General features: G+C 61.3%; 49 protein-coding genes and 1 tRNA gene (1 of these 50 running past the window's edge). 11 read left to right on the top strand and 39 right to left on the bottom strand.

Going from position 1 to position 57,671, the window contains the following annotated elements:
- Positions 1–327, top strand: the 3' portion of a protein-coding gene (locus tag AC0Z4S_RS03985; protein WP_485622138.1) for an ABC transporter ATP-binding protein. Its footprint begins 489 nt before the window's first position; 327 of the gene's 816 nt are visible here — the last part of the coding sequence; the start codon falls outside the window, past its left edge; the stop codon is at positions 325–327.
- Between the two features lie 14 nt (positions 328–341).
- The gene (locus AC0Z4S_RS03980) at positions 342–1,952 is read left to right on the top strand and encodes an arylsulfatase (RefSeq protein WP_485622137.1); all 1,611 of its coding nucleotides are present in this window, start codon (positions 342–344) and stop codon (positions 1,950–1,952) included.
- Positions 1,953–2,057: 105 nt separating this feature from the next.
- Here the strand turns inward: AC0Z4S_RS03980 and AC0Z4S_RS03975 are convergent, their stop codons facing one another.
- Positions 2,058–3,131 carry a fatty acid desaturase gene (locus AC0Z4S_RS03975; protein WP_485622136.1) on the bottom strand — a complete coding sequence of 358 codons (1,074 nt, stop codon included), beginning with the start codon at positions 3,129–3,131 and terminating at the stop codon, positions 2,058–2,060.
- A 100-nt stretch (positions 3,132–3,231) separates the two neighbouring features.
- Between AC0Z4S_RS03975 and AC0Z4S_RS03970 the strand changes: the two genes are divergently transcribed.
- Positions 3,232–4,236 carry an AraC family transcriptional regulator gene (locus AC0Z4S_RS03970; protein ID WP_485622134.1) on the top strand — a complete coding sequence of 335 codons (1,005 nt, stop codon included), beginning with the start codon at positions 3,232–3,234 and terminating at the stop codon, positions 4,234–4,236.
- Positions 4,237–4,338: 102 nt separating this feature from the next.
- Here the strand turns inward: AC0Z4S_RS03970 and AC0Z4S_RS03965 are convergent, their stop codons facing one another.
- Both AC0Z4S_RS03965 and AC0Z4S_RS03960 read right to left on the bottom strand, forming a co-directional pair.
- The gene (locus AC0Z4S_RS03965; protein ID WP_485622133.1) at positions 4,339–5,724 is read right to left on the bottom strand and encodes a heavy metal sensor histidine kinase; all 1,386 of its coding nucleotides are present in this window, start codon (positions 5,722–5,724) and stop codon (positions 4,339–4,341) included.
- Positions 5,714–6,394, bottom strand: a complete 681-nt coding sequence (locus AC0Z4S_RS03960) for a heavy metal response regulator transcription factor (protein ID WP_253497821.1) — start codon at positions 6,392–6,394, stop codon at positions 5,714–5,716. Before AC0Z4S_RS03960 ends, AC0Z4S_RS03965 begins: the two co-directional genes overlap by 11 nt.
- A gap of 136 nt (positions 6,395–6,530) precedes the next feature.
- On the opposite strand from AC0Z4S_RS03960, the gene AC0Z4S_RS03955 reads away from it, so the two are divergent.
- Together AC0Z4S_RS03955 and uraH are read left to right on the top strand one after the other, a co-directional pair.
- Positions 6,531–7,016 (top strand): GlcG/HbpS family heme-binding protein, encoded by a 486-nt coding sequence (locus AC0Z4S_RS03955; RefSeq protein WP_485622132.1) that lies wholly within the window; start codon positions 6,531–6,533, stop codon positions 7,014–7,016.
- 11 nt (positions 7,017–7,027) lie between these two features.
- On the top strand, positions 7,028–7,438 hold the full coding sequence (gene uraH / locus AC0Z4S_RS03950) for a hydroxyisourate hydrolase (RefSeq protein ID WP_485622131.1): 411 nt from the start codon (positions 7,028–7,030) through the stop codon (positions 7,436–7,438).
- A 126-nt stretch (positions 7,439–7,564) separates the two neighbouring features.
- Here the strand turns inward: uraH and AC0Z4S_RS03945 are convergent, their stop codons facing one another.
- Entirely contained in the window at positions 7,565–8,242 is a 678-nt protein-coding gene (locus AC0Z4S_RS03945; protein ID WP_485622130.1) for a Crp/Fnr family transcriptional regulator, read from the bottom strand.
- A gap of 84 nt (positions 8,243–8,326) precedes the next feature.
- Between AC0Z4S_RS03945 and AC0Z4S_RS03940 the strand changes: the two genes are divergently transcribed.
- Positions 8,327–8,854, top strand: coding sequence for an Mpo1 family 2-hydroxy fatty acid dioxygenase (locus AC0Z4S_RS03940; protein WP_485622129.1), 528 nt, complete (start codon positions 8,327–8,329; stop codon positions 8,852–8,854).
- 88 nt (positions 8,855–8,942) lie between these two features.
- Here the strand turns inward: AC0Z4S_RS03940 and AC0Z4S_RS03935 are convergent, their stop codons facing one another.
- The 6 genes from AC0Z4S_RS03935 to dibA form a co-directional block, all read right to left on the bottom strand.
- Complete coding sequence (locus AC0Z4S_RS03935) at positions 8,943–9,932, bottom strand: sulfate/molybdate ABC transporter ATP-binding protein (protein ID WP_041071059.1); 990 nt, start codon at positions 9,930–9,932, stop codon at positions 8,943–8,945.
- Between the two features lie 3 nt (positions 9,933–9,935).
- On the bottom strand, positions 9,936–10,808 hold the full coding sequence (cysW, locus tag AC0Z4S_RS03930) for a sulfate ABC transporter permease subunit CysW (RefSeq protein WP_064361637.1): 873 nt from the start codon (positions 10,806–10,808) through the stop codon (positions 9,936–9,938).
- A 12-nt stretch (positions 10,809–10,820) separates the two neighbouring features.
- A complete protein-coding gene (gene cysT, locus AC0Z4S_RS03925; RefSeq protein ID WP_007952818.1) occupies positions 10,821–11,639 on the bottom strand; it encodes a sulfate ABC transporter permease subunit CysT in 819 nt (272 codons plus the stop codon).
- A 172-nt stretch (positions 11,640–11,811) separates the two neighbouring features.
- Positions 11,812–12,825, bottom strand: a complete 1,014-nt coding sequence (locus tag AC0Z4S_RS03920) for a sulfate ABC transporter substrate-binding protein (RefSeq protein ID WP_064361638.1) — start codon at positions 12,823–12,825, stop codon at positions 11,812–11,814.
- 147 nt (positions 12,826–12,972) lie between these two features.
- Positions 12,973–13,155, bottom strand: a complete 183-nt coding sequence (oscA, locus tag AC0Z4S_RS03915; protein ID WP_007917682.1) for a sulfur starvation response protein OscA — start codon at positions 13,153–13,155, stop codon at positions 12,973–12,975.
- 238 nt (positions 13,156–13,393) lie between these two features.
- Positions 13,394–15,313 carry a phosphodiesterase DibA gene (gene dibA / locus AC0Z4S_RS03910; protein WP_485622128.1) on the bottom strand — a complete coding sequence of 640 codons (1,920 nt, stop codon included), beginning with the start codon at positions 15,311–15,313 and terminating at the stop codon, positions 13,394–13,396.
- Between the two features lie 147 nt (positions 15,314–15,460).
- On the opposite strand from dibA, the gene desA reads away from it, so the two are divergent.
- Together desA and AC0Z4S_RS03900 are read left to right on the top strand one after the other, a co-directional pair.
- Positions 15,461–16,645 (top strand): delta-9 fatty acid desaturase DesA, encoded by a 1,185-nt coding sequence (gene desA, locus AC0Z4S_RS03905; protein WP_485622127.1) that lies wholly within the window; start codon positions 15,461–15,463, stop codon positions 16,643–16,645.
- A gap of 212 nt (positions 16,646–16,857) precedes the next feature.
- Positions 16,858–17,847 carry a GGDEF domain-containing protein gene (locus AC0Z4S_RS03900; RefSeq protein WP_071174022.1) on the top strand — a complete coding sequence of 330 codons (990 nt, stop codon included), beginning with the start codon at positions 16,858–16,860 and terminating at the stop codon, positions 17,845–17,847.
- 134 nt (positions 17,848–17,981) lie between these two features.
- Here AC0Z4S_RS03900 and AC0Z4S_RS03895 read toward each other — a convergent pair whose 3' ends face one another.
- The 3 genes from AC0Z4S_RS03895 to gabD all read right to left on the bottom strand — a co-directional run bounded on the left by AC0Z4S_RS03895 (position 17,982) and on the right by gabD (position 22,234).
- A complete protein-coding gene (locus AC0Z4S_RS03895) occupies positions 17,982–19,193 on the bottom strand; it encodes an HDOD domain-containing protein (protein ID WP_485622126.1) in 1,212 nt (403 codons plus the stop codon).
- A gap of 135 nt (positions 19,194–19,328) precedes the next feature.
- Positions 19,329–20,606, bottom strand: coding sequence for a 4-aminobutyrate--2-oxoglutarate transaminase (gene gabT, locus AC0Z4S_RS03890; protein WP_003220503.1), 1,278 nt, complete (start codon positions 20,604–20,606; stop codon positions 19,329–19,331).
- Positions 20,607–20,791: 185 nt separating this feature from the next.
- Positions 20,792–22,234: an NADP-dependent succinate-semialdehyde dehydrogenase gene (gene gabD / locus AC0Z4S_RS03885; RefSeq protein ID WP_024011131.1), complete on the bottom strand. Its 1,443-nt coding sequence runs from the start codon at positions 22,232–22,234 to the stop codon at positions 20,792–20,794.
- A gap of 433 nt (positions 22,235–22,667) precedes the next feature.
- Here gabD and AC0Z4S_RS03880 point away from each other — a divergent pair.
- Positions 22,668–22,744: transfer RNA gene (locus AC0Z4S_RS03880), tRNA-Arg, on the top strand.
- A gap of 77 nt (positions 22,745–22,821) precedes the next feature.
- Here the strand turns inward: AC0Z4S_RS03880 and AC0Z4S_RS03875 are convergent.
- Both AC0Z4S_RS03875 and AC0Z4S_RS03870 read right to left on the bottom strand, forming a co-directional pair.
- Positions 22,822–23,091 (bottom strand): hypothetical protein, encoded by a 270-nt coding sequence (locus AC0Z4S_RS03875; RefSeq protein WP_263471648.1) that lies wholly within the window; start codon positions 23,089–23,091, stop codon positions 22,822–22,824.
- Between the two features lie 46 nt (positions 23,092–23,137).
- The gene (locus AC0Z4S_RS03870; RefSeq protein WP_485622124.1) at positions 23,138–23,698 is read right to left on the bottom strand and encodes a YbhB/YbcL family Raf kinase inhibitor-like protein; all 561 of its coding nucleotides are present in this window, start codon (positions 23,696–23,698) and stop codon (positions 23,138–23,140) included.
- Positions 23,699–23,837: 139 nt separating this feature from the next.
- Between AC0Z4S_RS03870 and AC0Z4S_RS03865 the strand changes: the two genes are divergently transcribed.
- Complete coding sequence (locus AC0Z4S_RS03865; RefSeq protein WP_485622123.1) at positions 23,838–25,361, top strand: FAD-dependent oxidoreductase; 1,524 nt, start codon at positions 23,838–23,840, stop codon at positions 25,359–25,361.
- A 109-nt stretch (positions 25,362–25,470) separates the two neighbouring features.
- Here AC0Z4S_RS03865 and pgaD read toward each other — a convergent pair whose 3' ends face one another.
- From pgaD to AC0Z4S_RS03745, 24 genes are all read right to left on the bottom strand, one after another.
- A complete protein-coding gene (gene pgaD, locus AC0Z4S_RS03860) occupies positions 25,471–25,992 on the bottom strand; it encodes a poly-beta-1,6-N-acetyl-D-glucosamine biosynthesis protein PgaD (RefSeq protein ID WP_485622122.1) in 522 nt (173 codons plus the stop codon).
- Positions 25,989–27,344, bottom strand: a complete 1,356-nt coding sequence (gene pgaC, locus AC0Z4S_RS03855) for a poly-beta-1,6-N-acetyl-D-glucosamine synthase (protein ID WP_253497789.1) — start codon at positions 27,342–27,344, stop codon at positions 25,989–25,991. The genes pgaD and pgaC overlap by 4 nt, the downstream gene beginning before the upstream one ends.
- A gap of 1 nt (position 27,345) precedes the next feature.
- Positions 27,346–29,343, bottom strand: a complete 1,998-nt coding sequence (gene pgaB / locus AC0Z4S_RS03850; protein WP_485622121.1) for a poly-beta-1,6-N-acetyl-D-glucosamine N-deacetylase PgaB — start codon at positions 29,341–29,343, stop codon at positions 27,346–27,348.
- A gap of 12 nt (positions 29,344–29,355) precedes the next feature.
- On the bottom strand, positions 29,356–31,836 hold the full coding sequence (gene pgaA / locus AC0Z4S_RS03845) for a poly-beta-1,6 N-acetyl-D-glucosamine export porin PgaA (protein ID WP_485622120.1): 2,481 nt from the start codon (positions 31,834–31,836) through the stop codon (positions 29,356–29,358).
- 236 nt (positions 31,837–32,072) lie between these two features.
- A complete protein-coding gene (locus AC0Z4S_RS03840) occupies positions 32,073–33,578 on the bottom strand; it encodes a YdgA family protein (RefSeq protein WP_471878386.1) in 1,506 nt (501 codons plus the stop codon).
- A gap of 247 nt (positions 33,579–33,825) precedes the next feature.
- Positions 33,826–34,461, bottom strand: coding sequence for a hypothetical protein (locus tag AC0Z4S_RS03835; protein WP_039756312.1), 636 nt, complete (start codon positions 34,459–34,461; stop codon positions 33,826–33,828).
- Positions 34,462–34,554: 93 nt separating this feature from the next.
- Positions 34,555–35,997: an efflux transporter outer membrane subunit gene (locus AC0Z4S_RS03830; RefSeq protein ID WP_485622119.1), complete on the bottom strand. Its 1,443-nt coding sequence runs from the start codon at positions 35,995–35,997 to the stop codon at positions 34,555–34,557.
- Positions 35,994–36,881, bottom strand: coding sequence for an efflux RND transporter periplasmic adaptor subunit (locus tag AC0Z4S_RS03825; RefSeq protein ID WP_485622118.1), 888 nt, complete (start codon positions 36,879–36,881; stop codon positions 35,994–35,996). Before AC0Z4S_RS03825 ends, AC0Z4S_RS03830 begins: the two co-directional genes overlap by 4 nt.
- Positions 36,878–37,087, bottom strand: coding sequence for a DUF1656 domain-containing protein (locus tag AC0Z4S_RS03820; RefSeq protein ID WP_016772264.1), 210 nt, complete (start codon positions 37,085–37,087; stop codon positions 36,878–36,880). The genes AC0Z4S_RS03825 and AC0Z4S_RS03820 overlap by 4 nt, the downstream gene beginning before the upstream one ends.
- Positions 37,084–39,147 carry an FUSC family protein gene (locus AC0Z4S_RS03815; protein ID WP_485622117.1) on the bottom strand — a complete coding sequence of 688 codons (2,064 nt, stop codon included), beginning with the start codon at positions 39,145–39,147 and terminating at the stop codon, positions 37,084–37,086. Before AC0Z4S_RS03815 ends, AC0Z4S_RS03820 begins: the two co-directional genes overlap by 4 nt.
- A complete protein-coding gene (locus AC0Z4S_RS03810) occupies positions 39,144–39,572 on the bottom strand; it encodes a MarR family winged helix-turn-helix transcriptional regulator (RefSeq protein ID WP_485622433.1) in 429 nt (142 codons plus the stop codon). Before AC0Z4S_RS03810 ends, AC0Z4S_RS03815 begins: the two co-directional genes overlap by 4 nt.
- Positions 39,573–39,760: 188 nt before the next feature.
- Positions 39,761–41,230, bottom strand: a complete 1,470-nt coding sequence (locus AC0Z4S_RS03805) for a Fic family protein (protein ID WP_485622116.1) — start codon at positions 41,228–41,230, stop codon at positions 39,761–39,763.
- 178 nt (positions 41,231–41,408) lie between these two features.
- Complete coding sequence (locus AC0Z4S_RS03800; RefSeq protein ID WP_253497765.1) at positions 41,409–41,654, bottom strand: type II toxin-antitoxin system prevent-host-death family antitoxin; 246 nt, start codon at positions 41,652–41,654, stop codon at positions 41,409–41,411.
- An 88-nt stretch (positions 41,655–41,742) separates the two neighbouring features.
- A complete protein-coding gene (locus AC0Z4S_RS03795) occupies positions 41,743–41,988 on the bottom strand; it encodes a DUF2789 domain-containing protein (RefSeq protein WP_485622115.1) in 246 nt (81 codons plus the stop codon).
- 78 nt (positions 41,989–42,066) lie between these two features.
- A complete protein-coding gene (locus AC0Z4S_RS03790) occupies positions 42,067–43,635 on the bottom strand; it encodes an efflux transporter outer membrane subunit (RefSeq protein WP_485622114.1) in 1,569 nt (522 codons plus the stop codon).
- Entirely contained in the window at positions 43,632–44,699 is a 1,068-nt protein-coding gene (locus AC0Z4S_RS03785; RefSeq protein ID WP_485622113.1) for an HlyD family secretion protein, read from the bottom strand. The genes AC0Z4S_RS03790 and AC0Z4S_RS03785 overlap by 4 nt, the downstream gene beginning before the upstream one ends.
- Positions 44,700–44,727: 28 nt before the next feature.
- A complete protein-coding gene (locus tag AC0Z4S_RS03780) occupies positions 44,728–46,266 on the bottom strand; it encodes an MFS transporter (protein WP_485622111.1) in 1,539 nt (512 codons plus the stop codon).
- Positions 46,267–46,491: 225 nt separating this feature from the next.
- On the bottom strand, positions 46,492–47,409 hold the full coding sequence (locus AC0Z4S_RS03775) for a LysR family transcriptional regulator (protein ID WP_016772273.1): 918 nt from the start codon (positions 47,407–47,409) through the stop codon (positions 46,492–46,494).
- Between the two features lie 132 nt (positions 47,410–47,541).
- On the bottom strand, positions 47,542–48,408 hold the full coding sequence (locus tag AC0Z4S_RS03770) for an ABC transporter permease (RefSeq protein WP_485622110.1): 867 nt from the start codon (positions 48,406–48,408) through the stop codon (positions 47,542–47,544).
- A 20-nt stretch (positions 48,409–48,428) separates the two neighbouring features.
- Positions 48,429–49,289, bottom strand: coding sequence for an ABC transporter ATP-binding protein (locus tag AC0Z4S_RS03765; protein WP_485622109.1), 861 nt, complete (start codon positions 49,287–49,289; stop codon positions 48,429–48,431).
- Between the two features lie 17 nt (positions 49,290–49,306).
- Positions 49,307–50,203, bottom strand: a complete 897-nt coding sequence (locus tag AC0Z4S_RS03760; RefSeq protein WP_485622108.1) for a TauD/TfdA dioxygenase family protein — start codon at positions 50,201–50,203, stop codon at positions 49,307–49,309.
- A gap of 334 nt (positions 50,204–50,537) precedes the next feature.
- Positions 50,538–51,905: an HlyD family type I secretion periplasmic adaptor subunit gene (locus AC0Z4S_RS03755; RefSeq protein WP_471878398.1), complete on the bottom strand. Its 1,368-nt coding sequence runs from the start codon at positions 51,903–51,905 to the stop codon at positions 50,538–50,540.
- The gene (locus AC0Z4S_RS03750; RefSeq protein WP_042610144.1) at positions 51,895–54,051 is read right to left on the bottom strand and encodes a type I secretion system permease/ATPase; all 2,157 of its coding nucleotides are present in this window, start codon (positions 54,049–54,051) and stop codon (positions 51,895–51,897) included. The genes AC0Z4S_RS03755 and AC0Z4S_RS03750 overlap by 11 nt, the downstream gene beginning before the upstream one ends.
- A gap of 33 nt (positions 54,052–54,084) precedes the next feature.
- Positions 54,085–55,437, bottom strand: a complete 1,353-nt coding sequence (locus AC0Z4S_RS03745) for a TolC family outer membrane protein (protein WP_485622107.1) — start codon at positions 55,435–55,437, stop codon at positions 54,085–54,087.
- A gap of 360 nt (positions 55,438–55,797) precedes the next feature.
- Here AC0Z4S_RS03745 and AC0Z4S_RS03740 point away from each other — a divergent pair.
- Positions 55,798–57,671: retention module-containing protein (locus AC0Z4S_RS03740; RefSeq protein WP_485622105.1), on the top strand; the 1,874-nt coding region annotated here is incomplete at its 3' end.

Genomic DNA, 57,671 nt, shown 5'->3' with positions numbered 1-57,671 from the left:
TTCGGTGCCCTCGATGCGCTGACCCGTCAGCAAATGCAGGACGAGCTGCTGGCGATCCGCGAACGGGCAAAGATCACCACGATTCTGGTGACCCACGATGTCGAGGAAGCGATTTTTCTCGCCGACCGCGTGGTGGTGATGGAGCCGCGTCCGGGGCGGATCAAGCAAGTGGTCGACATTGCCTTGCCGCACCCGCGCCAGCGCAGCGGTTACGACTTCCATCAGTTGCGCGAAGAACTGCTGCACGAATTGACCAGTGATGACCACTACCAACCGAGCGCACCGGTGCAGATCCGCGATCTGCCGCTGACGTTCATTGCCTGCTGAACAGGAGTTCCGCGATGCCGCAACGTCCCAACTTTCTGCTGATCCTCGCCGACGATCTAGGCTTTTCCGATATCGGTGCGTTCGGCGGTGAAATCGCTACGCCGAACCTCGATGCACTGGCCGCCAACGGCCTGCGCCTGACCGATTTTCACACCGCACCGACCTGCTCGCCGACGCGTTCGATGCTGCTGACCGGCACCGATCACCACATCGCCGGCATCGGCACCATGGCCGAAGCGTTGACTCCGGAACTGATCGGCAAACCCGGCTATGAGGGCTACCTCAATGACCGCGTCGTCGCCTTGCCCGAGCTGCTGCGCGAGGCCGGTTATCAGACCTTGATGAGCGGCAAATGGCACCTCGGCCTGAAGGCCGAACTGGCGCCCCATGCGCGCGGTTTCGAGCGCTCGTTTTCGCTGTTGCCGGGCGCCGCCAACCATTACGGTTTCGAGCCGACCTACGATGAGCAGACGCCAGGCCTGCTGAAATCCACCCCGGCGCTGTACATCGAAGACGATCAGTTTGTCGACGAGTTGCCGAAAGACTTCTATTCCTCCGATGCCTTCGGCGACAAGTTGCTGCAGTACCTCAAGGAACGCGATCAGACCCGGCCGTTCTTCGCCTATCTGCCCTTCTCCGCGCCCCACTGGCCGTTGCAGGCACCGGCCGAGATCGTCGCGAAATACCGTGGCCGCTATGATGCCGGCCCGGAAGTGCTGCGCCTCGAACGCCTGGAAAAACTCAAGGCGCTGGGCCTGATCGAAGCGGATGTCGAGCCGCATCCGCTGATTCAGCTCAGCGCCCAGTGGGACGCCTTGAGCGACGAGCAAAAGCAGATATCCGCACGAGCCATGGAGGTCTACGCGGCGATGGTCGAGCGCATGGACTGGAACATCGGCCGGGTCGTCGATTACCTGCGCCAGCAAGGCCAGCTCGACAATACCTTCATCCTTTTCATGTCCGACAACGGTGCCGAAGGCGCGCTGCTGGAAGCGTTTCCCAAGTTCGGCCCGGAGCTGATGACCTACCTGAACCAGCATTACGACAACAGCCTCGACAACATCGGCCGGGCCAATTCCTACGTCTGGTACGGGCCGAACTGGGCGCAGGTGGCGACCGCGCCGTCGCGCTTGTTCAAGGCCTTCACCACCGAGGGCGGGATCCGCGTGCCGGCGCTGCTGCATTATCCGCAGCTGCCGCTCAAAGGGCAGATCAGCCATGGTTTCGGCACGGTAATGGACATCACCCCGACCATCCTCGATCTGGCTGGCGTGCGTCATCCGGGCAAACAGTGGAAAGGCAAAGCGGTCGCGCCACTGCGGGGTAAATCATGGCTGGGCTTTTTGTCCGGCGAGACGGCGCAGGTGCATGACGAGAACACGGTGACGGGGTGGGAATTGTTCGGACGCCGGGCGATTCGCCAGGGCTCGTGGAAAGCGGTGTTCATTCCAGGGCCGGTCGGGCCGGCGACCTGGCAGCTCTATGATCTGGCGAGCGATCCGGGGGAGATTCATGACCTGGCGTTGAGTCAGCCGCAGAAACTCACTGACCTGATCGGGCATTGGCAACGGTATGTCGAGGAGACCGGGGTGATCCTCAGTGCTTCGCCGTTTCAGCCGGATTGATATCGTCTGAGGGATCGTATTCGCGAGCAGGCTCGCTCCCACAGTGGATCGCATTCCAACTGTGGGAGCGAGCCTGCTCGCGAAGGAACCCTCAAGAACAACCGATTAAGCCCGGGCTGTACTCACCGCTTCGTTCACCACTTCAGCCGGACGCACAAACCGGTTCGCCCGGCCAAACGTGCCGAAATCATTGAAGCGCACGCCCATCTCGCGCATGACCTTATGCGCCACCGGCACGGTCATCTGGCGAATGTAAAACGGCTCCTTCACCACGAAATGATGAATCCCGTGACTGCTGCCGAAGTTGAAGCAGAACGCCTGCAACGGCCACAGCCACCACGGGTTCAGCACCTGACATTGCTGCAGCACATTGCCCGGTTCGACGTCACCGTAGTAATGCATGTTCGAGCTGATGAAATGCAGGCAAAAAGTGCGCAGCACGTTCGGGCCGATGATCACCACGGCGGCGATATCGATCACCTGCATTACCGAAAGCGTGGTGGCCGACCACTCGATGGGTGAGCCGAGCAAATGCGCGATGCCATTGGCCGCATGAAAGCCGAGAAACACATACCACGCGCCCCAGTGCAGCAGCGCCAGCGGTGCGTAGACCTTGACCACGCGTTTACCGATGCTCAGCCTGTGCGCCCACGTTTTGGCCCGCAGCAGGCGGATGAACGCCGACATGAGGTTGTCGCCCACCATCAACAGTCGCGCAAAACCCCAAGGCTCGCCATTGGTGATCGCGCGCTCTTCCATGTCGGCTTCGGTGCCGGACACCTTGTGGTGGTTGAGGTGCAGATGACGGCGGATCCACGGGTTGATCGTGCTCGGCCGCGCCAGCCAGACCAGGCCCATCATCAGGTTGTGCGGCACGCGCTGCTTGCGGAAATACATGCTGTGGATCAGGTCGTGCTCAAGCTCATGGGTCAGCGAGGCGAAAAACCCGTTAAGCAGCAGGCACACCCACCAGGCCATATGGCCGGTGATGTACAGCGCCGCTGATCCAATCATCCCGGCCAGCGCGAACGCCAGAATCCCCGCGCCCAGAGCATCCTGATGCTGGAGAATCGGGTAGCGCTCACGCAATTCCACACCTTTGGCCAGCACCACCTGGCGAATATGCGCCGAGCGCTGCGCCGCATTCAGTCGTTCAGGGCTTGCAGAAGTACCGTCCATGCTTCCATCCTCGGGTCTAAGATGAATGCATCGTGCCTCGCTTGTGCTTGTACCGCGCTAGCCAGGAACGCCAACCTGTTGACCGGACGCGCCAATCAGCATGAAGGAACCGACCTCCCTCGCCAGCTGGACCCGTGCCCTGCGCAAGCAACTCGACGCGCTGGGTCTGGACAGCCTCGCTCTGTGCCAACAGGCCGGGCTCGACCCGACGCTGATGGACGATCCTAACGCACGCTATCCGCTGTCCGGCACCACGCGTTTGTGGGCGCTTGCCGTCGAGGCCAGCGGCGACCCGGCGCTGGGCTTGCGCGTGTCGCGTTTCGTCAGCCCGACCACGTTCCACGCGCTCGGCTATGCACTGGTGGCCAGCGGCAGTTTGCGCGAGGTGTTCGAGCGCATCGTGCGTTATCACCCGGTGGTCAGCGATGCGCTGGAGCTGGAGTTGAGCCGCCGCGAAGACCGCTATCAATTCCGCCTGAAAATCCCCTCAGGCAACCCGGCTCCGGCCTTCGAAGCCATCGACGCCTTCGCGGCGATCTACGTGCGCACCTGCCGCAATCGTCTCGGCCGTGACTATGCACCGCTGGCGGTGTACTTGCGCCGCCCGGAACCGAACGACGCCCAGCAATGGCACAAAGTCCTCCGCGCGCCAGTGTATTTTTCCGCCGCCGAAGACCGCCTGGAGTTCGCCCTCAGCGACTTTGACAGCCACCTCGATGACGCCAACCCGGAACTGGCCGAACACAACGAAGCCGTACTCAAGCGCACCCTCGCCCAGCTCAAACCGCTGACCTGGGAACGCAAAGTGCGCGATGCCATTGAAGAACAATTGCCCGAAGGCGAACCGAGCGCGGAACGCATCGCCCAGGCCTTGCACCTGAGCCTGCGCAGCCTGCAACGGCATCTGGCGGATGAAGGTTGTCGCTTCGACACCCTGCTTAACGAAAGCCGCGAAAACCTCGCGCTGCTGCACCTGCGCGACCCGCAATGCTCGTTGAGTGAAGTCAGCTATCTGCTGGGATTCGCCGACACCAGCAGCTTCAGCCGCGCGTTCAAGCGCTGGACGGGGATGACCCCGGGGCAGTTTCGGGATGGGTTGCGCTGATCCGAAATCACCACTGTGTGATCCAGCGCCTTCGCGAGCAGGCTCGCTCCCAAAGTTGGAATGCGTTTCCTTGTGGGAGCGAGCCTGCTCGCGAAGAGGCCGTCAGACCACCACAAACCCCAGCTCAAAAACAGTGCCGTCAGCATCACTACTCACCCGCACCCGCCCGCCATGCAACTGCATGATCGACTGCACGATCGCCAGACCCAGCCCTCCCGAATCCCCCGGTTCAGCACGCGAGGGATCGACGCGATAAAAGCGGTCGAACAGCTTGCCCAGATGCTCCGGCGGGATAACCGGGCCGTGGTTGTGTACTTGCAGCCAGCACATATCCGGTTCATCGCGGCGGTGCAGGCTGATCAGGGTGCCCGGGTCGGCGTGGCGTACGGCGTTGGCCAGTAGGTTGCCGAGGGCGCGTTGCAGCAGTTGCTGGTCGGCGAGCAAATCGCCGTGCATGCGGTTTTGCAGCTGGAGATTGCGATCATCGGCCAGGGCTTCGAAGTAATCGCAGAGTTCGTCGCCGACGTTGCGCAAGTCCAGTGTGTGCAGATTGAGCGCACGTTCGGCCTGTTCGGCGCGGGCGAGGAACATCAGGTTCTCGGCCATGCGCTTGAGCCGTTCAAACTCTTCCATGTTCGACGCCAGCACTTCCTGATATTCGGCTGTGCTGCGCGGATGGTTGAGGGCCTGGCCGTTGCTGGCGAGCAAGGTGTGCAGCGGCGTGCGGATTTCGTGGGCGAGGTCGGCGGAGAACTGCGACAGGCGCTGCACGCTGTCGTCCAGCCGTGCCAGCATGGCGTTGAGCGCGTGCACCGGCTCGCGCAATTCGGTCGGCGTGCCCCCGGTCGGCAGGCGTCGATCGAGGCTGCGCAGATCGATGCTGCGCACCGCTTCGCTCAACTGATGCAACGGTTGCAATCCCCGGCGCAGCAACAGCAAGCCCAAGGCAAAGGCCAGCAATGCGCCGAGGCCAACAGACAGATACAGGCGCAGGCGATAACTGCCGAGCATCTGTTCGCGCTCGCTGAGCACTTTGCCGGCGATCACCGTCAGGGTTTCACCATTGGGGCCTTGGGCCTGGCCGGACAGCAACGCCAGTTCGGCGCCGTCGCTGGCCTGCCAGGTGAGCACGTCGCGGCGCTGCGGCATTTGTTCTCGCGCTAATGCATTGAGCGCCGGCAATTCGCGCTGACGCGGGTTGATCGCGATCACGCTGGAGCCGTCGGCCCGGCGCACCAGCAGCAGGCTGTCGAGATTGCCGAGCATGTTCTGATACAACCGTGGCCGCGCCTGCAAGGCGTCGAGGCTGTCGCTGTCAGCGAGCAAGGCGCGCACTTGTTCCAGGCGACCGAGCAGGGCCATGTCGTCACGAAAGGCCAATTCCGAGGCCAGCGAGCGGTAGAGAAAAACGCCGATTGCGCTCAGCACCAGCGCGCACACGACGGCGAAGGCCAGCGCCAATCGCCAGGCAATCGATTTACTCCACATCGTCCGGCGCTTCCAGTTGATAACCGACGCCGCGCACGGTGTGGATAAGTTTCGGCATGTACGGATCGTCGACCTTGGCGCGCAAGCGTCGGACTGCGACTTCGACCATGTTGGTGTCGCTGTCGAAATTCAGGTTCCACACCTGCGAAGCGATCAGCGTGCGCGACAGCACTTCGCCTTGGCGGCTGGCGAGCAATTGCAACAGGGCAAACTCTTTGTTGGTCAGGGCAATGCGCTGGCCGCCGCGACTGACCCGGCGGCGCAGCACGTCGATCTCCAGATCAGCGATGTTGTACGACTCGGCTTCGCGCAGCGGCCCGCGTCGCAGCAGCGTGCGCACCCGCGCGAGCAGTTCGGCGAAAGCGAAGGGTTTGAGCAGGTAATCATCGGCGCCCAGTTCCAGCCCACGAACGCGGTCTTCGATGGCGTCCTTGGCGGTGAGAAACAGCACCGGTGTGGCGCCGCGCTGGCGGATCAACTGGAGCAATTGCCAGCCGTTGAGACCGGGCAGCATCACGTCGAGGATGATCAGGTCGTATTCCTGCTGCTCGATAAAATAGCGGCCGTCGAGGCCGTTGAGCGCCACATCCACGGCAAAACCCGACTCGCCCAGGCCCTTGGCGAGGAAATTGGCGGTTTTGGCTTCATCTTCTACGACCAGCAAACGCATGGCACACCTCGATTGATCAAGCACACAGGCTAGGCGTGTTCGCCGCCGTTGCCCATTACAAACTTGTAATCCGCCTGACGGGGTTCTGACGAAGTGCGCCGGTTAAGGTGCAGACATCCCCATTCGGAGCCTGCCCATGACCGTCAAATACCTTGTCGCCAGCCTGATCCTCGGCCTCAGCGGCGTAGCGAACGCCACGCCAGAACTGCCGCGCCACGCCGATCTCGACCTGAAAACCGCACGCTGGCTGGCGGACAAGGCGATGAGCAGTTGCACCGGCACGGTGTCGGTGCTCGACCGTGGCGGTAACTTGCTGGTGACGTTGCGTGGTGACAGCGTCGGGCCGCACAACACCGCCGCCAGCCAACGCAAGGCCTACACCGCGCTGTCGACCAAGACCCCAACGCGGCTGTTCGCCGAGCGCGCCCGCAGCAACCCGGAAACCGCCAACCTCAACACCCTCGATGAATTGCTTTTGCTCGGCGGCGGTATCCCGCTGTTCGCCGGCAGCGAACTGGTCGGCGCCATGGGCGTGGCCGGCTCCGGCGGCGGTGAGCAAGACGAAAACTGCGCCCGCGCCGCCGCCGACAAAGCCGGCCTGAGCATCACCCGTTCCCACTAAGGAGATCCACCATGACCACCCTGCGCATGACCCTCGCCGCCCTCGGCCTGAGCGCTGTTTCCAGCCTGGCGCTGGCCGCCGGCAACCCGCTGAGCGTGCACGTGCTCAACCTGGAAAACGGCCTGCCGTCACCGGGCATCAACGTCACCCTGGAAAAACACGTCGGCGAAAACTGGCAGCCACTGGCCCAAGGCACTACCAACGAGCAAGGGCGGATCGCCGAACTGTTCCCGGCCAAACAGCCATTGGAAGCCGGTGAATACCGCGTTGTGTTCAAGACCGGCGATTACTACCAGAAGATCAAGCACGAGACGTTCTTCCCGGAAATTCCGGTGATCTTTCAGGTCAAGCAGACCGATCAGCACTACCACATCCCGCTGCTGCTGAGCCCGTACGGTTTCTCGACCTATCGTGGTTCCTGATCCAGACCCCGATTCCCTGTGGGAGCGAGCCTGCTCGCGAAGGCGTTGTATCAGTCGACATCATCATTGAATGAACCACCGCTTTCGCGAGCAGGCTCGCTCCCACATTGGGATTTCAGGCGCCCGTCAAATCGTGGCCAAGGCCCGCAATCGCGCGGCATCAAGGATTTCGATCTCGCCGTAAGCCAGACCAATTATCCCCTGCCCCTGCAAGTCCTTGAGGATCTGATTGGTAGTCTGCCGCGACAGCGACAGCATTGCGGCCAATTGCTCCTGCGGCAGTTGCAGCACCCGACGCGGTGCGTCGAGTTCGCCGTAGCCTTCGGCGATCATCAGCAAGCGATGCGCCAGACGTGCCGGGGCTGGCAGCAGGCTCAACTGTTCGAGATTGATGAAGGCCAGGCGCAACTTGTGGCTCATCAGCAGCGCCAGATGCCGCCAATATTGCGGCTGTTCGTCGAGCAGTTTGAGCAACGCCATCTGCGGAATATTCAGCAAGGTACACGGCCCGACCGCATAGGCATCGTGTGTACGTGGCTGACCATCGAACAGGCAGATTTCGCCGAACCAGTGCGGCGCCTCCACCAGACTCAGCAACGCCTCCTTGCCCTGCTCGCTCACCGCGCCGATACGCACTGCGCCATCGAGCACCGCGTACAGACCGCACGGGGCATCGCCGCGCTGGAACAGCCGTTGCCCCGCGGTCAGCCGCCGCTCTCGAGCCAACGCCAGCAGGCTATCCTGAAAGGACGCCGGCAGATGACTGAACCACTGGCCGCTGAGCAACCGTGCACGAATTTGCATAACCACTCCTGGAGTGTCGCCTGCCCGACAGAACGAACGCCGATCCCGAGGGATGATGCATTCAACCCCACTGGAGGAACAACAATGAAAAGCCTCGTCGACCACCTCAGTCAATACGCCGCCTACCACCGCGACCCGCGCAACATCGTCAGCCACTTTATCGGCATTCCGCTGATCGTGGTGGCGGTCGCTGTTCTGCTGTCGCGGCCGCAATGGTCGCTGGGCGGGTTGTGGATATCTCCAGCCGTCCTCGTGGCGCTGGCCTCGGCGTGGTTTTACCTGCGTCTGGAGTTGAAGCTCGGCGCGTTGATGACGTTGCTGATGGGCCTGTCGGTGTGGGCCGGGCATGCACTGGCGCAGCAGAGCACCCTGGTCTGGCTGAGCAGCGGCCTGGCGATGTTCGTGATTGGCTGGGTGATCCAGTTTGTCGGGCATCACTATGAAGGGCGCAAACCGGCGTTTGTCGATGACATCAGCGGGCTGATCGTTGGGCCGCTGTTCGTTGTGGCTGAGTTGGCGTTTCTGCTGGGGATGCGGCAGGAGTTGAAAGCGCAGATTGAAGCGCGGGCGGGGGTGGTGCGAGTCAATCCGAATCGGAAAGCGGCGGCTTAGGCCGCTTGAAAGATCGCAGCCTTCGGCAGCTCCTACAGTTGGAATGCGTTCCCCTGTAGGAGCTGCCGAAGGCTGCGATCTTTTGCTTTTAGAGGCTGGCGACTTTCTGCCAGACCTTGGGCTTGAAGAACAAGGTCTCGCCCTTGGCCAGGCCGATCAGGCTGTCGTGATCCTTGACCACTTCCGCCTCAATCAAATCCGTCTGCCCTTCGACCTTCAGCGTCACCCGCGTCGTCGCGCCCAGTGGGCGGATATCGCGCACCTCGGCAGCGTGGTGATCTTCCAGCTCATGTCTGGACAACGACACTTCATGCGGGCGGAACAGCACGTGGTTATCGTCGCTCAGCAGCAAGCGGTTCGAGTCGCCGAGGAAGTGATAGACGAAATCGCTGGCCGGGTTTTCGTAGACGTCGCCCGGTGAGCCGATCTGCTCGATCACACCCTTGTTCATCACCACGATACGGTCGGCGACTTCCATCGCTTCTTCCTGGTCGTGGGTCACGAACACCGAAGTCAGGTTGATGTCTTCGTGCAGCCGCGCCAGCCAGCGCCGCAGTTCCTTGCGCACCTTGGCGTCGAGGGCGCCAAACGGTTCGTCCAGTAACAGCACTTTCGGCTCCACCGCGAGGGCACGGGCCAGGGCGATACGCTGACGCTGACCACCGGACAATTGCTCCGGATAGCGATCCGACAGCCAGTCCAGTTGCACCATGTTCAGCAGTTCGTGGACCTTGGTGGCGATCTGGCTTTCGCTCGGGCGCTGGTTTTTCGGTTTCATGCGCAGGCCGAACGCGACGTTGTCGAACACCGTCATGTGGCGGAACAAGGCGTAATGCTGGAACACGAAACCGACGTTGCGATCCCGCACATCGTGGCCGGAAACGTCTTCGCCGTGAAAGACGATGTTGCCCTGATCCGGGGTTTCCAGACCGGCAATAATCCGCAGCAAGGTGGTTTTGCCGCAGCCCGACGGGCCCAGCAACGCGACCAGCTCACCGCTCTGGATATCCAGGCTGATGTTGTCCAGCGCCTTGAACGCATTGAAATTCTTGCTGACGTTACGCACTTCGATCGACATGAATTATTCCTCCGCGGCGCTGGCGCGCAGGCGGTTGATACGGTTTTCGCTCCACTGCTTGAGCAGCAGGATGAAGAGCGCCAGGATCAGCAACAGGCTCGCCACGGCGAACGCGGCCACGTGGTTGTATTCGTTGTAGAGGATCTCGACGTGCAGCGGCAAGGTGTTGGTCACCCCGCGAATGTGCCCGGAAACCACCGACACCGCACCGAATTCACCCATCGCCCGCGCGGTACACAGCACCACGCCATAAATCAGACCCCACTTGATGTTGGGTACGGTGACATGCCAGAACATCTGCCAGCCATTGGCACCGAGCAGGCGCGCAGCTTCCTCCTCCTGAGTGCCTTGCTCCTGCATCAGCGGGATCAGTTCACGAGCCACGAACGGCACCGTGACGAAAATCGTCGCCAGGACAATGCCCGGCAAGGCGAAGACGATCTGGATGTCGTGATCCTGCAGCCACGGCCCGAACAGGCCCTGGGCACCGAACATCAGCACGTAGACCAGACCGGCGATCACCGGCGACACCGAGAACGGCAAGTCGATCAGCGTGACCAGCATGCTCTTGCCGCGGAACGAGTATTTGCTCACGCACCACGCCGCACTGACGCCGAACACCAGGTTCAGCGGCACCGAGATCAGCACGGCGATTACCGTCAGTTTCAGCGCCGACAGCGCATCCGGTTCAAAAATCGCGGTGAAGAACGCACCAAGGCCATTCTTCAAACCCTGCGATACGACGATGAACAGTGGCAGCAGCAGAAACAGGAAAAAGATCAGCCAGCCAAGACCGATCAGGATTCTGCGCGAAGTGGCGCTGCCACGTCGCGCAGCGTTGGCCGAAGAGGCGGCCGCAATAGACGATTGGGACATGTTCGCGCCTCCTTATGGGGTTTCGATGCGCCGCTGCAGCAGGTTGATCAGCAGCAACAGGACGAAGGAAACCACCAGCATCAGCACGCCGATGGAGGTGGCGCCGGTGTAATCGTACTGGTCGAGTTTGACCATGATCAGCAGCGGCAGGATTTCGGTTTTCATCGGCATGTTGCCGGCGATGAAGATCACCGAACCGTACTCGCCGACACCACGGGCGAACGCCAGAGCGAAACCGGTCAACCACGCCGGCAGCAGCGCCGGCAGCAGAATGTGGCGGAACACCTGTAATGGTTTAGCACCGAGGCAGGCAGCCGCCTCTTCGACTTCACGGGGAATATCGGCCAGCACCGGCTGCACCGTGCGTACCACAAACGGCAGGGTTACGAAGGTCAGTGCGAGGGTAATGCCCAGCGGCGTGTAGGCGATCTTGAAGCCGAGGTCGGCGGCGAACTGCCCGACCAGACCGGTCGGCGTATACAGCGCCGTCAGCGCGATGCCGGCGACTGCTGTAGGCAGGGCGAAAGGCAGATCGATCATCGCGTCGATCACCTTGCGTCCGGGGAAGGTGTAGCGCACCAGCACCCAGGCCAGCAACGTGCCGATGATGCCGTTGATGATCGCCGCGCACAGTGCGGTGCCGAAGCTCAGCTTCAATGCTGCCAGCACCCGCGGTGCGGAGATGATCGTCCAGAACTGATCCCAGGTCAGCTGGGCGGCGTGGACGAACATCGCCGCCAGCGGGATAAGCACAATCAGGCTGAGGTACACCAAGGTGTAACCCAGCGTCAGCCCGAAGCCGGGTATGACGGGGGAGATACGACGCGACATAAAAGTCCCTGGTTAAAAGCATTCCGCTGAACGCACCAATGTGGGAGCGAGCTTGCTCGCGAAGAGGGAGTATCAGCCAACTCTACGTCGGCTGACACTGCGCTTTCGCGAGCGAGCTCGCTCCCACATTTTCCGCGCCTGGCTTCAGGCTTGATGTGTGGCTGAAGTCAGATTACTGCGCCTGATAAATCTGGTCGAACACGCCACCGTCGTTGAAGAATTTCGGCTGCGCGGATTTCCAGCCGCCGAAGTCCTTGTCGATGGTCACCAGTTCCAGTTTCGGGAACTGCTGGGCGTACTTGGCGGCCACGTCCTTGTCACGTGGACGATAGAAGTTTTTCGCAGCGATTTCCTGGCCGGCCGGGCTGTACAGGTGCTTGAGATAGGCTTCGGCGATCTGCGCGTTGCCCTTCTTCTCGGCATTCTTGTCGACCACGGCCACTGGTGGTTCGGCGAGGATCGACAGCGAAGGTACGACGATATCGAACTTGTCGGCACCGCCGTCTTCTTTCAGCGCCAGGAACGCTTCGTTTTCCCAGGCCAGCAACACATCGCCCTGACCGTTGTTGACGAAGGTGATGGTCGAACCACGCGCACCGGTGTCGAGGATCGGCACGTGCTTGAACAGGGTTTGCACGTATTCCTTGGCCTTGGCTTCATCACCGCCGTTGGCTTTCAGGCCATAGGCCCACGCGGCGAGGAAGTTCCAGCGCGCGCCACCCGAAGTTTTCGGGTTCGGCGTGATTACTGAAACGTCGTTCTTGACCAGATCGCCCCAGTCCTTGATGCCTTTCGGGTTGCCCTTGCGCACCAGGAACACGATGGTCGAGGTGTACGGCGTGCTCGCTTCCGGCAGACGCTTCTGCCAGTCGGCCGGCAGGGTCTTGCCGAGCTTGGCGATTTCATCGATGTCGCCGGCCAGGGCCAAGGTCACCACGTCAGCACGCAGACCGTCGATCACCGCACGACCCTGCTTGCCCGAACCGCCATGGGATTGCTGGATTTTCACCGTGTCGCCAGCATGATCCTTCTGCCAGAACTTGATGAATTCGGCGTTGTATTCCTGATACAGCTCGCGCGTCGGGTCATACGACACGTTGAGCAGCTCGTAATCCTTGGCAACGGCGGAACCGGCAAACACGGCACTGGCCAGCGCGGCCAAAGCGTAACGGCGAATCGACGACATGGTGAAAGCTCCTGGAATTCCTGGTGGTGGCTTTTTCTTATGTATTGCGGAAATTGTGGTGCCGTTTCAAACATCGCAGCCTGCGGCAGCTCCTGCGCACAGCCCCCTGTAGGAGCTGCCGCAGGCTGCGATCTCTTGACCTTCAGCTCAGCCCGGTTGTTTGCCCGGTTGCTGCAAACGGAATTTCTCTTTGCGTTCGATCTGTACGACTTGCGCGTTGTGCACAGTGATCTCCACCGCGCCGAACCGCAGATCGCGCAGGGCGCTCTGGATTTCACGCAAGATGGTGCTTTCGTCCTGACCGTCAACGCTGCGAAGGGATGCGCTCATGGTGCTGCTCCTTTGAAGGGGTTTTGCCTGGCAGTGGGCGGCACTGCGTTCGGCGTGGGAGCAATATAAGAGAGGCACGGATATTCTTAAAAAGACTATTTAAGAATGTTTATATAACCAGAAATGTTTATCTGCCCGCACAAGGGGTTGCAGCCTGTAAAAGCAAAAAATCGCAGCCTGCGTCAGCTCCTGCACCGGCCCCTGTAGGAGCTGCCGAAGGCTGCGATCTTTCGATCTTTCAACCAATCACAGGTGCTCTGGCCCAATCGATATCCTGCACTGGCACCGGTCGCCCAAACCAATACCCCTGCCCCAGATCACACGCCTGCCCACGCAAAAACGCCGCCTGCTCAACCTGCTCGATCCCCTCGGCGTGCACCTGCATGCCCATGCTCCGCGCCAGCGCGATGATCACCCGGACAATCGCCACGTCATCCTCGTCCCAGGGCAACCCGGCAACAAAGCCCTGATCGATCTTGAGTTTCTGCACCGGCAGGCGCTTGAGCCGCAGCAGCGAGGAATAGCCGGTGCCGAAATCATCGATGGCCAGGCGCACACCCAGCTCACGCAAATGGTGCATTTGTTCCAGCGCCACTTCCGGATCGTCCATCACCGCGCTTTCGGTGACTTCCAGTTCCAGATAGCCCGGATCCAGTCCCGTGTCGTGCAGTGCCTGCGCCACCTGCTGGTAAAGGTCGCGTCGGGCAAACAGGCGCGACGAGACATTCACCGCGACGAACGACAGCACCACGCCGCTTTGCTGCCATTGGCACATCTGACGACAGGCCTGCTGCATCACCCAGGCATCGATGTCGGCGATCAGACCGGTGCGCTCGGCAATCGGAATGAATTCCGCCGGCGACACCAGGCCGCGCTGTGGATGCTGCCAGCGCACCAGTGCCTCGACGCCGATCAGACGGCTGCTGTGCAGGTCATGCACCGGTTGGTAATAAACGCGCAATTCCTGCTGCTCCAGCGCGCGGCGCAGTTCGAAGGCGATTTCGACCCGTTGCTGGGCGTGTGCGGTCAGCTCTTCGGTGTACAGCGCGTAACCGTTGCGCCCGCTGCTTTTGGCCTTGAACAGCGCGCTGTCGGCGTTGCGCAGCAACTGCTCGGCGCTCAAGGCATCGCTGGGAAACAGGCTGATGCCGATACTGGCGTTGATAAACAGTTGATTGCCGTCAATCAGCAGCGGCTCCTTGAACGCGTCCAGAATCCGCTGCGCCAATGCCGCCGCCTGCGCAGGCTGTGGACAACTTTCCGCGAGCACCGCGAACTCGTCTCCACCCAGCCGCGCCAAGGTGATGCCGGGGCCGACCAGCTCCTGCAAACGCTTCGCCACCGCTTTGAGCAAGCGGTCGCCGACGTTATGCCCGAGGCTGTCGTTGATCATCTTGAAGTGGTCGAGATCGAGCAGCAGCAGCGCGCAGCCCCGCTTGTGCGTCTGCGCCGACGCCAGCGCCTGCTCGGCGCGATCGCTGAACAGCAGGCGATTGGGCAGATCGGTCAACGGATCGTGATGCGCCAGGTGTTTGAGCTCGGACTCGGAATCCTTGATCGCACTGATGTCGGAGAACACCGCCACGTAATGGCTGAGCCGGCCGAAATCATCGTGAATCACCCGGATCGTCTGCCACTGTGGATAAATCTCGCCGGTCTTGCGCCGGTTCCAGATCTCGCCGCTCCATTCACCTTCGGCCTCGAGGGTGGCGAACATCGCCTGATAGAACCCCGGCGGATGGTGGCCGGACTTGAACAGACTGGGCTGCTGGCCGATCACCTCATCGCGCCGATAACCGGTGATCTCGATGAAAGCGCGGTTGACGTGGACGATCAGGCCCCGGTGATCGGTGACCAGTACGCCTTCGCGGGTGCAGTCGAACACGGCGGCCGCCTGACGCAGGCGCTCGCGGTCGGTGTGGCGCTCGCGCAAATGTGCACCGATGCCGAGGAATCGGCCCACACGCGCCCGCGCGAGAAAAATCAGCCCGGCGCTGGCCGCGGCCAGCAGATAACCGTTGATCAGTTGCCAACGGGCCAGCTCACCGGAGTCATCGAAGAACTTGCTTAATAAATGATCAGTTACTTGCAGCCACACGGCGGCCAGTACCAGATAGAGCAGCGCTGCACGCAAGGCATCGCGGTAAGTCGCAGGCATTCGGTCGTCCATGTCCCTACAAAAAGGTTGGAATTATAGGTCAAGAAACATTCAGCGACTTCTTATCTGAAAGGGCGACTGGTTTTATCTGTGTGCTTAGTGATAATGCAACGGCTGTTTTTATCTTTATCGAGGGCCCTATAGCCTATGTGGTACGAAGGTTTTCTTGGCTTGTCGGCCTGGTCACTGGTCGCGGTCACCCTGCTGATGACCCATGTGACGATTGTTGCCGTCACGGTCTATCTGCACCGTTATTCGGCCCACCGCTCGCTCGAGCTGAATGCGGGTCTGAAGCACTTTTTCCGTTTCTGGCTGTGGCTGACCACGGCGCAGAACACCCGCGAGTGGACCGCCATCCACCGCAAACACCACGCCAAATGCGAAACCGAAGATGACCCGCACAGCCCGGTGATCAAGGGACTGTCCACGGTGCTGCGCACCGGTGCCGAGCTGTACCGCAGCGAAGCGCAGAACTCGGAAACCCTGCGCATCTACGGCAAGAACTGCCCGGAAGACTGGATCGAACGCAACCTGTACAGCCGCTATCCGCTGCTGGGCGTGGCGATCATGGGTGTTATCGATCTGCTGCTGTTCGGCACCATCGGTATCACCATCTGGGCGATCCAGATGATGTGGATTCCGGTGTGGGCCGCCGGCGTCATCAATGGTCTTGGCCATGCTGTCGGCTACCGCAACTTCGAGTGCCGCGACGCGGCGACCAATCTGGTGCCGTGGGGCATCCTGATCGGCGGCGAAGAACTGCACAACAACCATCACACCTACCCCAACTCGGCCAAGCTGTCGGTGAAGAAGTGGGAATTCGACCTCGGCTGGGCGTGGATCAAGGTCTTCTGCTTCCTGCGCCTGGCCAAGGTGCAGCGGGTCGCGCCAGTCGCCCACCGCGTCGAAGGCAAAGGCAGCCTGGACATGGACACCGCCATGGCGATCCTCAACAACCGCTTCCAGATCATGGCCCAGTACCGCAAATTGGTGATCGGCCCGCTGGTCAAACAGGAACTGGCCAAGGTCGATCATTCGGTGCGCCACCAGTTCCACCGGGCCAAACGCCTGCTGTCGCGGGAAACCAGCCTGCTGGAAGACCGTCATCACCTGCGCATCCAGACCATGCTCGAACACAGCCAGGCGCTGAAAGTCATTTACGAAAAACGCCTGGCCCTGCAGCAGATCTGGGTCAAGACCAGCTCCAATGGCCACGACATGCTCGCTGCCATCAAGGAATGGATTCACGAGGCCGAGGCCAGTGGCATCCAGTCGTTGCGTGATTTTGCCGATCAGTTGAAAACCTACTCGCTGCGTCCTGCGGCGGTCTGATCGGGCACTGGCTGCGATCTTCTGATTCCGAGAATCAAGAGATCGCAGCCTCGTTGCACTCGTCAGCTCCTACACCCTCGCCGCCTGGCGGGACTCGGTAATGGCCGGGAACTTCGCCGAAAATCCCCTATCTCAAAGACACTTCGCCATCTCCGGCGGGTTGTCCTGTGGCCGTTGTCGACATTGCGGCGCGCCCTTTGAGATCTGTGCCGATGGTCAACAACAACCAGAAAGACACATCCTTCACCCAATGGCCCGAGGCCGCGCAAACGCTGATGGCGCTGATGCACGCGCAAGGTGAAGTCGCGCGTCTGAGTGAACGCGAACAGTTGATCAGTTCGCTGCTGGTCAGCGTCAACGCCGTGCTCTGGGCCTTCAACTGGGAAACCCGGCAGGTGCTGTACGTCAGCCCGGCGTATGAACGAATCTTCGGCCGTTCCGCCGCGCTGTTGCTGGCTGACTACAACCAGTGGCGTGACAGCATTTATCCCGATGATCTGGAGTACGCCGAACAGAGTCTTGCCGAAGTCCTGCACCGAGGTGCGGTGGAAGATCGCGAGTACCGCATCATCGCCGCCGACGGCCAGGTGCGCTGGCTCAGCGACAAATGCTTTATCAATCGCCAGGACGAGCCTGGGCAGCCGGTGATCATCGTCGGCATCGCTGAAGACATCACCGACAAAAAGCACATGGAAACCGAGCTGCAACGCCTGGCCACAACCGACGTGCTGACGCAAAGCAGCAATCGCCGCCACTTCTTCGAATGTGCCCACCGCGAATTCGCCGAGGCCCGCCGCCAGGGCACACCGCTGGCCTTCCTGCTGCTGGACATCGACGATTTCAAAGTAATCAACGACAGTTACGGCCATCCGGAAGGCGACAACGTCCTGCAACGGATCGCCGAATGCGGGCGCGGCTCATTGCGCCGTGGCGATCTGTTCGGACGGATTGGCGGTGAGGAGTTCGCTGCGGTGTTCCCCGGCTGTGCGCCGGAGATGGCCGTGCAAGTGGCGGAGCGACTGCAGCAGGAAATCCAGCGACTGCGCTTCAACCACGACGGCCAGCCGTTCAGCATCACCGTGAGCCAGGGCCTGACCAACCTCACCGACGAAGACAAGAGCCTCGACAGCCTGTTCGCCCGCGCAGACGCGGCGATGTACGAGGCGAAGCGGCAGGGCAAGAACCGGATTATTGCGGCCTGATCCGGTTTTCACACCTGGTGCTGTACCTGTGGGAGCAAGCCTGCTCGCGAAAGCGTTTTGTCAGTGAACTCAGAGGTGAATGACACACCGCCTTCGCGAGCAGGCTCGCTCCCACATTGGAATGGGGTGATCTGTCATTTGCGCATCCGCATCAACTCCGGCAAGCCGATCTTCAGCAACCGCGCCGTCCGGCTCTTCGCCAGTTCCTCGACGCCTTCATGCTCGGTCAGCCGCGCCATCTGCGCCGCCATGTTCATCACCAGCGCCTCGCGACTGTAAACGCCACCACCGAGCTGGTAGACCGAAGCGATCAACTCGCGCAACTCCAGCGGCAGCCGCCAGCGAGTTCTCAATGCCGAGCCGTAAGAAGCGGCGAACTTCGCCAACGCTTCACCGACCTCTTCCAGCTCGTCCAGCTCGCCGCCGGCCTGCTGCCATTCCTGCAAGCAGCGCAGCAGCGCCAGATCGCCGAGTCGATGCAGCATGCCCGCGCAATAGCAGCGCTCCTGATCCAGATCGAGCAATCGCGCCAGCGTGCGGGCATATTCCGCCGTGTGCAGTGACAATTCCCAGTAGCGCTCGGCGTAGTCCGCCAGGCATGGATCGCTGAGCCGGGCGCTGCGTTTGAGCGCCAGCCCGAGTATCAGGTTCATGCTCTGCCCGGTGCCGAGTCGCTGCAGCGCTTGCGCCAGCGTCTGCACTGGCGCGCCATGGTGCTGCGCAGCACTGTTGGCGGCCGCGATCAGTACCGCGGTGATCTGCGGATCGGTGCGAACCTCTTCCTCCAGCAGTCTCAGGTCCAGCCCTTCGGGATTGAGGCTGCGCTTGACCGCCACTTGCACGTCGGTCATCAGCGGCGCGCCATCGGCCTGCTCGCGACGCCGTTCCAGAAACACCGACAGGGTCATGCCCGGCGCCATTGCCGGCACTTCGCAGACCACGGCTTCGCCGGCGTTGAGCAGCAAACCCTGCAAGCGCTCGGTCAAGCCTTCCATGTTCAACGGTTTGGTGAGGTACGCCGTCGGCGCCAGCGGAATCGCTTCGCGCACGCTGGCGCTGTCGTTGCGGCTGCTCATCAGAATGAACGGCAGCGGCGGATTGCGTTTGCGCTGGCGCACACTGCGCAGCACATGCAGTCCATCGATGCCGGGCAGCTCCCAATCGACGATGGCCAGGTCATACGGCACCTCGCCGAGCAACGACAGCGCCTGCTGGCCATCGGCACACAGATCCAGGCGCGCATCGCAGCGCACGTTAAGCAGCACTTGTTTGAGCAGGTCGCGAGACCAGGGGTCGGCCTCGGCAATCAGCACCCGGGGTACGGCGGGTAAATCAACGGCAGTCATGCGCGCTCTCCTTGCAATGCCTGAACCTTAGCCAATGCCGGGCATTCGTTACAGCGCAAACGCGACCGATGTGTTTCAAGGGGCGTAAAAAAACCCGCCGAAGCGGGTTTTTGTCGAGCAGGTCACACCAACGAATCAGAGCTCGGAGAAGCACTCTTCGATGATCGCCAGACCCTTGTCCAGTTGCTCGTCCGGCGAGGTCAGCGGGACCAGCACGCGCAGCACGTTACCGTAAGTGCCGCAGGACAGCAGGATCAGGCCCTTGTCACGCGCCTTGGCGACAACTGCCGCTACAGCGGTCGGGTTTGGCTTGTGGCTGTCGCCGTTTTCGAACAGCTCGACCGCGATCATCGCGCCCAGCGCGCGCACTTCACCGATCACCGGGTACTTGGCCTGAATGGCCTTCAGGCCGGTGACCAGACGCTCGCCGACAGCCTTGCAGCGGTCCAGCAGTTGCTCTTCTTCGAACACTTCCATCACGGCCAGCGCAGCGGCGCAAGCGATCGGGCTACCAGCGTAGGTGCCGCCCAGGCCACCCGGGGCGATGGCGTCCATGTACTCGGCCTTGCCGCACACGCCGGCCAGCGGGAAACCGCCAGCGATGGACTTGGCGAAGGTGGTCAGGTCGGCGGCAACGCCCATCTGCTCCATTGCGAAGAAAGTGCCGGTACGGCCAGCGCCGGTCTGCACTTCGTCAGCGATCAGCAGGATGCCGTGCTGGTCGCACAGCGCGCGCAGACGCTTCATGAATTCCTTCGGCGCGACGTAGAAACCACCTTCGCCCTGCACCGGCTCGATGATGATCGCGGCGATGTCTTTCGGCTCGGCGTCGTTCTTGAAAATACGTTCGATCGAAGCGATCGAATCGTCGATGCTCACGCCGTGCAGCTCGTTCGGGTACAGCGCGCGGAAGATGCCGCCTGGCATCAGGCCCATGCCCGCCGAGTACGGCACGACTTTACCGGTCAGGCCCAGGGTCATCATGGTGCGACCGTGGTAAGCGCCGGTGAACGCGATCACGCCAGCGCGGCCGGTGGCGGCACGGGCGATCTTCACGGCGTTTTCCACCGCTTCGGAACCGGTGGTGACCAGCAGGGTTTTCTTGGCGAAATCACCCGGCACCTTGGCGTTGATTTTTTCGCACAGCTCAACGTACGGCTCGTAGGCCAGCACCTGGAAGCAGGTGTGGGTCAGCTTGTTCAGTTGTTCGGTTACGGCGGCAATGATTTTCGGGTGCACGTGGCCGGTGTTCAGTACCGCGATACCGCCGGCGAAGTCGATAAACTCGCGACCTTCAACGTCGGTCACGGTGGCGTTCTTTGCCGACTCGGCGAAGATCGGATGAATCTGGCCAACACCACGTGGAACAGCTGCGGTACGGCGGGCCATCAGTTCAGCGTTAGTCTTGCTCATTACAGTCCTCATTCGCCGCTCATCGGGCGGCGTGGTTCAAGGATGAAGCGGGAGGAATCGACGGTGGCAGCATGCGATGATCGACTGCCACGGCGTTCCCGGCCGCAGAGAAAATTCCGTTTTGAAACGACGCAAAGGGTCAGCGCTCTCGTGCCCTTTGCGTTTGCAGCGATCCCATTCCCGGCTTAGATGCCCAGGCAGAGGTATTTGATTTCCAGGTAATCTTCGATGCCGTACTTGGAACCTTCACGGCCCAGGCCCGAGGCCTTGATGCCGCCGAACGGCGCGACTTCGTTGGAGATCAGCCCGGTGTTGACGCCGACCATGCCATATTCCAACGCTTCGGCGACACGGAACACACGGCCGAGGTCGCGTGCGTAGAAATACGAGGCGAGACCGAATTCGGTATCGTTGGACATGGCGATCACTTCCGCTTCGTCTTTGAAGCGGAACAGCGGCGCCAGCGGCCCGAAGGTTTCTTCCTTGGCCACGGCCGCGTTTTTCGGCACGTTGGTAAGGATGGTCGGCTCGAAGAAGTTGCCTTCCATCGCCTTGCCGCCCGCCAACACGGTCGCGCCTTTGCTCACGGCGTCAGCGATGTGTTCCTGAACTTTGGCCACGGCTTTTTCGTCGATCAACGGGCCGGTGGTGGTGCCATCTTCCAGACCGTTGCCGATCTTCAGTTTGGCCACAGCCACTTTCAGCTTCTCGGCGAACGCATCGTAGACCGCGTCCTGAATGTACAGACGGTTGGCGCAGACGCAGGTCTGGCCGTTGTTGCGGTATTTGGAGATGATCGCGCCTTCGACGGCCTTATCCAGATCGGCGTCGTCGAATACGATGAACGGCGCGTTGCCGCCCAGTTCCAGCGAGACTTTCTTGATGTCCTTGGCGCATTCGGCCATCAACTGGCGACCGATTTCGGTCGAGCCGGTGAAGGACAGTTTGCGCACGATCGGGTTGCTGGTCAGCTCGCTGCCGATGTCGCCGGCGCTGCCGGAGACCACGCTGAACACGCCCGCCGGAATGCCCGCGCGCTGAGCCAGTTCGGCCAGGGCGAAAGCGGAGAAAGGGGTTTGCGAAGCAGGCTTGAGCACCATGGTGCAACCGGCGGCCAGCGCCGGGCCGGCCTTACGAGTGATCATCGCCGCCGGGAAGTTCCACGGGGTGATCGCGGCAGTGACGCCAATCGGTTGCTTGATCACGATCAGGCGCTTGTCCGGCTGGTGGCCCGGAATCACGTCGCCGTAGATGCGCTTGGCTTCCTCGGCGAACCACTCGATGAACGAAGCGGCGTAAACGATTTCGCCCTTGGCTTCGGCCAGCGGCTTGCCCTGCTCGAGGGTCATCAGGCGCGCGAGATCGTCCTGGTTCTCGATCATCAGCTCGAACCAGCGACGCAGCTTGCCGGCACGCTCCTTGGCGGTCAGTGCACGCCAGGCCGGCAGCGCCTTGTCGGCGGCCTCGATGGCACGGCGGGTTTCAGCGGCGCCCATCTTCGGCACGGTGCCGAGGATTTCGCCGGTGGCCGGGTTGTTGACCTTGATCGTCTGACCGTTGTCCGCATCGACCCAAGCGCCATCGATGAAGGCTTGCTGGCGGAACAACTGGGTGTCTTTAAGCTGCATGTCGGCTTTCCTTAACAGCACCGCGGCCTGCGCGGAGCAAATTATGATTGTAGAAAGGCGCCTCGCAAGGCTGCCGTCAGGGAAATCAGTGAGCGGATTGTGGCGCATCGACAGTGCACGTCCGGGCGCACCAGCGCTGCAACATCCCGTCAACGAGCGTTTGAAATCTCAAACGGATCGTAGGTTCAAAGGGGGTAAAGGACAATAGGTCGTTCGAAAAAAAGAACAAAAATGCCGCTTTTCAGATCAACGCAACCAAAACCCTTGCCGCAGGAAAAACCTTAGATCAACCCCGCCAAAGCGCCAAGCGAGGGTTTTGCAGGACGTTACCGCTTTAAGGAATGCAGCGATTTCGCGCCGACACGCACACTGACAAAACCCGCCAAACCCGGCATGGACGCCCCGAGCCGACCTAGGTATGATGTCGCCCGCTGCACCAGTAGCTCAGCTGGATAGAGTACTGCCCTCCGAAGGCAGGGGTCGTGGGTTCGAATCCCGCCTGGTGCACCATGAATCAAACGAGAAAGCCCCGGACTGTGATGGTCCGGGGCTTTTTTGTGGGCGATGACAAGATCGCTGGAAGGCCGTCACTCCGTCGTCCAGTCAAACTCATCATATTCATCGTCGTCATCTCCCTCCTCCTCAACCTCGTCAAACACCTCGTCTTCTTCAACGAGGTCTTCTTCCGGCTGATTCAGCAGAAATTCCTTACGTGTCTCGGTTACTGCACGCCGCATTTGTTCGCCCTTCTCCGGGCAGTTGAGTAGCTGGGCGATGCGGTCGATTTTTGCTGCCACGGTGTCCTCCAGCGCATTGGCAATGGCTCGATAGTGCGCGTTTTCGCGGGGCAATGCCAAATGGCTGGGGATTCAGGGCAATCAGCCGCCCGGGAGCGGCCGAACCTCAGCGGTGATAACGCCGCACCGCGCTGCTGTTGCGCAGCACATGGCCTTTGATTTTTTCCATCAACTCGGTGCGGGTCAGGCCGGCAGGCAGGGCGTCGGGGGCGAGGTCGAGGGCGTAGATCTGGATGATGTAGTGGTGCGCGCTGTCGCCCACGGGTGGGCATGGGCCCATGTAATGGGTATTGCCTTTGCTGTTGGTGCCGCCGACGCCTTCGAGGGCAGACTTGGCGCCGACGCCGGCCGCGACCTGGTGGGTGGTGGATTTGATGCCGTAGTGAATCCAGTGATCGACGCCCAGGCCTTTCTGGCCGTCCGGGTCGTGCATGACGATGGCGTAGCTCTGGGTTCCAGCCGGGCCGGCGTTCCAGCTCAGCGCCGGCGACTGGTTCTTGCCACCGCAGCCAGGCGCGTCGCTGGCAGCGGCCGAGGTGAACAGACGGTTATCCGACACGCCGGGAATGCTCAGGGTGAAGCGCTCCTGGGCCTGCGCCGGGAACTGCACGCAAAGGGTCACGGCGATGGCCGCCAGCCATGGGTTGAGAGAGGTCAATCGGGTCATTCCGGGAGCACCTTGTGCAGTGAGGCCGTCGTCGGCCCGCAAACTATAGCTGTACCGTTCGTGCCTTGGCAGTAGCAAATGGCTGAACCTCGCGCGGCGGCCTCAACTCACAAGAGAAATGCCAGCGAGGAAGCCGAAGATGTCCCTGCACCGTGTCGCCCGTTTCGCCGATGTCCCGCAAGACCGTGGCCTGCAAGTCGAAATCGGCGACTGCAAGATCGTCCTGCTGCGTGCCAACGGAGAGTTGCGGGCGTTTCAGGGCCTGTGTCCACATGCTGGCGCGCCGCTGGCCGAAGGTGCGTTGTGTCACGGAAGGTTGATCTGCCCTTGGCACAAAGCCGCGTACCGCGCCGAGGACGGTGGCCTGTGCGAGCCGCCGTCGCTGGACAGTCTCAAGCGCTATCCACTGGAGTTGCGCGGCGAAGAGATCTGGGTCGATGACCAGCCCCTGCCCGATCCGCACACCCCGCCGGCCGACGACCCCAGAACGTTCGTGGTGGTCGGCGCTGGCGCCGCAGGCACGGCTTGCGCGGCGGCACTGCGCGAGAAGGGTTTTGGCGGGCGCATCGTGCTGGTCGACGGCGAACCGGATGCCGGCTACGACCGCACGGTGTTGAGCAAATTTGTGCTCGCCGGGGAGATGTCGCCGAAAGAGGTCCCGCCCCTGCGCGATGAGGCGTTCTATCAAGCGCAACGCATCGAACGCGTGCAAAGCGAAGTCAGCGCACTCGACGCTCCGGGCAAAACCCTTCATTTGAACAATGGCGCAATCCTGCGCTACGACGCCGCGGTTCTTGCCACGGGTGGCGCGCCCAATCCGCTGAAGCTGCCCGGCGGTGACCTGGCCAACGTTTTCGTCCTGCGGTCCAAATCCCAGGCTGAACAGATCATCAACGCCGCTCAACCGGGCCAGCGCGCGGTGATCATCGGCGACAGTTTCATCGCCCTCGAATGCGCGTCAGCCCTGCGCGAGTACGGCCTCGACGTCACCGTCCTGGCCCGCCATGCCGTCCCGTTTGCCAAGCAATTCGGCGACGCCGTGGGCAAGGCGATTCGCGCGTTGCACGAAGAGCACGGGGTGAAGTTCATCAGCGAGCACGAGGCTACCGAGATCTTTGGCGAAGACAAGGTCGAGGGCGTGCTGCTCGACAATGGCCTGCGTCTGGCGGCGGATCTGGTTCTCGCCGGAGTCGGCGTGCACCCTGCTACCGAGGCATTTGGCTCACTGCCCAAGGAAGAAGACCAATCGTTGCGTGTCGACGACGGCATGCGCGTCCGCGATGGTTTATGGGCCATCGGCGATATCGCCACGTTTCCGCTGAGCGGCCAGCCGACCCGCATCGAGCACTGGCGCCTGGCCCAGCAACATGCGCGGATTGCCGCCGCCAACATGCTGGGCGGCGAGGAACATTATCTGGATGTGCCGTTTTTCTGGACGTACCACTTCGGCAAGAACTACGACTATCTCGGTCACGCGGCAGAATGGGACGAGGTCGAGCTCAACGGCGAGCCGGAAAAGCCGCCGTTCATTGGCCTGTTCGCAAAAGACGGCATCGTTGTTGCGGCGGTGGCGTGTGACAAGCAACGCGCGATGGCGCTGCTGGCCGAGCGAATGAAGCAACCTCTGCGGATGAAAGAGGCCTGGACGCTGATTCAGGCCTGACACCGGTCCTGTAGGAGCTGCCGAAGGCTGCGATCTTTTGACTGTTAAAAACAAGATCAAAAGATCGCAGCCTCGTTTCACTCGTCAGCTCCTACGGGCTCCGTCTCGGTCACGTCAGGCGGTTCACCGGCTCGCGATGGTCATCTTCATCGGCCTGCAGAAAAATAACCCGCTGTTGCCCCAGCGGCGCGGGCAATGCCTGCTGCTGCACCGGCCAGAAATGCGTTTCCACGTGGCTGATGTCGCCGTCCTGATCGTTGTGAATGGTCATCACCCCAGGCGTGCGCAGTTTCTGGAAACGCTCATCGCAGAGCTTGAAGCTTTTGCTCAGCCCTTCATCACCAATCACCGGCGAGGGCAATCGGCGCTGGGCGAAGCTGCGGCTCTTGCGTTGCTGATAACGGGCCCAACCAATCAGGATCACGGCGTTGACCACCGCCACCCACATATAAACCTGCAAGGTGCCCAAGGCATCGAATGCCGAGTGCTCGATGCGCGGGCCGCCGGTGGTTTCGATCAATGGCCATAGGCCGCGCACCAACAGGTACAGCAGGCCGACCCAGGCCATCACGGTGAGGATGATGTCGATCACCACCAGAAAGGGCCGTTGGCGAGTGCGGATAATTTTCATTTGATGACTTCCTCCTGATCGTCGCCCAACGGTCGGATGCCCCGATCAGGACTGACCCAGCGCGCGCGTTTCTTGTGTTGGCTGAACAACACTTTGGGGAAACTGACCAGGGTGGTCAGCAGACTGATGAGCCAGAACACCAGCGGGTACCAGACCACCCAGAACATGGTCTTGCCCAGACCCGGTTCATAACGACGATCGATGACGATGCTGACCGCGAACTGCACCAGGCAGACCACCGCCAGCAACAGACCGGTGAAGGCTGGCGGCATCAGGTGATCCACAGCGATTGCATCCGGCATGACCATGAACTTGCCCATGCCCCAGAAAATCACCGACAACAGGAAGGTGAACGCCCAACCGGTGGACAGGCAGTATTCGAACAGCAGCGGCCACAGGTAGCGATGGCGGTACTGCCAGATGCCGCGAATGTTCTTGAACAGCACTTCGGCGCCGCCCTGAGCCCAGCGCAGACGCTGTTTCCACAAACCGCCGATGGTTTCCGGCATGAGGATCCAGCACAGCGCGCGCGGTTCGTAGAAGATGCTCCAGTGATCGAGTTGCAGCTTCCAGCTGATGTCGATGTCTTCGGTGATCATGTCCGGGCTCCAGTAACCGACCCGGTTCAGCGCGGTGCGGCGGAACGCGACGATCACACCGGAGACGGTGAAGATGCGTCCGAACACCCGTTGCGTGCGTTTGATCAGACCGATGATCGAGGAGAACTCGCCGACCTGCACCCGCCCGATCAACGTCGACCGTGTGCGGATGCGCGGGTTGCCAGTCACCGCGCCGAGACGTGCGTTATCCAGCATCGGCGCAACCAGATAAGCCGCGGTATTCGGCGCCAGCAAGGCGTCGCCATCAATACACACCAGATACTCACTGCGCGCAGCGATCGCGCCCATGCGCAGGGCCACCGCCTTCCCCTGGTTTTCCGCCAGATGCAGGACCCGCAGTCGTGGATCTTCCTTGGCCAGCGCATCGAGCACAGCGGCAGTGTTGTCCTTGGAGCCGTCGTTGATCGCGATGACTTCGATGTTCGGGTAGTGCTGGGCCAGCGCCGCGTGGATGGTATCGGCAGCGTTATCGCCTTCGTTGTAGCAAGGGATCAGGATCGAAATCAGCGGCTCGCCTTCCAACGGTGGCGGCAGGGTGTCGTCCTGCCACGGCCAGTGGCGCTCCCAGTGCAGCCAGAAATACAGGCCGCCGGCGATCCACAACCCGGACATGAACAGCGGGTAGAAGAACACGAACGACATCAGGAACTGGCCGGTCACCAGGAAAATCAGCCCCAGCGGAACGCCAAGAACGATCGCCAGAACAAGCAGGGCTAACAGTCTATCCAGCATGTTATGGATTCCATTTGTTGGAGAGTGCAGGCCTTACGGTTTTCAGGTCCGGCAGGTTGTCGAGGAAGTTGTCCGGGTAGTAACCGAAACTGGTCGCGCCCTGGCGCTTGAGCCGGCCCATCCAGTCCGCTAGCTGCGCGGCATCGATATCGGCCTGATCCTTCTGGTTCCAGTCACGCGCCTGCAATTCGAACACCGTGCGATTCAGCGCACCGGGGCGTTTCTTCACCGTGGCGACCAGTTCTTCCAGCCACCGGCCGGACTCCGCCAGCGTCTGTTTTTCCATCAACGGCATGGCCATCGGCGCCGTCCAGTCGTAGGTGGCGAGGAAGTCATCGAGGTTCTGGGCGAACCACGCTTCGCTTTCAGGGTTGAGCATCGGCTCGGCGAAGATGTTGCGCGCGGTCAGCACCTGCGGACCGCGGATTGCTCGGACTTTGGCGGTCAGTTCGTTGGTGAATTCGATCAGGTAGCGGCTCTTGAAGCGCGTCCAGCGTTGCATCGCTGCCGGGTCGTCGCGCAGCGCGGCAATCGAGCCGGGCAACCCTTGTGCAGCGTAGGCCTTCAAGGCATCCGGGCTGGCATCCTCAAAGTCCGACAACACTGCGTCGTCATGGTAGAGAACGCCATCGATCGAGGTCAGACTCGCCAGGTCTTCGTAGATTTCACCGATGACTTTCCGCACCTCGGGATTGAACGGTGACAGGCGTTTGTACTGCTTCGGATCGACCGAGGTGGTGGCGGTTTTCGGGTCCCAGCGGGTTACACGCGGCAGCTTCGAATCGAGCTCGAAACTCAGCACCGGCATCCACGCAAAAACCTTCACATGGGCACGGGTGCGCAGTTGCCAGGCGACGCGGTCGAACAGGTCGGCGCGCACCGGCAAGTGGCGGTTGGGGAAGTACAGCGAGTGCACCAGACCATCGCCCTTGGGATCGGCAAAAGCTTGCAGAAACACCGTGGTGGGGCCCAGGTCAGAAATGCGCTGCACCAGTTTGCCGAGGTTGATGTCCTGTTGCGCCGGGTCCGGGTCGTAGACGTTATCCAGATCGACATGCACCACGCGCATCGCCAACTCCTCCTGTACCGCGACGATGCTGTTGGCAAAATGCTCGCCGTCAGGGTCGGAGGTAACGAGGAAGCGTGGGCCGCTCATCAGGTTGTCTAGGGTGTCGAGGCCGTCGTCCAGGGTCAGGGCCATTTCATAGCCCTCCTCGCCAACCACGCTCAGCGACGTGCCGTCAGCGGCGCCGTACGGCCAGACCCAGACCCGCGGTTTGTAACCGGTAACCTGGCGGATCTTCTCGGAAATAGTCTTCACGTCGGTACGAATGCGCGCCTGGAAATCGGCTTCGGACTCGTAGCGTTTGGTGACGGGGTCATAGCGCCGGGTCGCGGCGGCCGGCTGCAGGTTGCCCTGCGGGTTGGCGAGGATGCCTTTGTGGCTGGCGTCGGTGTGGGCGGCGATTTCCACCAGTCCGGACCTGGAGATTTCGCGTATCTGCTCCCAGGTCAGAAAATTCGCACGGTTACGCGGCGTGCCGGCAAAGTCCACCGGCTGATTCAGCGGTGTGTCGATCCAGGTGCCAACCGGGGCCAGCAAGGCGTGCCAGTTGTAGGCGCGCAACACTGGCAGCACGCGGGTATAAAAGCTGGCGTAACCGTCGTCGAAGCTGAGCAGCACCGCTTTCGCCGGCAGCTCGGGGCCACCCTTGCGTGCGGCCATGATCTGGTCGACGGTAACCGGTTTGTAGCCGTTCTCGCGCAGCCAGGCGAGTTGCTCGATCATGCGCTCGGTGCGCACTGCCACCACGGCCTGATCGGGATCACGGTCTTCGACGTCGTGATAGGCGATGCCGAGCACGTGGTTTTTTGGCCACGGTTGTTCACTGGCCGCGACCGGGCGCTCGGAGGGCGGCGCGAAGGCCGGGGCTTGCTGGGCGCAGGCGCTGATCAGCAGCGCTCCCAGCAGAAGGATGAAACGCGAGATAAAAGGCATCTTCAAACTCTTCTAGAAGCGGAAAGTGAGGTCGACAAGCAGACGCAGATCAGTTTCCCGATCACCGTCGTAAGGCCGGTTGATCACACTGAACATGCCGCCCACATCGAACACGTCGTTCCAGGCGTACCGTTGGCCATAACCGAGCAACGCCATGCCGCCGGTGCCGTGGTCGCGCTGACTGTAAGTGCCCGCGCCGGCCTGGAATTGCTGGCTCCAGGAAGTCTCGTAACGGTGATAGAGGACGTGGTTGACGTTGACCAGCGGCATCACGCTGAAGTCCGACTTGGGGTTGAAGTACGGCACGTCATCGGATTTCGAGTTGTGGCTGGTGCCGACTTCCAGACCAGCATCGACCTGGATGTTCGGCGCGCTGTAGATACCTTCACGTCCGGTCACCAACGCTTCGACACGGTTGTTGCCATCGCTGAAGTGCGAGGGGCTGACCGAGACGCGCCACTCGCGGCTTTCGTTGGCGCGCCAGCGCAGGAACGCGCTGCCGCCATTGGCCTTGATGTCGCTGTTGAGCGCGCGCAGCGGCGTTTCCGCCGAGAGGTATTCGAGGCTGCCGCCGTACTGCCAGTGATCGTTGATGTCACGGGCAATCGCCAGGCGCGCGCCCTGTTTGTCACCGAAGCCGTAATCGTGATTCGACACTTCGGCCTCGAGGGTCATGTCACGGGTACGCCGTTCCAGGCCGACCCGCTGGAAGCGATGGTGGCCGGTGCCTTCGGCGAAATCACCGGTGGCATAACCGGCACCGGCGAACACCCGCCAGTCTTCGTTGATCGGCGGGCTGTAAAGAGTGCTCTGGATGCCGAAATCACGGCTGCCGCTGACCGCACCGGCATCGCCACTGCCGCCACCGTTGGCCTTGCCGCCGTAGGCTTCGACGCGCAGTTCGGCCATGTCATGGACTTCGCGCTCGCGGGCCAGTCGCTGCACCTGGCGGTTGTCCGGATAGCGCGCGACCACGTCGTCGACCAGCGCGTCGTTCTGCCGCCACTCCTGCAACTCCATCGCGGTGCGCGCCTGAGCGACCTCCAGGCCCGCGTCGCGCGGTGCCGCACTCTCGGCTTCCTTGAGCTGGCTTTCCGCGCGGCGCGGCATCTGGCGGGCGAGGTAGAGATCGGCCTGGGCCAGACGCAAGCCGAGATTGCCTGGCGCTTGCTCGATCAGAGTCTGCAAACGCTCTTCGCCGTGGGGCAGGTCGGAACTGTAAGTGCCAGCCTGCGCCGCGAGTTGCTGGGCGTCCATCCACTCATCGTTGGGATTGCCGATCGGCAGACCCTTGAGTTCGACGCGCGGACGCTGGGCTTTCGCCGCGTCTTCGGCGACCTTGCGCGCCTCGTCGGCGCGGTCGCTTTCCAGCAGCGAGTAGTACAGCGCAGTGGTGTCTTCAAGGCGATCACCGACATCGGCGTCAGGCGCTGAAAGCACCTGGCGATACAGATCGGTGGCGATCTCCGGCTCACGCTGATCGAGATAAGACGCCGCCACCCAGCGCAGGGCGTAGGTCGGAATCTGCACGCCCTCGGCCTGCAGCTTTTGATATTCGCCGATGACGTCGGCAGTGCGCGCCCGGGCCTTGAGCGCGCCCATGCGGTCGATGCGCCAGCGCGTCACGTCGTCATGGGCAGTGGCGTCAGGCGTCCAGGTCGCGAGCAATTTGTCGTAATCGGCGAGCGCGCGGTCAGCAATGACGTAGCGTTCCTGTTCGCTGCGGGTGGCCAGTTCGGCGAGGCGTACGCGTTCGGCGGCGAGATCGCCTTCGAGGCGGCGCAAGGTCACCGGATCGATAAGACCGGGACGCTGACGGGCCAGACGCAGCGCCGGTTCAGGCAGACGGGCCTTTTGCAGCGCGACCACGTACTCGCGGGCGACTTCCGGTTTGTTGCCGGCGCGGATAAAGGCCTGATCGTATTCGAAGAGTGCGTCGTACTGCTTGCCGGCGCGACCGAGGGCGTAGCCCAGGGCGAGGCGGCGGGACGGATCATCGGGTTTGGTGGCGACCAGCGCCTGGGCGCGGGTGACGGCCTGATCGGGTTTGCCGGAATCGGCCTGGGTCAGCGCGAGGCCCAGTTGCAGGTCGGCGTTGTCAGGTTCCAGCGCCAGCGCCTTGTTGTAGACCTGGGTGGCCTGATCCCAGCGCTTGAGGTTGCGGTAGGCACGCGCAGCGGCGGTCAGCGCCTGCACCGGCAGAATGCGGTCGCGGCCCTGGGTTTCATAGACCTTGACCACTTCGGCATCGAGCCCGGCCCAACTGGCGATTTGCAGGTGATCGCTGACCTGGCCATCGCTGGCCTGACCCGGCGGCACTTGACGCAACACCGTCAACGCAGGCGTGTAATGCCCGGCCCGGGCATCGCGCACCATCTCGTCGTAGGGTGTGTCGGCCAACGCCAGCAGCGGCCACAGCAACTGGCTGCAGAGGGCGAATCGGAACAAAGGGCGCAAACCACGATGTAATACAGGGCCATCAATACGCGGCATTTGTCAGCATCCTTACATGGCCAGCCGGGTCGCAATGCCCTCCTTGCCCATTCGTAACGGTGGCCGACAGAAACAGCCTTCGGCCAAGCTTGGTGAGGCAGTCTGCACGCAAGCGAGAGCGAATTTTCACAACGCAATATTTGTTCAGAATCAGTCAGCGCGTACAAAAGCCGTACAGCAAAACGCCCGGCGCCTGTTCACACAGGGGCCGGGCGTCTGGAGGGCGCGCGGTGGATTTATTGCACTTGGGTGACGCCGGCGAACTTGCTCATCAGGAAGCCGATGAACTGCTCGACGGTCATTTTCTGGCCGTTGAATTCGACCTGATTGGCCGCGTAATGCAGCTTGGTCACCACGTTGGTGCCGTCGACGACGGCCAATTGCGAGCCGACCGCCATGCCGGCAAACATGTCCGCCGCTTCCTTGGACTGATCGACGATGGCTTTGGCGTCAGTCTGGCCATCGAGTTGCGCCTGCACGCTGAGCAAATCGACCAGCATCGGCTTGGACACTTGAATGTTCAGGTCGAGCAGCGCGATCAGTTGCTTGCCCAGTTGATCCGGTGGCAGGTCCATCGATTGCGGCTTGGTCAGGTCGATCACCAGATTGGCGCGGCTTTCACCGTTGGCGGTGTTGAACGAAAGGTTCTCCAGCGCCAGTTGCGGGCCGGCGGCCAGCAGCTTCTGCAGATCGGCTTTGACCTGAGCATTTTCCGCTTCGGTCAGGTTCAGCTCTGGCGCCGGAAGCCCCTGAGCGGCGGCTTCGGCGGCGGCTTTTTCGTACGGCTGCAATTTGGTCTGGTAGATCTGCATCAGCGACATGGTCGAAGGGATGTCGAGGTTCTTCAGGCTCATGGCCATGGCTGCCGAACCGACTTTCTTGTCATTGAGCGTCACTTCGCCGATTTTGTAATCGGCACGGCCCGAGGCGTTGCTGCCGTTCTCTTCGGTGCGGTTCTTCATTTCGAAGTTCTTCACCCCCAGCACCATCGGCTTGGCGCCGAAGGTGGTTTTGCTGCTGGTCACTTCCAGGGTGTTTTCCCCGGTGTAGTAGCCGTAGCTGCTCTTGGCGAGGTTGCTGGCCAGGGTCAGGCCGTTGAGCTCGATCTGCACCGGCGCCTGGTCTTCCGACACGGTGACCAGTTTCAGGTTATCCATGTAACCGTCGGCCTTGACCTTCTGCGCCTGGGCGCTGGCGGCGATGTCCATGCTCAGACCGGAAAACTTCAGGCTCGATTGCTCATCCAGTGCGGTTTCGAACGGCACCAGGTTCAGAGTGCTGGTGGTCGATTCGTCGTAGCCGATGTTGGTCACGCCCTTGAGCGGCGCGGCGCCATTGGTAGCGGCAAACCACTTCTCCGTGGACGGGCTCTTTTCCAGCTCGTAGTTGCTGGTGGCCATGACCGGCAACCATTTCAGCGAAACCAGACGCGAGAAAGGCAGCGGGCCGTGTTCAATGTGGTCGACAAACAGCAGCTCGACCGGCGCATCGCCGAACATCTCGCCTTCGCCCTTGAGGCGATAGTGCGCGGTGCTGGTGAAGGTGTGGCGTTCCAGCGACACCAGCTCCAGCGATGCCGTCCCGTTGGAGCCGGCCATGGCGGTCTGCAGCTCTTTGTTGGCGTTGGTCACGGCGTTGTTCAGTACGCCTTCGATCTTGGTTCCGGTGTACCAGGCCCCGCCTGCGCTGATCGCGCCGATGGCAACAACAATTCCGAGAAGCACGCCTGCTGATTTATTCATGAATGACCTGATCGATTTCCGTGGCTGTGGATGAAGTCGTCTTCCTTGAACCCGGTATCGGGTCGCGGCGCGACTGTGCGCAATAAGCGGTGGAGATTAGCACCGGGCGCGGCGGACGGCCCAATGTTTAAAGGTTAAAGAGTGTCTGTGGACACTTGAGAGAGCAAAAAGATCGCAGCCTTCGGCAGCTCCTACATCTGGAATGCGATTCCCTGTAGGAGCTGCCGAAGGCTGCGATCTTTTGATTTCAGGAATATTGGACTTCAATTTCATCCAGCTGATGATCGAAACTCTTCAGCCGCGCGGTCCAGGTATACACCAACACCTCAAAATCCCGATCGATCACCGCTCCGCCCGTGGTATCCGCCCGCACATCGCAGAAATCCAGCTGATAGCGCTCGCGGGCCATGGCCGTGGCGACGTCGGACAGTTCCCGGGCATTGTTGAGCCAGTGCCAGCCTTCGTCGGCGATCTGCTTGTCGAGTTCCAGGCACTGCTTCTTCAGGGCTTCGAGGCTTTTTTCCAGCGGCGTGCCGGTGAGTTCGCCCATGACTTCAGCAAAGGTTCGACCCGGCTGCCAGTAGCTGCCCCAGAAGTAGCGGTCGAACACGGTTTCGACCCGGCGCAGAGCGACTTTGGTGTCCCAGATCAGCACGAGCATCTTGCCGCGCTCGAGCTGGCGTTTCTTGACCCGCTGCAGCTGAATCGAGGTCCAGGCGACGACGACGATCGCCATCACCGCGATCAGCGCAACGGCGCTGTCGAGGAAAACCATTGCCGTGTCGATCTGGTGGGCCAGCATGATCCCGTAGAAATACGTGGCCGAGAGCAGCACAAGTGCGACCAGTGCGCACCAGAAGCCGAGAGCGTAAGGGTTTTTCATTATTGGTTTCCCCTGGGCCAGCACGAGCAATGTGCATTGCAGGAGCGCTTGGCATGGGGCGCCCCTCCAACACTTCAAAGCATAGCAATGGCCTCAGGGTTTGCTGGCGCCCGAGGTGTTCGTTCGTCCGCTTTCCCAGCCACCGCCCAGGGCAAGGAACAAATCGATCTGGCTCATCGCAACCTGGGTATTGGCGGCGGCCAGTTGCGCGGTGACATCGGTGTAGGTGCGGGTCGCTTGCAGGTCAGCGAGGAACGACTCGCGGCCGGCCTGGAAGAAGCGGTGCGTCTGCTCGGCGGCGAGCTTCGCCGACTGCTCGGCTTCGGCCAGTGCATCGCGACGCTGCAGCAAGGCGCTGTACTGGGCCAGACCGGTCTGGGTCTCGCGGATGGCGTTGAGCACCACACCGTCGAAATGCGCCAGCACGCCCTGAGTGTTGGCCTCGGCCTCACGAATGCGCGCACGGGCGCCGTTGGTCGGCACCTTCCAGCTCAGCGACGGGCCGAAGCCCCAGCGGTTGGTCGAAGGATCGCCTAAATCGTCGATCAGACCGACAGTGCCAATCGTCGCGCCGATGCTGATGTCCGGGTACAACTCCCCAGTGGCGATACCGATGCCCGCAGTTGCTGCCGCGAGACGGCGTTCAGCCTGACGAATATCCGGGCGACGCTTGAGCAGCGCAGCGCCGTCACCCACCGGCACCCGTTGCGCGATCTTCGGCAACTCGGCGCAACTGGCTGTACCTGCCGGCAATTGCTCGAGCGGTTTGGCCAGCAGCATCGACAAACGGAACAGCCCGGCCTGACGCGCCGCTTCATAACGCGGCAAGTCGGCGCGCAGGGATTTGAATTGGGTTTGCGAACGGGTGACCTGGGTTTCGTCGCCACGCCCGGCGTCACGCAGGCGCTGGATCAGCGAAGTGCTCTGGGATTGCAGATCGAGAGAATGCTCGGCGATTTCGCGCTCTTCGTTGGCGGCGCAGACCTGGGTGTAAGCGCGAACCACGTCCGCCACCAGCGTGATGCGTGCGGTATCTGCGGCGGCCTGGGTCGCGTCGGCATTGGCTTTGGCCGCTTCGATGCCGCGTTGCAGGGTGCCCCACAGGTCAAACTGATACGAAGCGCTGATGCCGATGTCGCCGACGTTATCTACCGGCACTTTCTCCGGCAGCAGGAACGCCTGACCGGATTCCTGCAGACGTTGGGCGCCCATCTTCACCCCGCCACTCCAACCGCCAGCGGCCTCGGCTTCATCCACCTGAGCGCGCGCCCGCGACAGGTTCGCCGCCGCAACACGCAGATCGGTGTTGGACGCCATGGCCTGCTGCACCAGTTGATCGAGGCGCGGGTCTTTATACAGGCGCCACCAGTCCGCCGGCACCGGCGCCGAGACCACCGGTTTGCCAGCGATTGCCAGCTCGCCCTGAATATCCTTGCGCTGCGCCGCCGCGTCGGCGGGCACCTGATAATCCGGGCCGACCATCTGACAGGCCGAGAGCATCACGCCCAAACCGGCGATCAACCAGGCCCTGCTCATGGCTGCGGCTCCTGCGCCTGATCGTCGATGATCGACACAGTGGCGGTACGCCCGGCGATCATGCGGAAGTCGGCCGGTACATCATCGAAGGCGATGCGCACTGGAATCCGCTGCGCCAGACGCACCCAACTGAACGCCGGGTTGACGTTCGGCAGCAGGTTGCTGCCACTGGTGCGATCGCGGTCTTCGATGCCGGCGACGATGCTTTCGACATGCCCGCGCAACCTGGCGCGGTCACCGATCACGCGGATATCCACCGATTGCCCGACGTGAATGCCGTCGAGTTTGGTTTCTTCAAAATAACCGTCGATGTGGAAGGAATTGCTGTCGACCACCGACAACACCGGGCGCCCCGCAGTAACGAACTCCTGCGCACGCGGCGCGCGGTCGTTGACGTAACCGTCGACCGGACTGCGGATCACCGAACGATCGAGGTTGAGCTGCGCACTGTCCACCGCCACCAACGCTTCGGCCAGGGCCGATTGCGCACGGGCCACCCGCGACTGGCTCTCTTCCAGTTGCTCGGCCGGCACCAGGTTGCCGAGGCCACGGTTACGCTTGGCTTCACGCTGCGCCTGGGCGAGGGTTTCCTGGCGATCGGCAACGGCGGCCCTGGCCTGGCGCAGGGCCAGTTTGAAGCGGTCCTGGTCGATGCTGAACAGCACCTGGCCGCGCTTGATCAACTGGTTGTCCTTCACTTCGACCTGCTGGATCAGCCCGGACACGTCCGGGGCGATCTGGATGATGTCGGCACGAATGTGGCCGTCGCGGGTCCACGGTGCGAACATGTAATACATCACCATGCGCCAGACGAGGACAACGGCAAAAGTCACGATCAGCAGGGTCAGGACCACGCGACCGATAGTCAGAAACGGTTTTTTCATGTCATCAGGTATCGACTGAGTGAGTCCACGCCGTACAGCAGCACGGCGTAGAGCGCCACGTTGAACAATGCCCGGTGCCAGACCAGACGGTAAAAGTGCAGGCGTTGCAGCACGCCATGCACCAACAAAAACAGCACGTAAGTGATGCCCATCAGCACCAGCAGGGTCGGCAGGAAGATGCCGCTGATATCCAGATCACCGATCATAGGGGCGCTCCATCGGGCAGCGGTTCTTCGGGCTCGGCGCTGGAGACGAATTCGACGCCGGGCAGCAAGGCCAGACGCAAACCGCTCAAGGCGTGCAACAGATGCAGACGGGTTTCATCGTCACCCTGGCCGTTCAGCGCACGGCGGGTGCGATCCAGAGTCATCAGCAGACCGCTCGGCGCCGGCAGGCGTTCGTCGGCTTTAAGGCAGGCCCGAAAATACTCACCAACTTCGCCCACCACCTGTCGCAACAAGACGTTTGGCACGCCAGTGACGCGCGGGGTGTAGGCGAGCAAATCGAGCATATTCAAACCGACGCGCACTTCGCGCATGGCAATGCCAGTGTCCTGGCAGGTCAGGGCCAGACGCGGCAGGTGCTGCATCAGCCGATCGAGCAACTGCACGCCCAGTTGCCGATGCTCGGCGAGACTCGCCGGCTCGGTCATGCTGACGATGTCTTTCCAACTGAACCGGGTCAGGCGCTTGGCAGCCAGCTCGGCACCGAACGGTCGCGCTACCAGCGTCCAGATAAAGGCGAACAACAGACCCAGCGGCCCGGCGAGGTTGGAGTTGGCGAAGGCGAAAAAGTCCGCGTCGTAGGCACCCTGAATACTGATGAACGACGAGGTGTTGACCAGCGTCAGCAGCATGCCCAGATAGAAACGCGGCTGCACCGTCAGCGTGCCGATGCAAATGAACGGCACGGCAAATGCCAGCACCAGCATCGGGAAATCGTGCAGGTTGGGCAGGATCAGAAACAGGTAAAGACTGGCGAACAGCACCGACATCCCGGTCCAGAAGAAGAACCGGTAAATCTGCGGCGCCGGATCGTCCATCGAGGCAAAGAAGCTGCACGCCACCGCCGCCAGGATCACCGCACTGCCGCCATCCGGCCAGCCGAGCAGAATCCACAACACCGAAGCGACGATGATCGCCAGAATGGTCGAGGCCACCGAATACAACATCAGCCCGCGATCGATGAACGGCGTCAACCGGCCGAGGCGCCAGTGCCGGTACACCGCGCGCCAGCTATCCTGGCGTTCGCAGAGAATCGCGTCCTGCAGGCTGCGGCAGTCCTGCCACAGATCGATGAATTCACCGAGGCGGTAGATCGCGTTGGAGAACAGCAGCTGTTTGCGCTCTTCCAGCGCTTCGGCACTCGGTTGCAGCGCGTCGAGTTGATCGCGCAGTGCTTGCCAGCGCTCAAGATTGGCATCCGCATGGCTCAGCCATTCACGGGTGGCTGCGAGCAACGGCTGGAATTTTTCCACCAGTTCCGGGGTGCGCCGTTCGAGGGCGTACAGCGAATCCTCAAGCGCATCGATCACCGGCAACAAATGGATCATGCGCCCGCGCAATTCCTTGGTATTACGCACGGTTTGTGGCCGCGCGCCTTCGTGGGGCAACTGGCCGATCATCAACTCGAGGCTGTTGAAATTGGCGACCATGGCCATGCGCAACGCGGTGACTTCTTCCGGCTGCACATCGCGGCTGAGAAACTTCAGGCTGTAGCTCGTCGCATCGGCGAACCACTTGCTCACCGCATCGTTGAACACCGGTGCCAGCCGTCGCGGCCAGAACATCGCACCGACCACCGCAGCAACAGCGATGCCAAGGAAAATCTCTTCGGTACGCGCCTCGGCCACGTCCCACACCGCCAGCGGATTATCCACCACCGGCAGGGCAATCAGCGGCAAGGTGTAGCCGGCCAGCATCAGTGCGTAGCTGTTGGCCGTGCGCAGATGCAGGGACATGAACAACAAGATGCCGGTCCACAAGGCAATGACCACCACCAGAACGTAGGGGCTCTGCACGAACATCGGCACGAACAGCACCGCCGCCGCCGCGCCGAGAAATGTACCGGCCGCGCGGTACAGCGCTTTGGAACTGGTCGGGCCGAGAAACGGGCTGGAGACGATATACACCGTGGCCATCGCCCAATACGGACGCGGCATTTGCATGAGCAAGGCGATGTACAGCGCAATCATCGACGCTGCAAAGGTACGGACCCCGTAAAACCAGTCACGGGCCGGCGGCATGCCGGTGAAAAAACCGTTCAAGAATTGACCACCACAGGCGAACTCGCCGCCTCAAAAGCCCTGAGTACCCGAAGCGTAGCTTCCAGATCGCTGCGTTCGATGCCTTCCAGCACCTCACGCCGCAAGCGCACCAGCTCGGCCTCCACCGCCTGCACCAGCTCGCGACCGGTATCGGTCAGGCTCAGGCACTTGGCGCGGCGATCCTGGGCATCTTCGGTGCGACAGACGTAACCGGCATGGCACAGCTGATCGAGCAAACGCACCAGCGAAGGACTCTCCATCCCCGCAGCCTGGGCAACTTGCACCTGGCGCACGCCCTCGCCCAAACGCCCGATCATCAACAAGGGCACGGCGCAGGCTTCGGAAATTCCGTAATTGACCAGCGTGGTCTGGCAGATCTTCCGCCAATGCCGGGCGGCCACCACCATGGCGCTGCTGATGTTCATCTGGAGACTGTCGAGGGAATCGGACACGGGATAACGGACACTGTTAGTTTGCTAACTATCAATATCGCATTGGTAGGGAATTTCAGTCAAGTTTTGAAACAAATCTTTGAAGCGCGCGCGGCGAATACCCTGATCAAGCGCGTGCCGTAAATCCGGCATGGCCCAAGCGCTTGGTCAAAGCAGAATCGTCAGCCGCCATAGCCTGAGGACATTTCCTCGATGTAGTCGAACACCTCCTCCGGCACGCTGTACTGAAATTGCTTGCGGCGATGCTTTGAAACCTTGTCAGCGTTGTCCAGGCACATCATTACCAACTTCGAAAGATCGCTTCCCCGAACATCGAAACGGTCATTCACCGCTTTGATGACGAAATCGTATTTTTCAAGAAACGCGGTCTCCTCGCGTAGCTCCACTTCCAGTGCCCGCAAGGCCATCTGCAAAGTAAATTCTGCGCATTGAGTAGCATCCCAGAATCGGTAGATAGCGTCGTGACCGATGAAATCGAACGTCATCTCATCGGAGTCCAGCCAAGTGACATTCCAGAACTCTCTAGCTGGTTTGGAGAACTCCTTCAGCGCTTCCAGATAGCTGGATTCCTCATGCTTCATCGCCACGGAGACGGGTAACAACAAACCGTTTTGCAGAGCACCGGACTGGCAGAGAGTCTGGTGAATCAGAAAGCGTGAGAGCCGACCGTTGCCATCCATGAACGGGTGAAGAAAAACAAATCCAAACGCCACAACCGCAGCTGCTATGAGCGGATCCACCTGCTTCGCCGAGTGATTGGCGAAAGCCATCAAATCCTCCATCAACTCACGACACAATTGCGGAGCTGGCGGCACATAACTGACTCCGGCGGCGCCTCTCAAGCCATTGTGCAAATGATTCTGTTGATGACGGAAGAGCACTGCTTTATCGAAGGGATTCGAGACCGTGCTGTTTTGCAACTCGACCAGATAGTCCTCGCTCAGCTCTGTACGCTCGTGAGCTTGACGCAGAAGTCGAACAAAGCGCCGCGACTTTTCTTCGCTGGGCTCTTCTTTTTCTATAGCGAAGGAATCGCGAGTCTCATGCAGGTAGGCCCAATTGATTGCCCGATCCATCATCTCCGGCGGCAACGTCGCCATGAAAACCTGGGCTCGTCCAATGATGTCCAGATCGATCAGCTCCTGTAGCTTCACCGTTCGCTCAACGGTGGCGCAGTAATGCAATGACCCCAAACCATTGAAATCGACTCGCCAGCGACTATTCCGAACAGCTGGTCCGGTCACGTAGCGTTTGGGGTCGAACAAGGCGACGGCGTTGCCTCGAACAGGGACGGAGTAATCCAGTCGCTTGCCAGTGAAGCTTTCCCATAGAAAACAGGCTTTACGGATGTATACCCCGTTCGGGGATCTGCCAAGCTCGCTTAACAGATCGCTCGCTTCAACAGATTCCAAGGCTTGGGCAAGAATGCACAGGTTTATTCCTTCATGTTTTAGCGCAAACAGAATGTGCTCGAGCGTTGATCCCTGTGCAGGCGCGACGGCGGCTGGAACAGCAAGACAATCACCGATCAAGGTAATTCGGGTGACCGGTTTGATCATCGCAACGCGCTTGGGAGCAAACGCCTTGAGCTTTAAAGCGTCCCGCAGGTTGGCATATCCAACAGTTGGCATCGTCATCTTCCACAGAAAAAATCTACTGCGACGATTAAAGCCCAGTTTTTTTTACAGCAGGCAGGTTTTTTTTACATTTCGGCCTTTTCCTACAATTTTTTTTACACGGCAAGTCTCTTTCGGGTATTGCCCGGGCGACCAATGACGCAGTTTGTTTCCAGACGACAGAAACTCAAGCTTATAAGTCATGCAGATTTACCGGCATGGGTGTTTCGTGATCTCGAGAACGCGCAATCTGCATAAGCTCAAGATCATCAAGCCGCTCGACCAACGCTTCGTAAACGTCGGCAGACACCATATAGCCCATGACCCGGTTGTGATTGAGTATTGCCACAGCACCGGCGTTTGCGCCTTTAAGAACGGCAGAAGGATTTTTCTTCAGTTCGGAAATACTGACAGCCATATCGGCGAAAACTCTTTGCACGGTAAGGACCTCGAATGCGATCGAAATTTCGGTCGATATCGAAGCTTATCAATTGCTGCCGTGACAGAGTCGCAAAGGTTCAGCCTGATCATCCCACCCGCCCCTTCCGCAACATCACATTCAACTGATCCACCACCTCCGCCCAATCCGCATCATCCAGAATCTCTTCGCGCAGAAACTGCGCCTGACTTTCCGTCCAGAAAAACGCGTCGGCCAGATGCAAATCCGGCTTGAGCGGGGAATGGCTGGCGATGAATTGGTCGATGCTGATCGCGTCGTGAGGGAGGCCAAGTTGTTTGAACAGGGCAGGAAGGCTGTGCTGCGGATTTTCCATGATGCAACTCCTCTGCAATTCAGGTCAGGCGTTACGCCGTTTGCTGCAGTGGAGTTGATCATAGCGGTCGCGGTGGGTTCAGGGTTTGGCGACGTTCGCCGAGCCTGCAGCCAGTTGCGCTGCCGGATAGACCGATTGCCATCCGCCGCCCAACGCTTTGTATAAACCGACCATCGCCAGGGAAACGCCGGTCGAGCTTTCTACCCATTGTTCCTGCGTGGCGAGCAAGGCGCTCTGCACGGTGAGGACGTTGACGAAATCGACCACGCCTTCGACGTATTGCTGTTGCGCGGTGCGCAGGGCGATCTGGTTCTGGCGCACGGCTTCGGCGAGGCTGTCGCGACGGCGCTGGCTGGCGTTGTAGGCGGTCAGTTGGTCGTCGATTTCATGCCAGGCGCGCAACACGGTCTGCTGGTAGGCGATGGCCGCTTCCTGTTGTTGGGCTTTGCGCAACTGCAGCATGCCGCGCAGACGTCCGCCGTCGAACAGCGGCAGGCTGAATTGCGGGCCGATGCCAAAGGCGCGCGAGCCCCATGAACCGAAATCGCTCAGTTGCATCGCTTGCGAACCGAGGTTGCCCGATAGGGTGATGCGCGGATAGAAATCGCCCTTGGCCACGCCGATACTAGCGGTGGCGGCGTGCAGACGCGCTTCGGCCTGGCGGATATCCGGGCGGCGCTCGGCCAGTTCCGACGGCAGGCCAATCGCGACTTGCAGTGGCGACTGCGGCACTGCCGCGTCTATCGACAACTCACGAGTGAGGGCTTGCGGCGGTTCGCCCATCAACAGACTGATCGCGTTGATCAGTTGCGCCTGACGCTGCTCAAGCGCTGGCAGCCGCGCTTCGATGGCGGCGACTTGCGCGGCGGCTTCGGCGACGTCGAGATCGGTCGCCACGCCATCGGCCAGCCGCAGTTGCGAAAGCTTCAGGCTGTGCCGGGCGACGTCGAGATTCTGCTCGGTGACGGCACGGGTGTTCTGCACCCCACGCAGCTGAATGTAGTTTTGCGCAGTGTCGGCCAGTACGGTCAGCAGCACACCGCGACGATCGTTTTCCGCCACTTCGAGATTGGCATCAGCGGCTTCGGTTTCACGACGCACGCGGCCCCAGAAATCCAGCTCCCACGAAGCCGAGAAACCGGCATCCCACAAGTTGAAGGCTGAATCGCCGTTGTTTCCCGAGGGATCGTTCAAGCCTTTGCCACTGTTGCGTTTGCGTGCGTAGCTGCCGGTGGCGGCGCTATTCGGATAACGCTCGGCGGTGATCACCTGGCGCGCGGCGCGGCTTTGTTGCAGGCGGCTGCTGGCCAGTTGCAGGTCGAGGTTGCTGGTCAACGCGCGTTGGGTGAGCGCTGACAGTTGCGGGTCTTTGAAGACCTCCCACCAGCGTTCGTCCAGCGGGTCGCTGACGGCCTGGCTCGGGGCGGACTGGCTCGGTTGGGCCCAGGCGGAAGGTTGAGTGGCTGCGGGTTTCTGGAAGTCCGGGCCGACGGTACAAGCGCTGAGGCTGACTGCAAGCAAGGTACTCAGGGTGAGTTGCTGCCACTGGCGTTTTCGCGAGCAGGCTCGTTCCCACAGGGGGAACGCATTACAAAATGTGGGAGCGAGCCTGCTCGCGAAGCTGACAGCCGATTCAACACCGATCATCGCTGCGTCACCTCACGCCCGGACGCCTTTGAGCTGGCGGTATCTATACTCGCCTCGACCGACATCCCCACCCGCAACCGCTCGGCCAGTGGTTGACCCGGCTCCAGCACAATCTTTACCGGAATCCGCTGCACCACTTTGGTGAAATTACCCGTCGCGTTATCCGGTTTCACCGCCGCAAAGGTCACGCCCGTTGCCGGCGCAATGCTCTCGACACGGCCAGTCAGGGCTTCACTACCGAGACTATCCACCCGCACTTGCACATCCTGCCCCGGCTGCACGTCGGTCAATTGGGTTTCCTGAAAATTGGCAACCACATACGCCTGCTGCAACGGCACCACCGCCAGAAGTTTGCTGCCCGGCGTGACGTAGGCGCCGACACGTACTGCACGTTCGCCGATCATGCCGTCCTGCGGCGCGATGATGCGCGTGTACGACAGGTTGAAACTGGCGATTTCCAGCGCCGCCTGCGCGTGTTTCAGAGTGCCTTCGGCAGCGTTGCGCTGGGCGGTGAGGATCTCGACCTGCTTGCGTTCGGCCGCCAGTTTCGCCGTCGCGGTGTCCAGGCGTGCCGAAGCCTGATCGATGCGCGTGCGTGCCTGTTGCGCGTTCTGCACGGTGCCGGCGCCGACCCCGGCGAGGTGGTTGTAGCGGTTCAGTTCCTGCTGCGCGAAAGCCATTTGCGCTTTGGCCGAGACCACTGCAGCCTGTGCCTGAGCAATCAGCGAAGCCTGCCGCTCCAGAGTCGCGTTGGCGTTCTGCAACTGCGCCCGCGCGACCAGGGTTTGCGCATCCGCCGCTTCCGCTGCGGCGCGCAAATCGCGGTCATCGATCAACGCCAGCAACTGCCCGGCCTTGACCTGTTGGTTGTCTTCAACCAGCACCTGTTTGATGAAGCCGGCCACGCGCGGCACCACCAGCGTGTAGTCGGCGGAGACGAACGCGTCGTTGGTGGTTTGCTCGGTGCGGTTTCCGAACAGTCCTGGCATCGCCAGGTACACCAGCACGCCCACCGCCAATGCGGCAGCCACGGCTACCGCGAGTTTTTGCTTGGATTGAGTCATAAAAAAACCTTCAGTTTCAGTGCAGCGATCAGGTCGGCGCGCGCGGTGGATAAATCCGCGTCGGCAGCCAGAAAATCAGCAGGATCAACGCCACGGCGACGCCAGCCATGCACACGTAGAGGTCGGACGAAGTCAGCACCACCGCCTGCTCGTGCACGCGGTGAGCGAGGCCCGGATCGCTGTGATCGGCCAGCGGCGAATTGCCGAGGCTGTCGACCAACATGGTCGAATGGAAATGCAGGCGCGAGGTGGTCAGCGCTTCGATTACGCCGGTAGCAACCACTGCCGCCAGCCCCTTGACGGTGTTGAACCACGCTGACGCGAAAGGCCCTTCCATCGGCGAGATACTGCCGGTCGACAACATCAGCAGCGGCAACACCGCCATCGGCTGGCCGAAAATCTGCAGCCATTGCAGGACGTAGAAATCGTCGCGGATCCACTGCGACGTCAGGTGCGAACCGCCCAGGCAGGACAGCGCGAGCATGCCAAGACCAATGCCAAGCACCCAGCGGCAATCGACCCAGCGTAAATTGCACAACGCCGCCACCAGCGGCAGCGCGATCAACTGCGGCAACGCGGCGATGAGCATGATCGGCGCGGTTTGCGCAGGACGATAACCCTGCACCTGCGCCAGATAACTCGACGGAATCAGCACCACCGCCAACAGCACGATCAGCACGCCGGCGAGGGTGATCAGGGCGAACATCAGGTTGCGGATGCCGAGCATCTGCAGCTTGAAAAACGGAATCGGCTGCGACCATTCATTGATCAGAAAAGCCACCAGCAGCAGCGAACCGGCACCGAGCAAGGCGCAGATCAAACTTGATTCGAACCAGTCCAGCCGATTGCCCTGCAACAGGCCTATGACCAACATGCAGATCGCCGGAAAGCCCAGCAGCAAGCCTTTCCAATTGAATGACTTGAGCCGCTCCAGGCGCAGCGGATCCTGCGGCAAGCCGTACGCCACCGCGGCCATGGCGATCAGGCACGGCACGATGATCTGCCAGAACGTCCATTGCCAGCCGACGTATTCGGTCCACAGACCGGCCAGCGGCGTGCCGAGTCCCGGGCCGAACGTCGCGGTCAAGGCGTAACCGGCCAGTCCGTAGAGTTTGATGTTGGCGGGCAAAAAGCGCAGCGCAACGGTCATCAGCATCGGCGGCAGCGCGCCGCCGGCCAGGCCCTGAAGGATGCGCATCAGCAGCAGACTTTCGTAATTCGGCGCGAACGGGCACAACACGCCGAGCACGGTAAACAGTCCGATGGCGCAGAGGGTGAAGCGGCGCAGCGAGAAGGTCACCGAGCACCACGGCGCGAAGGCCATGGCTGCGACAGACGTGGCGGTGTAGCTGGCGACCAGCCAAGTGCCTTCGTCATAGCCGATGTGCAGCGCGCCACGAATATCGGCGAGTGCGACTTTGGTGACCATCTCGTTGAGGCCCGAGACCAGCACGGCCAACAGCACGCCGACCAGACCAATGATGATCCGCGCCCCGAACACCGGTGGCGCAGCCGCCGTCGCCGGGCTGGTCGCAGCGAGGGGCGCCGTGACCGTCAGGGATGTCATGAATGAAAAGCTCCGGGGGTGGAAATACCGGAGCATTTTAGTGAGGCTTGATGCTGACGAAAATTGACTTATCGGCAGGTTATAAGTGCATCAGACACAACGGTGAATGTCTATGTGGGAGCGAGCCTGCTCGCGAAAGCGGTCGACCAGTCGCCATTGAGGTGACTGATTCGACGCCTTCGCGAGCAGGCTCGCTCCCACAGGGATTCGATGGTGCCTGATGATTTACGGCTGTGCCGCCAGCCACGTTTCATCGCAGCAGGTCTTGAGGGTTTCGCGCAGCCAGCGGTGGGCCGGGTCCTTGTCGAAACGCGGGTGCCAGGCCTGGGTCAGCATCAGCATCGGCAGCGGAATCGGCAGGTCGAATGAACGCAGTTTCAGCCCCAGCCGCCGTACGCTGAGCAGCGCCTCTTTGGGCACCGGCAGGATCAGGTCGGAGTCGGGTAAGGCAAACATTGCTGCGTGGAAACTCGGCGCGATCACCGCCACCCGGCGCTCCAGCCCCAGAGCATTCAGCGCCGTATCGATCGGGCCGCGAGCGATGCCTCGGCGCGACATGCTGATGTGGGAAAACCCGGCGTAGCGCTCGGCAGTGATTTCGCCGTCGAGCAGCGGATGGTTCTCGCGCACCAGGCCGACGAAGTGGGTGGAGAACAGGTTCTGTACCTTAACCTCCGGCGTGAGCGGCCGGGTATTGCTGACGCTCAGATCGATGCGCCCTTCGCGCAGCGCCTCATCGTCGCCGTCGCCTTCCGGGACGAAGCGCAGTTCGCAATGCGGGGCGAGCTGGTCAAGGGTGTCGAACAGCTTGCCGCCGTAGACGCCTACGAAAAAATCATTGGCGCGAATGCTGAAACGTCGACGCAAGGTGCCCAGCTCGACGCTGTCGGCGGAGCGAAAGAGCAACGCTGCCTGCTCGACCACATCGCGCACCTGTTCGCGTAACTCGAGGGCTTTGGGGGTCGGCACCAAGCCACGCCCGGCGCGCACCAGAATCGGATCGCCGATGGCTTCGCGAATTCTTGTCAGCGTGCGACTCATGGCCGCCGGGCTGAGATTCATCCGCCGCGCAGCACCGACCACGCTGCCCTCGTCGAGCAATGCATCGAGGGCGACCAGAAGGTTCATGTCCGGGAGTTGCATGCTGAGCACTCATTGCTGATCTGGATTGATCCGGACGCAATGCTAGCAGATCAAAAGGTCGCAGCCTGCGGCAGCTCCTACAGGGGATGGTTTTCCCATGTAGGAGCTGCCGAAGGCTGCGATCTTTTCAGGTCAGCGCTGCATACCCCAACGCTTGACGGTCACACGCTCGAGGGTATCGAACACCAGATTCTCCACCAGCAAGCCAATCAAAATCACCACCGCCAATCCGGCAAACACCTTGTCGGTGTACAGCTCATTGCGATTCTGAAAGATGTACCAGCCCAGCCCACCCTTGCCACTGGTCGCACCAAATATCAACTCGGCGGCGATCAACGTGCGCCAGGCGAACGCCCAGCCAATTTTCAGACCCGCGAGAATCGACGGCAGCGCCGCCGGGATCAGGATGAACAAGACCAGGCGCAAGCCCTTCAAACCATAATTGCGCCCGGCCATGCGCAGCGTCTCGGAGACGCCGAGAAATCCGGCATAAGTGTTCAGCGCCAGCGCCCACAACACCGAATGCACCAGCACGAAAATCAGGCTGTTCTGCCCCAGCCCGAACCACAACAACGCCAGCGGCAGCAGGGCAATCGCCGGCAACGGGTTGAACATTGAGGTCATCGTACTGAGCAAATCACGCCCCAACTGGGTCGAGACCGCCAATGTCGTCAGGGCGAACGCGAGAACGATGCCGATCAGGTAGCCCTTGATCAGCACCACCAAAGATATCCACACCTTGGCCAGCAACTCGCCACTGAGCACACCGTCAAACAAGGCCTGTGCGGTTTGCAGAAAGCTCGGCAGCATCAGGTCGTTGTTCTGAATCCGCGCGACCACTTCCCAGATAATCGCCAGCACGATCAGGATCAGGCTTTTGCGCAGCCAGCCCTGTTGCCACAGGCGCATGCCGAGCGGCAATTCGCGCTCGACCGGCACTGCGGTGAGCGGCTCGAGCACTGTTTCGAATTCTTCACGCACGGATGATGAATGGCTCATCGGGTAGTCCTCCTGGCCGCTCAATAGGCGATGCGAATGTCGTTGAAGTCATGCTCACGTTCGGTCTCCGGCGCCTGGCCTTCATCGAACAGCAGACGATGAATGCGCCGTGCCGATTCCTGAAACGCCACGCCACCAAGGCTGTGCAGATCGTATTGATGGCTGTGTACTTCGGCGCGCACCCGCCCCGGATGCGGCGACAGCAACAGGATGCGATTGCCCACCACCAACGCCTCTTCGATCGAGTGGGTGACGAACAACAAAGTGAAGCGCACCTCTTCCCAGAGCAGCAGCAATTCCTCCTGCATCTTGCGGCGGGTCAGCGCATCGAGTGCAGCGAAGGGTTCATCCATCAAGAGGATTTTCGGCTGCATGGCCAAGGCCCGGGCGATCGCCACCCGCGCCTTCATGCCGCCGGACAAGGTGTGCGGATAGGCGTCGGCGAACGCCGCCAGGCCGACCTTTTGCAAATAGTGCAGCGCGCGTTCTTCCGCGTCTTTCTTGTTCAAGGTGCGCGAGGCCAGCAACGGGAACATCACGTTTTGCTTCACGGTTTTCCACGGCGGCAACTGGTCGAATTCCTGGAACACCACAATGCGGTCCGGCCCCGGTGCATCGACGCGCTGACCTTGCAGGCGGATCTCGCCTTCGCAGGGCTGGATGAACCCGGCGACCGCTTTGAGCAGGGTGGATTTGCCACACCCGGACGGGCCGAGCAGGACGAAACGATCAGCCGGATCGACGGCGAAACTGACCTGGTGAGTGGCGCGCACCACGCGTTGCGGCGTGCGGTATTCAAGGCTGACGTGATCGACGGCCAACAACGCTTCGCTCTGGGCGATCGGGTTGCTGGCCGCGTGGCCTGGCAAAGGGGCGTTCATGGTCGATCTCCGGCAAATCAGAAAGGCGCGTCGCCCTGAATGGTCGTGCGATACAGCTTGCGGCGCAGATGCGCAGGGCAGCCGGCGGCGAGGTGGATCAGCGAACGGTTGTCCCAGAACACCAGGTCATGCGGTTCCCACTGATGGCGGTAGATGTTTTGCGGCAGCACGCTGTGGGCGAAGAGTTCGCCGAGCAGCTGGCGACTTTCGTCTTCCGGCAGGCCGACGATGCGCGTGGTGAAGCCTTCACTGACGAACAAGGCCTTGCGGCCGTTTTCCGGGTGGGTGCGCACCACCGGATGCACTACTTCTGCGACCTGGGCCAGTTGTTCCGGGGTCAGGGTCGGGCGCCAGTTGCCTTCGAATTTGGTTTCGCTGTAGCGCGCGGTGTAGGAATGCGCAGCGGAACGTCCTTCGACCGCAGTGCGCAACGCAGCGGGCAAGTCGTCCCAGGCTTTGTGCATGTCGGCAAACAGCGTGTCGCCGCCCTCGGCGGGCAGCTCCTGGGCGTGCAGCATCGAGCCGAGACTCGGCAGCTCTTTATAGGAAAGATCGGAATGCCAGAACTTGCCGGCGTCACCGAGACCGATGTTCTGGCCGTTCTCGATGATGTTGGAAACGATGAGAATTTCCGGGTGATTGGCCAGCAGGAACTGCTTGAGCACGTGGATCTGCAACACGCCGAAGCGACGGCTGAAATCGATGTGCTGTTGCGGGGTGATCTGCTGATCGCGAAAGACCACGACGTGGTGATCCAGGTGCGCGCGGTGAATGCGCGCAAAGTCCTGGTCATTGACCGGTCGGCTGAGGTCGAGACCAACGATCTCGGCGCCGACGGCACCGCTGAATGGACGAATTTCGAAAAGTTGTGGCGCGGCAGTTGCGGCGCTTTCGGTGGCAGTAGCGGCGGACATCAATCATCTCCCACGCACGGCGCGCTCACGGACGCGCACGTCGATCAGACACTCACGCTGGATTGCGTGTCGGTTCAGGTCGTGCGGCGCGCCGATTGGTCGGCAGGTACGCAGGTGGGTGACTTTATAGCTATAAGAATTGAAAATTAAATACCGTTAATGAATAACGATATGGCGAATGGTGAGGGGGTGGGGTGACGATTTGTGTCACTTCCCGACGGATATGTAGAGTCTGAGCGGACGCCTTCGCGAGCAGGCTCGCTCCCACAGTTGAAATGCGATCTCCTGTGGGAGCGAGCCTGCTCGCGAAGGGGCCGTCAGCAGCGCTGAAGATCTAGCGCTCGTGCAACGCCTCGGCTCGCGCCCGGATGATCGGCTTCAGCAAATAGCTCAACACCGACTTCTTGCCGGTAATGATATCCACTGACGCAACCATCCCCGGAATGATCAGCAATGGCTTTTCATCCGTGCCCAGATGACTGCGCTCGGTGCGCACCTTGATCACGTAATAGGTGGTTTTCTTGTCTTCATCAGTAATGGTGTCGGCACCGATCTGCTCCAGCTGCGCCTTGAGCCCGCCGTAAATGGTGTAGTCATAGGCGGTGAACTTGACGATCGCTTCCTGCCCCGGGTGCAGGAAGGCGATGTCCTGCGGACGGATCTTGGCTTCGACCAGCAGGGTGTCGTCCAGCGGCACGATTTCGACCATGTCGCTGCCCGGCTGGATCACCCCGCCGATGGTGTTGACCAGCAACTTGTTGACGATACCCCGCACCGGTGAGGTAACCAAAGTACGGCTGACGCGGTCCTCCAGCGCCTTGCCGGTGGCCTGGGCCTTGTTCAGATCGGTGCGCGCTTCGTTGAGCTGGGTCAGCGCTTCGCTGCGGAATTTGCCCCGGGTTTCGTCGATCTTGCGCTGCACTTCCTTGATCGCCGATTCCGCGCGCGGGATGGCCAGCGTGGTCGCGTCGAGCTGACCACGGGTCTCCACTTCGGCCCGCTTGAGGCGCAACACTTCTACCGGCGAGACCGCCCCCTGCGCCACCAGCGGCTCGGACATGTTGATTTCCTGACGCTGCAAGCCGAGCTGCTGACGGTACTGCGCTTGCTTGGAGCTGAACTCGCGCAACTCTTGCTGACGCTGGATCAACTGCTCCTGCAAGCCACCGATTTCGTCGTGCAATTGCTGACGGCGGCTGATGTACAGCGACTCTTCGCTTTTCGCCTGGCCCGGCACCGCTTTGAGCACGTCTTCAGGGAAACTCAGCGGGCGATCATCAACTTCCGCGCTGAGGCGCTCGACCCGCAGCAGCATCGACAGGCGATCGGCCTCGGTTTCGCCAACATTGGAGGCAAAACGCGTGTCGTCGAGACGAATCAGCGGCGCGCCGGCCTCGACGATCTGGCCTTCCTTGACGAACAGTTCGGAGACGATACCGCCCTCCAGGTTCTGGATTTTCTGGATTTTCGAAGAGGGAATTGCCTTGCCGTCGCCCTTGGTCACTTCGTCGATCACCGCGAAGTTGGCCCAGAGCATCAGGAACACGAAGAAGCCGATGATCGCCCAGATGGTCAGGCGCACGACGCGCGGGGCGTCTTCGATCAGCGCCTTGTTGACCTCCGGCAGCGGCTGGCCCTGCAGCGAGGCAGAGCCCTTGAAGTAGCGACGGATCGACTCCTTGACACCGGACTTAAGCAACACTGATCTGCCCCTTCTTCAACGCTTCCATCACGGCGGCTTTCGGGCCGTCGGCGAGAATCTGCCCGCGATCGATCACCAGCAGGCGGTCGACCAGCGACAACAGCGATGCCCGGTGCGTGACCAGCACCACAGTCTTGTTTTCAACCACCGCCGCGAGGCGTTGCTTGAGGCGTTCTTCGCCGGTGTTGTCCATCGCACTGGTCGGCTCGTCCATCAGCAGAATTGGCGGATTGAGCAACAGCGCCCGGGCCAGGGCGACGTTCTGCCGCTGGCCGCCAGAGAGGTTCTGCCCGCGCTCGCCGACTTGCAGTTCATAGCCTTGGGGGTGCAGACGGGCGAATTCGTGGACGCCGGCCAGTTCGGCCGCCTGCAGGACAAGCTCGTCTTCGACATAACGCGCGCCGGACACCAGGTTGTCGCGCAGGGTGCCGGACAAAAGCTGAATGTCCTGCGGCACGTAACCGATGTTGTAGCGCAGTTCGCTGACGTCGATCTGGCGGATGTCCACGCCGTCGACCAGCAACGCACCGTCGTCCGGTTGGTACAGACCGACCAGCAATTTGGCCAGCGAGCTTTTGCCCGAGCCGCTGCGGCCGATGATGCCGATCTTCTCGCCGGGACGGATCACCAGGTTGATGTTCTTCAGCGCCGGGTTCTGTTGATCCGGGTAGGTGAAGCTGAGCTGACGGCATTCGATCGCACCCTGCAGAACCTTGCGGCTCAGCGGGCGCTCTTCGAAATTGCGCTCCTGCGGCAGCTCCATCATCTGGTCGACCGAGGTCATGGTCACCCGCGCCTGCTGATAGCGCGTGAGCAGACCGGACAGCGACGCCAGCGGGCTCAGCGCGCGGCCACTGAGCATGTAGCAGGCAATCAGCCCGCCCATGCTCAGGTTACCGGCGATGATCTGGTACACGCCGAAGACGATCATGATCACCCCGGCCAATTGCTGGATCAGCAAGGTGATGTTCATCGCCAGACCGGAGAGCATTTTCACTCGCAGCTCGAGGCGGCTGAGGGTGCCGATGGTCTGCTCCCACTGATACTGGCGCTCGCTTTCGGCGTTGTTGACCTTGACCGCGTCCAGACCGGCGAGGGTTTCGATCAGGCTCGACTGACGCTCGGCGCCCAGGGCCATGGTGCGCTCCATGGTCGCGATCAGCGGCTTCTGCAAGGCGTAGCCGATCAGCAGCGCAATCGGGAATGCCAGCACCGGAATCCATACCAGATGCCCGCCGAGAATGGCGATGACGATGAAAATCAGAATGGTGAAAGGCAGGTCGATCAGGCTGGTCAGGGTCAGCGAGGCGAGGAAGTCGCGCAGGCTCTGAAATTCATGGATGTTCTGCGCAAAACTGCCGACCCGCGCCGGACGGTATTTCATCGCCATGCCGACGATGCGCTCGAACAGCGTGGCGGAGATGATCAGGTCGGTTTTCTTCCCGGCCAGATCCAGGCACAGACTGCGCAGGCTCTTGAGGATCAGGTCGAAGATGTAGGCGCCGGTGATGCCCAGTGCCAGCACCCACAGGGTGGCTTCGGCCTGGTTCGGCACCACGCGGTCGTAGACGTTCATCACGAACAGCGGCGCGGCCATGGCGATGATGTTGATCAGGAAACTCGCGGCGATCGCATCGGCGTAGAGCCAGCGCGAACGCTTGAGGGTGTCGCGAAACCACGAGCGTGCCCGCGGGATCAGCGTGCCGTGGTTGACGTCGAATTTGTGCTGTGGCTGGGCGAAGAACACTTTGCCGGTGTAATCGTCAGTCAGCAGTTCGCGGCTGACCACCGATTCGCCGCCATCGCTTTCGCTGAGCAGCACCCGCGCATCGTTTTCGCCCTGCCAGCCGAGCAGGACGGCACTGCGGCCATCCTTGAGCAACAACAGCGCGGGCATGGCGATCGCCGGAATCTCTTCGAGCTTGCGCTGCAACACCCGCCCCTGCAGGCCGGCGCGAGCCGCTGCGCGGGGCAGCAACTCGACACTCAAACGTTGTTTGGGCAGCGGCAGGCCGGTGGTCAGCATCGCTGCGCTGGCAGGCTTCTGGTGCAGCATGCACAGGGCGAGCAGACCATCCAGCAACGGATCGTCATGCAACGCGCGTGGATCATGGCTGAGTTGAACTCGACTGACTTCTGATTCCACGCTCGACACTCTTTAGCAGTTGAAAGGGATAACTCAGTTCATCCCAGGCAGCTGGACCTTGGGCTTCACGTCGTTCTGCACAACGGATGCCAACGGTGCGACCACTCCCTGGCTTTTGAGTAATTGGCCCATGGTCGCCTTGATTCGGTACTGAGTAAATAACTGAATGTTCTTGATTTCCGCCAGACGCCGCGAGGCGGTGAACAACTCGTTTTCGCTGTCGAGCAAGTCCAGCAGGGTGCGTTCGCCGAGGCTGAATTGACGCTGGTAGGCGGTACGCACCGAGGTGCTGTGATCGACGTACTGCTGGGCAATCGGCACCTGGGCGTTGGCGTTGTTCAGCGCGTTCCAGGCCAGGCCAAGCTCTTCGTTCAACTGACGCAGGGCGTTGTTGCGGATATCCAGCGCCTGGTTGGCCAGGTACGACTTGGCTTCCAGATCAGCTTTGTTGCTGCCGCCGGAATACAGGTTGAAGCGCATGCGCAGCATGGCCTGCCATTCGTTGTTGTGGCCGTTCTGGCCGTCGAGATCGTTATCGGCGGTGCGGCCCAGTTCGGCGTCGAAGCGCGGGTAGAAGGTCGATTTCGCGGTGGCGAACTGCTTTTCGGCAGCGGCGATGTCCGACTCGGCGGAGCGCAGGATCGGGCTGTTTTCCAGCATCTGCGCACGAGCTTCATTGAGGTTGGCCGGCATCATCGCCATGAACGGCGCCGGGCGCTCGAGCTGGTCTGGCATCTGGCCGACGGCGCTGAGGAAGTTGGTTTCTGCATCGGCGAGGTTGGTCTGTTCGGTGATCAGGTTGTTGCGGGCTTGGGCCATACGGGCTTCAGCCTGATCAAGGTCGGCACCGCTGCCGACGCCGCGCTGGGTGCGCAGCTGGATCTGGTCGTAGATGCGCTGGTGGCTCTTGAGGTTTTCCTCGGCCAGACGCACGAATTCGCGGCGGGTCAGTACGTCCAGATACACCTGGGCGACGGTCAGCGCGGTGCGCTCGGAAGTGCCCAACAAGGAATAAGCACGGGAGCTGACGTTGGCTTGTTGACGCGCCACTTCGTTAGACGTCGCAAATCCGTCAAAAACCATTTGCGAGAGACGTAAACTTGACTCGCTGCGGTTCAAAGTCTCCCAGTGATTGCCGCCACCGTTCGCTCGGGTCGTCACGCTGTCAGTGCCTTCACGGCCATAGCCGCCCAGCAGATCGACCTTGGGCAGGTATCCCCCTTTCGCCGCCTTTAATTGATAATCCGCCGCCAATCGACTGTTGACCCCCGCCTGAATCTCCGGATGGACATCCAGTGCCTGTTGCATGGCTTCTGGTAAGGATTGTGCTTGTACGAAAGAGGCGGCGAGAGCGAAGGGTGCGGCAAGGAGCAAAAGCGAACGCATGGTTGGAATTTTCCCGGAACTTCTTGTCTTGAATCACAGCAGAAACGTGGCGCTGCGTCGGATGATGGCAACCCGAATGACCGTATGTCGGAAAGTTCAAAAGAGGAACTGGATGACACGCTGAAGGACAGGTCGCCGCGGAAATATCAATGTGACATTAGTGGGGCGATTGTTTAGGATGGCTCCCAGAAGGTCAATAGTTTGGCATAAAGTTAATCGCGAAAATATATAGCCAGATTATTGACGAAATACAGCGTCAACAAGTTATCCATTTTATCGAAAGTACGTCCAGACTGAAGTGGCGCCGACGCCCGTCAGGTCCATGGAAGTCAACTGAATGTGACACCCGGAGAGTCTTCAATGAGCAGTGTTGTTGCCGTCGTCAAAAGCATTGTCGGTCAGGTTTTCGTGGTGTCCCCAGAGGGCGTGCGTCGCGTACTCGTTGAAGGCGATCGCCTGTATGTCGGCGATCAGATCGATACCGGTCTGTCAGGCGCGGTATCGCTGGAACTGGCCGATGGCCGCACGCTCGATCTGGGCCGCGACACCCAGTGGAGCGCCAGCTCGCCTGACTCCAGCACTGACCTGGCCGAAGCCACCGCGCAGGCGGCACCTTCTGTTGAAGAACTGCAGCAAGCCATCGCCGCCGGTGTCGACCCGACCACCGCACTCGAGTCCACCGCGGCCGGCCCGACCGCCGCAGGTACCGGTGGTGCTGCCGGTGGTGGTCACAGCTTCGTCATGCTCGACGCCACCGCTGGCCGCGTCGATCCGACCATTGGCTTCCCAACGGCGGGCATCAACGCTGCCGGGCAAGTCGCGCAGGACACTACGGGCGGCCTGACCACAGACACCACCACCAACGCGCAGCGTGATTCGACCCTGAGCCTCAGCGCCACGCCGACCATCACCGAAGCCGGCGGCGTGCTGGTGTACACCGCGACCCTGACCCAGGCGCCGCTGACCGACCTGACCATCACCTTGTCCAATGGCGCGGTGATCGTCATCCCGGCCGGCGCCACCACCGGCACCGTCAACGTGCCAATGGCACCGAACGACACGGTCTATAACGACCCGACCCAGATCGACGTGACCGTCACCGGCACCAGCGGCGGCAACGGCATCACCGTGACCCCGCCGACCGTCCCGGCGACCACGCAAGTCACCGACACCGTCGACACCACTACCGTTACCTTGACGGCTGGTTCGAGCGTCACCGAAGGTGGGCAGATCACTTACACCGCGACATTGACCAACCCGGCGCAAACCCCGGTGACCGTCACCCTGTCGAACGGTTCGACTATTACCATCGGCGCTGGCCAGACTACCGGCACCGTCAACGTGCCGACCCCGGCCAATGACGTCTATAACAATGGCAGCACCGTTACGACGACGATCACCGGGGCTACCGGTGGCAATTTCGAAAACCTGGTGCCGAACGCAACGCCAGCCGTTACCACGATTACCGACTCGGTCGATAACACTGGCCTGACCCTGACCGCGACCAACAACATCGTCGAAGGCGGTCAGATCACTTACACCGCGACCCTGACCAACCCGGCTCAAACCCCGGTAACCGTCACGCTGTCGAATGGCTCGACCATTACCATTGGCGCTGGCCAGACTAGCGGCACCGTCAACGTGCCGACCCCAGCTAATGACGTCTACAACAATGGCAGTACCGTTACGACCACGATCACTGGCGCTACCGGCGGCAACTTCGAAAATCTGGTGCCGAATCCGACGCCAGCCGTTACCACCATCACTGATTCGGTTGATAACACCGGCCTGACTCTCACCGCGACCAACAACATCGTTGAAGGTGGCCAGATCACTTACACCGCGACGTTGACCAACCCGGCGCAGACCCCGGTAACCGTCACGCTGTCCAACGGCTCGACCATCACAATTGCTGCGGGCGAAACCGTCGGCACCGTCAACGTGCCCACAGCGGCCAACGACGTCTACAACAATGGCGGCACCGTCAGCACCACGATCACTGGCGCTACCGGTGGCAATTTCGAAAACCTGGTGCCAAGCAACACGCCTGCGGTTACCACGATCACCGACTCGGTCGACAACACCGGCCTGACCCTGACCGCGACCAACAACATCGTTGAAGGCGGTCAGATCACCTATACCGCGACCCTGACCAACCCGGCGCAAACCCCGGTGACCGTGACTCTGTCCAACGGTTCGACCATTACCATTGCCGCCGGCGAAACCGTCGGCAC

Source organism: Pseudomonas sp. 1L-B-1-E-C1, assembly GCF_057291835.1.
The sequence above is the reverse complement of the archived record's forward strand: the minus strand, read 5'-3'. Positions and strand labels throughout refer to the sequence as shown.

Bases quoted from the DNA above. Each gene is read 5' to 3' on its own strand.
- AC0Z4S_RS03980 (WP_485622137.1), top strand. From the start codon at position 342: ATGCCGCAACGTCCCAACTTTCTGCTGATCCTCGCCGACGATCTAGGC.
- AC0Z4S_RS03975 (WP_485622136.1), bottom strand. From the start codon at position 3,131: ATGGACGGTACTTCTGCAAGCCCTGAACGACTGAATGCGGCGCAGCGC.
- AC0Z4S_RS03970 (WP_485622134.1), top strand. From the start codon at position 3,232: ATGAAGGAACCGACCTCCCTCGCCAGCTGGACCCGTGCCCTGCGCAAG.
- AC0Z4S_RS03965 (WP_485622133.1), bottom strand. From the start codon at position 5,724: ATGTGGAGTAAATCGATTGCCTGGCGATTGGCGCTGGCCTTCGCCGTC.
- AC0Z4S_RS03960 (WP_253497821.1), bottom strand. From the start codon at position 6,394: ATGCGTTTGCTGGTCGTAGAAGATGAAGCCAAAACCGCCAATTTCCTC.
- AC0Z4S_RS03955 (WP_485622132.1), top strand. From the start codon at position 6,531: ATGACCGTCAAATACCTTGTCGCCAGCCTGATCCTCGGCCTCAGCGGC.
- uraH (WP_485622131.1), top strand. From the start codon at position 7,028: ATGACCACCCTGCGCATGACCCTCGCCGCCCTCGGCCTGAGCGCTGTT.
- AC0Z4S_RS03945 (WP_485622130.1), bottom strand. From the start codon at position 8,242: ATGCAAATTCGTGCACGGTTGCTCAGCGGCCAGTGGTTCAGTCATCTG.
- AC0Z4S_RS03940 (WP_485622129.1), top strand. From the start codon at position 8,327: ATGAAAAGCCTCGTCGACCACCTCAGTCAATACGCCGCCTACCACCGC.
- AC0Z4S_RS03935 (WP_041071059.1), bottom strand. From the start codon at position 9,932: ATGTCGATCGAAGTGCGTAACGTCAGCAAGAATTTCAATGCGTTCAAG.
- cysW (WP_064361637.1), bottom strand. From the start codon at position 10,808: ATGTCCCAATCGTCTATTGCGGCCGCCTCTTCGGCCAACGCTGCGCGA.
- cysT (WP_007952818.1), bottom strand. From the start codon at position 11,639: ATGTCGCGTCGTATCTCCCCCGTCATACCCGGCTTCGGGCTGACGCTG.
- AC0Z4S_RS03920 (WP_064361638.1), bottom strand. From the start codon at position 12,825: ATGTCGTCGATTCGCCGTTACGCTTTGGCCGCGCTGGCCAGTGCCGTG.
- oscA (WP_007917682.1), bottom strand. From the start codon at position 13,155: ATGAGCGCATCCCTTCGCAGCGTTGACGGTCAGGACGAAAGCACCATC.
- dibA (WP_485622128.1), bottom strand. From the start codon at position 15,313: ATGCCTGCGACTTACCGCGATGCCTTGCGTGCAGCGCTGCTCTATCTG.
- desA (WP_485622127.1), top strand. From the start codon at position 15,461: ATGTGGTACGAAGGTTTTCTTGGCTTGTCGGCCTGGTCACTGGTCGCG.
- AC0Z4S_RS03900 (WP_071174022.1), top strand. From the start codon at position 16,858: ATGGTCAACAACAACCAGAAAGACACATCCTTCACCCAATGGCCCGAG.
- AC0Z4S_RS03895 (WP_485622126.1), bottom strand. From the start codon at position 19,193: ATGACTGCCGTTGATTTACCCGCCGTACCCCGGGTGCTGATTGCCGAG.
- gabT (WP_003220503.1), bottom strand. From the start codon at position 20,606: ATGAGCAAGACTAACGCTGAACTGATGGCCCGCCGTACCGCAGCTGTT.
- gabD (WP_024011131.1), bottom strand. From the start codon at position 22,234: ATGCAGCTTAAAGACACCCAGTTGTTCCGCCAGCAAGCCTTCATCGAT.
- AC0Z4S_RS03870 (WP_485622124.1), bottom strand. From the start codon at position 23,698: ATGACCCGATTGACCTCTCTCAACCCATGGCTGGCGGCCATCGCCGTG.
- AC0Z4S_RS03865 (WP_485622123.1), top strand. From the start codon at position 23,838: ATGTCCCTGCACCGTGTCGCCCGTTTCGCCGATGTCCCGCAAGACCGT.
- pgaD (WP_485622122.1), bottom strand. From the start codon at position 25,992: ATGAAAATTATCCGCACTCGCCAACGGCCCTTTCTGGTGGTGATCGAC.
- pgaC (WP_253497789.1), bottom strand. From the start codon at position 27,344: ATGCTGGATAGACTGTTAGCCCTGCTTGTTCTGGCGATCGTTCTTGGC.
- pgaB (WP_485622121.1), bottom strand. From the start codon at position 29,343: ATGCCTTTTATCTCGCGTTTCATCCTTCTGCTGGGAGCGCTGCTGATC.
- pgaA (WP_485622120.1), bottom strand. From the start codon at position 31,836: ATGCCGCGTATTGATGGCCCTGTATTACATCGTGGTTTGCGCCCTTTG.
- AC0Z4S_RS03840 (WP_471878386.1), bottom strand. From the start codon at position 33,578: ATGAATAAATCAGCAGGCGTGCTTCTCGGAATTGTTGTTGCCATCGGC.
- AC0Z4S_RS03835 (WP_039756312.1), bottom strand. From the start codon at position 34,461: ATGAAAAACCCTTACGCTCTCGGCTTCTGGTGCGCACTGGTCGCACTT.
- AC0Z4S_RS03830 (WP_485622119.1), bottom strand. From the start codon at position 35,997: ATGAGCAGGGCCTGGTTGATCGCCGGTTTGGGCGTGATGCTCTCGGCC.
- AC0Z4S_RS03825 (WP_485622118.1), bottom strand. From the start codon at position 36,881: ATGAAAAAACCGTTTCTGACTATCGGTCGCGTGGTCCTGACCCTGCTG.
- AC0Z4S_RS03820 (WP_016772264.1), bottom strand. From the start codon at position 37,087: ATGATCGGTGATCTGGATATCAGCGGCATCTTCCTGCCGACCCTGCTG.
- AC0Z4S_RS03810 (WP_485622433.1), bottom strand. From the start codon at position 39,572: ATGAACATCAGCAGCGCCATGGTGGTGGCCGCCCGGCATTGGCGGAAG.
- AC0Z4S_RS03805 (WP_485622116.1), bottom strand. From the start codon at position 41,230: ATGCCAACTGTTGGATATGCCAACCTGCGGGACGCTTTAAAGCTCAAG.
- AC0Z4S_RS03795 (WP_485622115.1), bottom strand. From the start codon at position 41,988: ATGGAAAATCCGCAGCACAGCCTTCCTGCCCTGTTCAAACAACTTGGC.
- AC0Z4S_RS03790 (WP_485622114.1), bottom strand. From the start codon at position 43,635: ATGATCGGTGTTGAATCGGCTGTCAGCTTCGCGAGCAGGCTCGCTCCC.
- AC0Z4S_RS03785 (WP_485622113.1), bottom strand. From the start codon at position 44,699: ATGACTCAATCCAAGCAAAAACTCGCGGTAGCCGTGGCTGCCGCATTG.
- AC0Z4S_RS03780 (WP_485622111.1), bottom strand. From the start codon at position 46,266: ATGACATCCCTGACGGTCACGGCGCCCCTCGCTGCGACCAGCCCGGCG.
- AC0Z4S_RS03775 (WP_016772273.1), bottom strand. From the start codon at position 47,409: ATGCAACTCCCGGACATGAACCTTCTGGTCGCCCTCGATGCATTGCTC.
- AC0Z4S_RS03770 (WP_485622110.1), bottom strand. From the start codon at position 48,408: ATGAGCCATTCATCATCCGTGCGTGAAGAATTCGAAACAGTGCTCGAG.
- AC0Z4S_RS03765 (WP_485622109.1), bottom strand. From the start codon at position 49,289: ATGAACGCCCCTTTGCCAGGCCACGCGGCCAGCAACCCGATCGCCCAG.
- AC0Z4S_RS03760 (WP_485622108.1), bottom strand. From the start codon at position 50,203: ATGTCCGCCGCTACTGCCACCGAAAGCGCCGCAACTGCCGCGCCACAA.
- AC0Z4S_RS03745 (WP_485622107.1), bottom strand. From the start codon at position 55,437: ATGCGTTCGCTTTTGCTCCTTGCCGCACCCTTCGCTCTCGCCGCCTCT.